General features: G+C 63.5%; 52 protein-coding genes and 3 pseudogenes (1 of these 55 only partly in view). 27 read left to right on the top strand and 28 right to left on the bottom strand.

Annotated features, from left to right (window positions below; genetic code table 11):
- The 3 genes from NKJ26_RS11030 to leuS form a co-directional block, all read right to left on the bottom strand.
- Positions 1-914, bottom strand: the start of a protein-coding gene (locus tag NKJ26_RS11030) for a DNA translocase FtsK (protein ID WP_352695368.1). It extends 1,588 nt beyond the left edge of the window; the window shows 914 of its 2,502 coding nt (coding positions 1-914); it begins with the start codon at positions 912-914; its stop codon lies beyond the left edge, outside the window.
- 275 nt (positions 915-1,189) lie between these two features.
- Positions 1,190-1,771: an LPS assembly lipoprotein LptE gene (locus NKJ26_RS11025; RefSeq protein WP_352695278.1), complete on the bottom strand. Its 582-nt coding sequence runs from the start codon at positions 1,769-1,771 to the stop codon at positions 1,190-1,192.
- A complete protein-coding gene (leuS, locus tag NKJ26_RS11020; RefSeq protein WP_352695277.1) occupies positions 1,758-4,382 on the bottom strand; it encodes a leucine--tRNA ligase in 2,625 nt (874 codons plus the stop codon). The genes NKJ26_RS11025 and leuS overlap by 14 nt, the downstream gene beginning before the upstream one ends.
- Positions 4,383-4,536: 154 nt before the next feature.
- On the opposite strand from leuS, the gene NKJ26_RS11015 reads away from it, so the two are divergent.
- The 3 genes from NKJ26_RS11015 (at position 4,537) to NKJ26_RS11005 (ending at position 6,725) form a co-directional block, all read left to right on the top strand.
- Complete coding sequence (locus NKJ26_RS11015; protein ID WP_352695276.1) at positions 4,537-5,199, top strand: YggS family pyridoxal phosphate-dependent enzyme; 663 nt, start codon at positions 4,537-4,539, stop codon at positions 5,197-5,199.
- Between the two features lie 100 nt (positions 5,200-5,299).
- Positions 5,300-5,557, top strand: coding sequence for a type II toxin-antitoxin system Phd/YefM family antitoxin (locus tag NKJ26_RS11010; protein WP_352695275.1), 258 nt, complete (start codon positions 5,300-5,302; stop codon positions 5,555-5,557).
- Between the two features lie 118 nt (positions 5,558-5,675).
- Positions 5,676-6,725, top strand: a complete 1,050-nt coding sequence (locus tag NKJ26_RS11005; RefSeq protein ID WP_352695274.1) for an aldo/keto reductase — start codon at positions 5,676-5,678, stop codon at positions 6,723-6,725.
- 51 nt (positions 6,726-6,776) lie between these two features.
- On the opposite strand, the gene NKJ26_RS11000 is transcribed toward NKJ26_RS11005, so the two are convergent.
- Positions 6,777-7,685 carry a LysR family transcriptional regulator gene (locus tag NKJ26_RS11000; protein WP_352695273.1) on the bottom strand — a complete coding sequence of 303 codons (909 nt, stop codon included), beginning with the start codon at positions 7,683-7,685 and terminating at the stop codon, positions 6,777-6,779.
- A gap of 120 nt (positions 7,686-7,805) precedes the next feature.
- Between NKJ26_RS11000 and NKJ26_RS10995 the strand changes: the two genes are divergently transcribed.
- Entirely contained in the window at positions 7,806-8,987 is a 1,182-nt protein-coding gene (locus NKJ26_RS10995) for an MFS transporter (protein ID WP_352695272.1), read from the top strand.
- Between the two features lie 56 nt (positions 8,988-9,043).
- On the top strand, positions 9,044-10,078 hold the full coding sequence (locus NKJ26_RS10990; protein WP_352695271.1) for an aldo/keto reductase: 1,035 nt from the start codon (positions 9,044-9,046) through the stop codon (positions 10,076-10,078).
- Positions 10,079-10,236: 158 nt separating this feature from the next.
- Here the strand turns inward: NKJ26_RS10990 and NKJ26_RS10985 are convergent, their stop codons facing one another.
- The gene (locus NKJ26_RS10985; protein ID WP_352606032.1) at positions 10,237-10,509 is read right to left on the bottom strand and encodes an usg protein; all 273 of its coding nucleotides are present in this window, start codon (positions 10,507-10,509) and stop codon (positions 10,237-10,239) included.
- A gap of 304 nt (positions 10,510-10,813) precedes the next feature.
- Here NKJ26_RS10985 and acs point away from each other — a divergent pair, with 304 nt between their 5' ends.
- Positions 10,814-12,769: an acetate--CoA ligase gene (acs, locus tag NKJ26_RS10980; RefSeq protein ID WP_352695270.1), complete on the top strand. Its 1,956-nt coding sequence runs from the start codon at positions 10,814-10,816 to the stop codon at positions 12,767-12,769.
- Positions 12,769-13,518 (top strand): MOSC domain-containing protein, encoded by a 750-nt coding sequence (locus tag NKJ26_RS10975; RefSeq protein ID WP_352695269.1) that lies wholly within the window; start codon positions 12,769-12,771, stop codon positions 13,516-13,518. The genes acs and NKJ26_RS10975 overlap by 1 nt, the downstream gene beginning before the upstream one ends.
- A gap of 63 nt (positions 13,519-13,581) precedes the next feature.
- Here NKJ26_RS10975 and NKJ26_RS10970 read toward each other — a convergent pair.
- The 3 genes and pseudogenes from NKJ26_RS10970 to NKJ26_RS10960 all read right to left on the bottom strand — a co-directional run.
- Positions 13,582-13,788 (bottom strand): annotated as a pseudogene (locus NKJ26_RS10970) (SAM-dependent methyltransferase); the annotation flags it as partial.
- A 397-nt stretch (positions 13,789-14,185) separates the two neighbouring features.
- Entirely contained in the window at positions 14,186-15,610 is a 1,425-nt protein-coding gene (locus tag NKJ26_RS10965; RefSeq protein ID WP_352695268.1) for a pilus assembly protein TadG-related protein, read from the bottom strand.
- Positions 15,611-15,947: 337 nt separating this feature from the next.
- Complete coding sequence (locus tag NKJ26_RS10960; RefSeq protein ID WP_352695267.1) at positions 15,948-16,817, bottom strand: transglutaminase-like domain-containing protein; 870 nt, start codon at positions 16,815-16,817, stop codon at positions 15,948-15,950.
- Positions 16,818-16,988: 171 nt separating this feature from the next.
- Between NKJ26_RS10960 and NKJ26_RS10955 the strand changes: the two genes are divergently transcribed.
- Positions 16,989-17,654 (top strand): HAD-IA family hydrolase, encoded by a 666-nt coding sequence (locus NKJ26_RS10955; RefSeq protein WP_352695266.1) that lies wholly within the window; start codon positions 16,989-16,991, stop codon positions 17,652-17,654.
- Positions 17,655-17,728: 74 nt separating this feature from the next.
- On the opposite strand, the gene NKJ26_RS10950 is transcribed toward NKJ26_RS10955, so the two are convergent.
- Positions 17,729-17,950, bottom strand: a complete 222-nt coding sequence (locus NKJ26_RS10950) for a DUF1674 domain-containing protein (RefSeq protein ID WP_027025533.1) — start codon at positions 17,948-17,950, stop codon at positions 17,729-17,731.
- A 105-nt stretch (positions 17,951-18,055) separates the two neighbouring features.
- On the opposite strand from NKJ26_RS10950, the gene htpX reads away from it, so the two are divergent.
- Complete coding sequence (gene htpX / locus NKJ26_RS10945; RefSeq protein WP_352606044.1) at positions 18,056-19,084, top strand: zinc metalloprotease HtpX; 1,029 nt, start codon at positions 18,056-18,058, stop codon at positions 19,082-19,084.
- Entirely contained in the window at positions 19,081-20,469 is a 1,389-nt protein-coding gene (locus NKJ26_RS10940) for an RsmB/NOP family class I SAM-dependent RNA methyltransferase (protein WP_352606046.1), read from the top strand. Before htpX ends, NKJ26_RS10940 begins: the two co-directional genes overlap by 4 nt.
- Here the strand turns inward: NKJ26_RS10940 and NKJ26_RS10935 are convergent.
- Positions 20,466-21,395, bottom strand: a complete 930-nt coding sequence (locus tag NKJ26_RS10935; RefSeq protein WP_352695265.1) for a phytanoyl-CoA dioxygenase family protein — start codon at positions 21,393-21,395, stop codon at positions 20,466-20,468. The genes NKJ26_RS10940 and NKJ26_RS10935 overlap by 4 nt on opposite strands.
- A gap of 96 nt (positions 21,396-21,491) precedes the next feature.
- Between NKJ26_RS10935 and NKJ26_RS10930 the strand changes: the two genes are divergently transcribed.
- Entirely contained in the window at positions 21,492-21,671 is a 180-nt protein-coding gene (locus tag NKJ26_RS10930) for a hypothetical protein (RefSeq protein WP_352695264.1), read from the top strand.
- A gap of 234 nt (positions 21,672-21,905) precedes the next feature.
- Positions 21,906-23,630, top strand: a complete 1,725-nt coding sequence (locus NKJ26_RS10925) for a heparinase II/III family protein (protein WP_352695263.1) — start codon at positions 21,906-21,908, stop codon at positions 23,628-23,630.
- A 27-nt stretch (positions 23,631-23,657) separates the two neighbouring features.
- On the opposite strand, the gene NKJ26_RS10920 is transcribed toward NKJ26_RS10925, so the two are convergent.
- Positions 23,658-23,966, bottom strand: a complete 309-nt coding sequence (locus NKJ26_RS10920; protein ID WP_352695262.1) for a putative quinol monooxygenase — start codon at positions 23,964-23,966, stop codon at positions 23,658-23,660.
- A 152-nt stretch (positions 23,967-24,118) separates the two neighbouring features.
- Between NKJ26_RS10920 and purH the strand changes: the two genes are divergently transcribed.
- Positions 24,119-25,735, top strand: coding sequence for a bifunctional phosphoribosylaminoimidazolecarboxamide formyltransferase/IMP cyclohydrolase (purH, locus tag NKJ26_RS10915; protein ID WP_352695261.1), 1,617 nt, complete (start codon positions 24,119-24,121; stop codon positions 25,733-25,735).
- Between the two features lie 236 nt (positions 25,736-25,971).
- Here the strand turns inward: purH and NKJ26_RS10910 are convergent, their stop codons facing one another.
- Together NKJ26_RS10910 and NKJ26_RS10905 are read right to left on the bottom strand one after the other, a co-directional pair.
- Complete coding sequence (locus tag NKJ26_RS10910) at positions 25,972-27,348, bottom strand: MFS transporter (protein ID WP_352695260.1); 1,377 nt, start codon at positions 27,346-27,348, stop codon at positions 25,972-25,974.
- 257 nt (positions 27,349-27,605) lie between these two features.
- A complete protein-coding gene (locus NKJ26_RS10905) occupies positions 27,606-32,489 on the bottom strand; it encodes an NAD-glutamate dehydrogenase (protein WP_352695259.1) in 4,884 nt (1,627 codons plus the stop codon).
- A 137-nt stretch (positions 32,490-32,626) separates the two neighbouring features.
- Between NKJ26_RS10905 and NKJ26_RS10900 the strand changes: the two genes are divergently transcribed.
- Positions 32,627-33,190 (top strand): peroxidase-related enzyme, encoded by a 564-nt coding sequence (locus NKJ26_RS10900; RefSeq protein ID WP_352695258.1) that lies wholly within the window; start codon positions 32,627-32,629, stop codon positions 33,188-33,190.
- Positions 33,191-33,325: 135 nt separating this feature from the next.
- Positions 33,326-33,649: a YciI family protein gene (locus NKJ26_RS10895; protein ID WP_352605860.1), complete on the top strand. Its 324-nt coding sequence runs from the start codon at positions 33,326-33,328 to the stop codon at positions 33,647-33,649.
- Between the two features lie 10 nt (positions 33,650-33,659).
- On the opposite strand, the pseudogene NKJ26_RS10890 reads toward NKJ26_RS10895, so the two are convergent.
- Positions 33,660-33,800: pseudogene (locus tag NKJ26_RS10890) on the bottom strand (LysE family translocator); the annotation flags it as partial.
- Here NKJ26_RS10890 and NKJ26_RS10885 point away from each other — a divergent pair.
- Positions 33,783-33,905: pseudogene (locus NKJ26_RS10885) on the top strand (peroxidase-related enzyme); the annotation flags it as partial. The pseudogenes NKJ26_RS10890 and NKJ26_RS10885 overlap by 18 nt on opposite strands.
- 6 nt (positions 33,906-33,911) lie before the next feature.
- Here NKJ26_RS10885 and NKJ26_RS10880 read toward each other — a convergent pair.
- The 3 genes from NKJ26_RS10880 to NKJ26_RS10870 form a co-directional block, all read right to left on the bottom strand.
- Positions 33,912-34,556, bottom strand: a complete 645-nt coding sequence (locus tag NKJ26_RS10880) for a HepT-like ribonuclease domain-containing protein (RefSeq protein ID WP_352605862.1) — start codon at positions 34,554-34,556, stop codon at positions 33,912-33,914.
- Positions 34,553-34,966 carry a RusA family crossover junction endodeoxyribonuclease gene (locus NKJ26_RS10875; protein ID WP_352695257.1) on the bottom strand — a complete coding sequence of 138 codons (414 nt, stop codon included), beginning with the start codon at positions 34,964-34,966 and terminating at the stop codon, positions 34,553-34,555. Before NKJ26_RS10875 ends, NKJ26_RS10880 begins: the two co-directional genes overlap by 4 nt.
- Before the next feature lie 88 nt (positions 34,967-35,054).
- Positions 35,055-35,666, bottom strand: coding sequence for a LysE family translocator (locus NKJ26_RS10870; protein ID WP_352695256.1), 612 nt, complete (start codon positions 35,664-35,666; stop codon positions 35,055-35,057).
- Positions 35,667-35,951: 285 nt separating this feature from the next.
- Here NKJ26_RS10870 and NKJ26_RS10865 point away from each other — a divergent pair, with 285 nt between their 5' ends.
- Together NKJ26_RS10865 and NKJ26_RS10860 are read left to right on the top strand one after the other, a co-directional pair.
- Complete coding sequence (locus NKJ26_RS10865; protein WP_352695255.1) at positions 35,952-36,524, top strand: hypothetical protein; 573 nt, start codon at positions 35,952-35,954, stop codon at positions 36,522-36,524.
- Between the two features lie 4 nt (positions 36,525-36,528).
- Complete coding sequence (locus NKJ26_RS10860) at positions 36,529-36,831, top strand: hypothetical protein (protein ID WP_352695254.1); 303 nt, start codon at positions 36,529-36,531, stop codon at positions 36,829-36,831.
- A gap of 224 nt (positions 36,832-37,055) precedes the next feature.
- Here NKJ26_RS10860 and typA read toward each other — a convergent pair whose 3' ends face one another.
- Complete coding sequence (gene typA, locus NKJ26_RS10855; RefSeq protein ID WP_027025549.1) at positions 37,056-38,885, bottom strand: translational GTPase TypA; 1,830 nt, start codon at positions 38,883-38,885, stop codon at positions 37,056-37,058.
- A 198-nt stretch (positions 38,886-39,083) separates the two neighbouring features.
- On the opposite strand from typA, the gene NKJ26_RS10850 reads away from it, so the two are divergent.
- On the top strand, positions 39,084-39,365 hold the full coding sequence (locus tag NKJ26_RS10850) for a hypothetical protein (protein WP_352605871.1): 282 nt from the start codon (positions 39,084-39,086) through the stop codon (positions 39,363-39,365).
- A 72-nt stretch (positions 39,366-39,437) separates the two neighbouring features.
- Here the strand turns inward: NKJ26_RS10850 and NKJ26_RS10845 are convergent, their stop codons facing one another.
- Both NKJ26_RS10845 and NKJ26_RS10840 read right to left on the bottom strand, forming a co-directional pair.
- Positions 39,438-41,012, bottom strand: coding sequence for an alkaline phosphatase D family protein (locus NKJ26_RS10845; protein WP_352695253.1), 1,575 nt, complete (start codon positions 41,010-41,012; stop codon positions 39,438-39,440).
- A 165-nt stretch (positions 41,013-41,177) separates the two neighbouring features.
- Complete coding sequence (locus NKJ26_RS10840) at positions 41,178-42,461, bottom strand: MFS transporter (protein WP_352695252.1); 1,284 nt, start codon at positions 42,459-42,461, stop codon at positions 41,178-41,180.
- A gap of 74 nt (positions 42,462-42,535) precedes the next feature.
- On the opposite strand from NKJ26_RS10840, the gene NKJ26_RS10835 reads away from it, so the two are divergent.
- Positions 42,536-43,153 carry a TetR/AcrR family transcriptional regulator gene (locus NKJ26_RS10835; protein WP_352605877.1) on the top strand — a complete coding sequence of 206 codons (618 nt, stop codon included), beginning with the start codon at positions 42,536-42,538 and terminating at the stop codon, positions 43,151-43,153.
- 43 nt (positions 43,154-43,196) lie between these two features.
- Positions 43,197-43,790 carry a hypothetical protein gene (locus NKJ26_RS10830; RefSeq protein ID WP_352605879.1) on the top strand — a complete coding sequence of 198 codons (594 nt, stop codon included), beginning with the start codon at positions 43,197-43,199 and terminating at the stop codon, positions 43,788-43,790.
- An 86-nt stretch (positions 43,791-43,876) separates the two neighbouring features.
- Here NKJ26_RS10830 and ppa read toward each other — a convergent pair whose 3' ends face one another.
- From ppa to NKJ26_RS10805, 5 genes are all read right to left on the bottom strand, one after another.
- Entirely contained in the window at positions 43,877-44,410 is a 534-nt protein-coding gene (ppa, locus tag NKJ26_RS10825) for an inorganic diphosphatase (protein WP_352605881.1), read from the bottom strand.
- Positions 44,411-44,520: 110 nt separating this feature from the next.
- On the bottom strand, positions 44,521-45,027 hold the full coding sequence (locus tag NKJ26_RS10820) for a GNAT family N-acetyltransferase (protein ID WP_352695251.1): 507 nt from the start codon (positions 45,025-45,027) through the stop codon (positions 44,521-44,523).
- Positions 45,028-45,163: 136 nt separating this feature from the next.
- Positions 45,164-45,802 (bottom strand): TPM domain-containing protein, encoded by a 639-nt coding sequence (locus tag NKJ26_RS10815; protein WP_352695250.1) that lies wholly within the window; start codon positions 45,800-45,802, stop codon positions 45,164-45,166.
- A gap of 8 nt (positions 45,803-45,810) precedes the next feature.
- Positions 45,811-46,635 carry a TPM domain-containing protein gene (locus NKJ26_RS10810; protein ID WP_352695249.1) on the bottom strand — a complete coding sequence of 275 codons (825 nt, stop codon included), beginning with the start codon at positions 46,633-46,635 and terminating at the stop codon, positions 45,811-45,813.
- Positions 46,636-46,843: 208 nt separating this feature from the next.
- Positions 46,844-47,482 carry a LemA family protein gene (locus NKJ26_RS10805; RefSeq protein WP_352695248.1) on the bottom strand — a complete coding sequence of 213 codons (639 nt, stop codon included), beginning with the start codon at positions 47,480-47,482 and terminating at the stop codon, positions 46,844-46,846.
- Between the two features lie 159 nt (positions 47,483-47,641).
- Here NKJ26_RS10805 and NKJ26_RS10800 point away from each other — a divergent pair, with 159 nt between their 5' ends.
- The 6 genes from NKJ26_RS10800 (at position 47,642) to NKJ26_RS10775 (ending at position 52,955) form a co-directional block, all read left to right on the top strand.
- Positions 47,642-47,905, top strand: coding sequence for a hypothetical protein (locus NKJ26_RS10800; RefSeq protein ID WP_352605891.1), 264 nt, complete (start codon positions 47,642-47,644; stop codon positions 47,903-47,905).
- A gap of 12 nt (positions 47,906-47,917) precedes the next feature.
- Entirely contained in the window at positions 47,918-48,802 is an 885-nt protein-coding gene (gene pdxY, locus NKJ26_RS10795) for a pyridoxal kinase PdxY (RefSeq protein WP_352695247.1), read from the top strand.
- Positions 48,799-49,590: a DUF429 domain-containing protein gene (locus NKJ26_RS10790; protein ID WP_352695246.1), complete on the top strand. Its 792-nt coding sequence runs from the start codon at positions 48,799-48,801 to the stop codon at positions 49,588-49,590. The genes pdxY and NKJ26_RS10790 overlap by 4 nt, the downstream gene beginning before the upstream one ends.
- A gap of 146 nt (positions 49,591-49,736) precedes the next feature.
- The gene (locus NKJ26_RS10785; protein ID WP_027025563.1) at positions 49,737-50,381 is read left to right on the top strand and encodes a carbonic anhydrase; all 645 of its coding nucleotides are present in this window, start codon (positions 49,737-49,739) and stop codon (positions 50,379-50,381) included.
- The gene (locus NKJ26_RS10780; RefSeq protein ID WP_352695245.1) at positions 50,378-50,812 is read left to right on the top strand and encodes a nuclear transport factor 2 family protein; all 435 of its coding nucleotides are present in this window, start codon (positions 50,378-50,380) and stop codon (positions 50,810-50,812) included. The genes NKJ26_RS10785 and NKJ26_RS10780 overlap by 4 nt, the downstream gene beginning before the upstream one ends.
- Before the next feature lie 88 nt (positions 50,813-50,900).
- Entirely contained in the window at positions 50,901-52,955 is a 2,055-nt protein-coding gene (locus NKJ26_RS10775; protein WP_352695244.1) for a M3 family metallopeptidase, read from the top strand.
- A gap of 167 nt (positions 52,956-53,122) precedes the next feature.
- Here the strand turns inward: NKJ26_RS10775 and NKJ26_RS10770 are convergent, their stop codons facing one another.
- The 3 genes from NKJ26_RS10770 to NKJ26_RS10760 form a co-directional block, all read right to left on the bottom strand.
- Entirely contained in the window at positions 53,123-54,598 is a 1,476-nt protein-coding gene (locus tag NKJ26_RS10770; protein WP_352695243.1) for a M81 family metallopeptidase, read from the bottom strand.
- Positions 54,599-54,709: 111 nt separating this feature from the next.
- On the bottom strand, positions 54,710-55,534 hold the full coding sequence (locus NKJ26_RS10765; protein WP_352695242.1) for a carbohydrate ABC transporter permease: 825 nt from the start codon (positions 55,532-55,534) through the stop codon (positions 54,710-54,712).
- The gene (locus NKJ26_RS10760; RefSeq protein WP_352695241.1) at positions 55,531-56,400 is read right to left on the bottom strand and encodes a carbohydrate ABC transporter permease; all 870 of its coding nucleotides are present in this window, start codon (positions 56,398-56,400) and stop codon (positions 55,531-55,533) included. The genes NKJ26_RS10765 and NKJ26_RS10760 overlap by 4 nt, the downstream gene beginning before the upstream one ends.
- Positions 56,401-56,616 lie beyond the last annotated feature (216 nt).

Below are 56,616 nucleotides of genomic sequence, written 5' to 3'. Positions count from 1 at the left end.
GATATCCGCGCGGCCGCGCCCGGGACGGTCTCCCGCGAGCCTTGCGCGACCGGGACAGGGACGCTTTCAGCCGGCTGGACCGCGGCTTCGTTCGAGTTGGCCGGACGGGGATCCGGCAGGGCGACCGAGGCTTGCAGGCCTGGCAGGCATTCGATGACACGGAACAACGAGGTGGGGTCCGCCGCGGGCGCATGACGGCTGTCGGCCCGCTCGGCGACGACCGGCCCGGCTGGGCGCGGAGCTGGTACAGACCGCGACACCGGCGGCGGACCTTCGATCATGTAGGGCGCCATGACCTCGAAAAATGCGTGATCCGACAGATAGGGCCAGCGCGCTTTTTCGCGACCTGTTGCCTTGACCGGCATCCCCGTTCCCTGGGCGGACACTGCTCGCGTGAATGCATGCGCGGATGTGGCTACCTCGGCCGGCGGAACAGCCGGCGCCTTTTGACCGGCACGCCCTGGCGCAACGGATGCCGCCGCCTGGGCCGATGGCGTTGCATGCATCGCGGCTCTGCTGCCGGCAGGCAGCCGGGCGGCCTCCGGACCGGAGTGCCGGCTCTTCGACGCCGATGATCTCGCCGCTGCTACTGGCTGTGCGATTGCTTGCTGCATTGAGGGCTCCAGCGGTTCGCTTTGCTCGACCGCAATCTGGTCGTGCTGCGGGCGAAGCGTCCTGGCCTCATAGTCCGGCGTGCGCGTGAACCGCACATTCGGCGCCAGAAAGAAATAATCCTGCCAGGCGGGGCTTTCATTGCCGCCGAGATCGACAAACGGCGCGGAATTGCCGGCTCTGGATACGCCCGGCTGCCTGCCATCCGCATTGTCGCTCATACCGTCGAAACGCCCTGCCGCGGGATCGTCGGGCGAAGCTGTCTTCAATGAATTGACCCGAGGAAAACGCCTGGATTCCATGCTCAAGACTCACTCTGAAACGTCTGTCGAGCAATAGGGAGCGAGTGGTTAACAGTTGCTTCCCGCCGGCTCCGCTGCAGCTATTGGAGCGTATATTTTGCGGCTATGTCGGCGATCGGTTCGAGTGGTCGATCCTCGTTCCACGATCATCCATTCATCCGGCTGGAATGGGTGGGCTGAAGGTCACGGCGTTGGCCGTCGCAAGGCGGTCGACGACCAAGATCTACATAAGGTGGGGAGGCATCAGGTAGCCGGCGCGTTTCGCCTGATACGCTCTAGCCCGCCGTCTTGCCGTGCCTGACCAGGTCCTGGGCGATGGATAGCTGCAGCGCCTCGGCCAATTCGCGCGCGGCACGATTCTCGGCATCGATCTGCGCCCGGTACGAGGCAAACTCCTGACGCGGCCTATCGAAGGACGAGGTGATCGAACGCTTGCCGACCGCGATGACGACGCCGGTCTTCGCATCGGTCAGCGTATAGCCGGCGGTCAGCGTCACCGAACCGGCGGTCGGCTCGTCCTGGTCGGTTCCGACCTGCACGAGCGCCGAGGATTCGACGGCTTCGGTCACGCCGAGACTGAGTGAGTAGGCGGGCGAGACCGGCTCGCCGGCGCCGCGTCCAAACCCGAAGATCAGGTTGTTGCGCACCTGTTGGGCGTAACGCGTGTTGACCGGCTTGACGGCGATCGATGCCAGTTCGGCATTGGCGCTGGTCGAGCCGGTCGACAGCGGCGCGTTGGAATAAAGCGGCCGCACCGTGCAGGCCGAGGCAAGCGTCAGCGAGCCGATAAGGCCGGCAAGCGCGATGCGGCGCAGCAAACGGCTGACGTCTGTCTTTTCCCGATCAGGCAACGACATTGACGATCCTCTGCGGCACGATGATCACCTTGCGCGGTGCCTTACCTTCGAGTGCTTTCTGCACGAAGTCGAGAGCCAATACCGCTTTTTCGACCGCACCTTGATCCGCGTCGCGGGCAATTGTCAAATCCCCGCGCTTCTTGCCGTTGACCTGGATCGGATAGGTGACGTCGTTGTCGACGACCAGCGCCGGATCGAACACCGGCCACGGCCGTTCGGCGACCAGATCGGTTCCGCCGAGCGCCTCCCAGCACTCCTCGGCGAGATGCGGCATGACCGGCGCGACCAGATGCACTAGGATCTCCACGGCCTCGCGGCAGGCGGCCTTCAGCGCCGAATCCGCCTTGTCTTCCGCCACCTCGTTGAGCGGCGCGGTCAGCGCATTGGCCAGTTCGTAGATGCGCGCGATGGCCCGGTTGAAGCCGAGCTTCTCGATATCCTCGCCGACCGCCTTCAGGATCTTGTGCGTCGCCTTGGAAACTGCTCCGGCCTCGCCGGCGCCAGCCGTGGCAGGCTTGACGCCCGCCAGCGTTTCGGCCGCGGTCGACACTAGGCGCCAGATGCGCTGCATGAAGCGGTGCGCGCCGGCGGCGCCATCGTCGGTCCACTCGACGTCGCGCTCGGGCGGCGAATCCGAAAGCATGAACCAGCGTGCCGTGTCGGCTCCGTAGCCATCTGTGATGTCTTCCGGGCTCACCGTGTTCTTCTTCGACTTCGACATCTTCTCGAGCGGGCCGATCGTCACGTCCTCGCCGGTGGCGATCTCGACGGCGCGGCGCTTGCCGTCGACATCCTCCAGCCGCACCTCGGACGGCGCCAGCCAGCGGCCATTCGATGCCGAGCCGACGCGGTAGGTTTCGTGCACCACCATGCCTTGCGTGAACAGGCCTTTGAACGGCTCGGCCAAGTCGACATGGCCGGTTTCGCGCATGGCGCGGGTGAAGAAGCGCGAATAGAGCAGATGCAGGATCGCGTGCTCGATGCCGCCAATATACTGGTCGACCGGCAGCCACTCGTTGGCCGCCTTGGGATCGGTCGGCTCATGCGCCCAGGGCGCGGTGAAGCGGGCGAAATACCAGGAGGAATCGACGAACGTGTCCATCGTGTCGGTTTCGCGGCGCGCGTCCCTGCCGCATTGCGGGCACGTCACATGCCGCCAGGTCGGATGCCGGTCGAGCGGATTGCCCGGCCGGTCGAAATCGACATCGTCGGGCAGCTTGACCGGCAGATCGGCCTTCGGCACCGGCACGACACCACAATCCTCGCAATGGATCATCGGGATCGGGCAGCCCCAGTAGCGCTGGCGCGAAATGCCCCAGTCGCGCAGGCGGAAGTTCACCTTGCGCTCGGCCATTGGCCGGTTGCCGATCGTCTTCTGCTCCAGGAGCTTCGCCACTTCGTCGAATGCCTCCGGCGGCTTCATGCCGTCGAGGAAGCGTGAATTGATCATCACGCCGTCGCCGTCATAGGCTTCTTCGGTGATCTGGAACGTCTTCGCGTCGGCGCCTTCCGGCATCACCACCGGGATCACCGGCAGGCCGTATTTGTTGGCGAAGTCGAGGTCGCGCTGGTCGCCCGACGGGCAGCCGAAGATAGCGCCGGTACCGTATTCCATCAGCACGAAATTGGCGACGTAGACCGGCAGCGTCCAGCTGTCGTCGAACGGATGAACGACGCGGATTCCGGTGTCGAAGCCTTTCTTCTCGGCTGTCTCCAGCGCCGCCGCCGAGGTGCCCATGTGCCGGACCTCCTCGATGAACTTGCCCAGCGCCGGATTGCTCTCGGCGGCTTTTCTGGCCAGCGGATGGTCGGCGGCGACAGCCATGAAAGAGGCGCCGAAGATGGTGTCGGGCCTTGTCGTGTAGACTTCCAGCTCATGTTCGTCCGCTATCGGCGCGGCCAGCGGCCAGCGGATCAGCAGGCCTTCCGAGCGGCCGATCCAGTTCTGCTGCATCAGCTTCACTTTTTCGGGCCATTCGTCGAGGCCTTCGAGCGAATCCAGCAAGTCCTGCGCAAAGTCGGTGATCTTGAAGAACCACTGCGTCAGCTCGCGTTGTTCGACCAGCGCGCCCGAGCGCCAGCCGCGCCCGTCGATGACCTGCTCGTTGGCGAGCACGGTCATGTCCTCCGGATCCCAGTTCACCTTGGAGGATTTGCGCGTCACCAGCCCCTTCTCGACGAAATCGAGGAACAGCATTTGCTGGCGGTGATAATAGTCGACGTCGCAGGTGGCGAATTCTCGCGCCCAGTCCAGCGACAGGCCCATGACCTTGAGTTGCTCGCGCATGGTGGCGATGTTCTGGTAGGTCCATTCCTTGGGATGGACCTTGTTCTGCATCGCCGCGTTCTCGGCCGGCATGCCGAAAGCGTCCCAGCCCATCGGATGCAGCACGTTGAAGCCCTTGGCCCGCTTGTAGCGTGCCACCACGTCGCCCATCGTGTAGTTGCGGGTGTGGCCGATATGGATGCGTCCCGACGGATAGGGGAACATCTCCAGCACGAAGTATTTCGGACGCGGATCGTCATTGTGCGCTTCGAACAGCTTCCTGGCGGCCCAGGCCTTCTGCCATTTGGGTTCTGACGCGCGCGGATTGTATCGTTCGGTTGCCATGGGACGTTTTTCACTTAAAAGCATGCGCGGACTGCTGGCGGCTGCTCGGCAATCCAGGGAATGTGGTCCGGGTGTTCACCATGGTTTGGCAAACCCGTCAACCATATGGGTATCGCGTCTGACAAAAACGCGGGTCAAACAGCAGGATTTAGACATGAGCGACACCGTTCAGCAGTTTTTCGCGGTGAAGGCGAAGATCGCCGCCGCCGAGCGCGAGGCTGGTCGCGAAGCCGGCGCGGTGACGCTGGTCGCGGTGTCGAAGACCTTTGATCCCGCCGACATCAGCCCGGTCATCGAGGCCGGCCAGCGCGTCTTCGGCGAAAACCGGGTGCAGGAGGCGCAAGGCAAGTGGCCGGCGCTAAAGGCGGTTTTTCCGGATGTCGAACTGCATCTGATCGGCCCGCTGCAATCGAACAAGGCGAAAGAGGCGGTGGCGCTATTCGACGTCATCGAAACGGTCGACCGCGAGAAGATCGCCGCCGAACTCGCCAAGGAGATCGCCAGGCAGGGCCGTGCGCCAAGACTCTACATCCAGGTCAACACCGGTTCCGAGCCGCAAAAGGCCGGCATCGAGCCGCGCGACGCCGTCGCCTTCGTCGCACGCTGCCGCGATGTCCATAGTCTTGCCATTGAAGGCCTGATGTGCATTCCGCCGGCCGACGAGAACCCCGGCCCGCATTTCGCCCTGCTGGAAAAATTGGCGCGGGAGGCCGGTGTCGCAAACCTATCGATGGGCATGTCCGGCGATTACGAGACGGCGATCGCCTTCGGCGCCACCAGCGTCCGGGTAGGCTCGGCTATTTTCGGCAGCCGGTAAAAACCATCTGCTCTGCGGTGGCCCTGTCGTCCGTGACTTTTCAGGCTATCATGCACAGACGGATCGAGCACATCTTGCGCGTTAGCGAGGAGTAACCTTCTTGAACTGGCATCTGCGGGACGCAAGAAACAATCTCTCGAAGCTGGTACGACAGTCGCGCGAAAAAGGGCCGCAAACTATTACCGTGCGAGGGAAGCCATCTGCCGTAGTGTTAGCAGTCGAGGACTACGAACGGCTGATTGGCGCAAAGCCATCCCTTGCGGAATATCTTCTCTCCGGCCCCGAGTGGGACGACGAATTTGTCGAGGAGGTCAGTCGCCGCCCGAACACAATGATCCGAGCGGTCCATCTCCGATAAGTTTCGGCACCAGCGGCAAGAATGATCCAGTTCGACCGGTCCATTGCGCCAATGGTTGAAACGAAACGTGCCGTTCCTATTTGTTTTGTGCCATCACAAACTCTCTGGAGCTTCCATCATGCGTTACAACCAGCTTGGAAATACGGGGATGTTCGTCTCCGAACTCTGCCTCGGCACCATGACTTTCGGCGCCGCTGGGCAGAATGCCCAATGGGGCCTGATTGCCAGTCTCGACCAGAAGGGCGTCAACGAGATCGTTGCCCGCTCCATTGCCGCGGGCGTCAATTTCTTCGACACCGCCGATGTGTATTCCTTCGGCGCCTCCGAGAAGCTGCTCGGACAGTCGATCAAGGACCTCGGCATCAATCGGCAGGACGTGATCGTCGCCACCAAGGTCTACGGCGCCATGGGCGAAGGCCCGAACCAGCGCGGCTCCTCGCGCGGTCACATCATGGACTCGGTCGATGCCAGCCTCGAACGGCTGCAGCTCGACCACATCGACCTCTATCAACTGCACGGCACCGACACGGTGACGCCTATCGACGAAACCTTGCGGGCGCTGGACGATCTGGTTGCCAGCGGCAAAGTCCGCTACGTCGGCGTTTCCAATTGGGCGGCCTGGCGCATCGCCAAGGCGCTCGGCATCGCCGACCGCAAGGGTTTTGCCCGCTTCGAGACCGTCCAGTCCTATTATTCGATCGCCGGACGCGATCTCGAACGCGAGATCGTGCCGCTCATCAACGAGGAGAAGCTTGGGCTGATGGTATGGTCGCCGATGGCCGGCGGCCTGCTCTCCGGCAAATACGGCCCCGGCGCGCCCGGCAATGGCGAGGGTCGCCGCGCGTCCTTCAACTTTCCGCCGGTCAACGAGGACCGGGCCTGGGCAGCGGTCGCCGTCATGCGCGAGATCGCTGGAAAGCACGGTGTGAGCGTCGCCACGGTGGCGCTCGGCTATATCCTGGCCAAGCCCTTTGTGATGAGCGTCATTATCGGCGCCAGCCGCATGGACCAGCTCGAGCAGAACCTGGCCGCAACGCAGTTGAAGCTCGACACCGGCGATCTCGCCCGCCTCGACGAGGTCAGCGCCTTGCCGGCCGAATATCCCGGCTGGATGCTGGAGCGTCAAGCCGCTGGCCGGCGCCCGGCGCCGTTCACCCCGAAGGCATAACGCTCGGCCCAAGACGAATATCCCGGGAGCCGGCCGGCTCCCGGGAACCTGTCAGGTCAGCCGGACGCTTTCCCCGAGGAAATCGAGGAAGACCCGTACCCGCGCCGGCAGATGTCGGCCCTGGCCGACATAGACGGCGTGGCTTGCCTCCTCGTCGCCCGGATTAAACGCCTCCAGCAGCGGCACCAACCGGCCTGCGGCGATATCGGCCGCCACATGCCAGCGTGCCAGCCTGGAGATGCCCGCCCCGGCCAGCGTCATCAGCCGCATCGCCTCGCCGTCGCTGACCAGCGTGTTGCCCGTGATCGGGATCATGATGGTGTTTCCGGCCGCGTCGAGGAACGGCCAGCCGTCGACATGCCTGACGAAACCGAAGCCCATGCGATTGTGCCTGTCGAGATCGGCCGGCGTCAGCGGCAAGCCGTGCGCCTCGATATAAGAGGGCGCGGCAACCACCACCACCGGGCTTTGCCCGAGCTTTCGTGCCACCAGCCGTGATTCGCCGAGCGGCCCGGCACGGATGGCGACGTCGGCGCGTTCCGCCATCAGGTCGATGACGCTGTCGCTCAGCACCAGATCGACCGAAATCTCGGGATAGCGATCGAGGAATTGCGGCAGAAGCGGAACCAGCCGGTGCACTCCGAAGGGAACGTAGGTGTTGACGCGCAGCCGTCCGCGCGGTGCCGCGCCCGCAGCCGCCTCGCGCTCGGCCGCCGCGATGTCGGCCAGGATGCGCAGCCCGCTATCGTAGAACGCGGTTCCCTCGGGCGTCAGTTGCAGCTTGCGCGTCGAGCGGCTGACCAGCCGCGCGCCAAGCCGCATCTCCAGCCGCGCGATCAGCTTGCTGACCGCGGACGGCGTCATGCGCAGTTCCCGCGCCGCTGCCGAAAAGCTGCCCGTCTCGACGACGCGCACGAACACTTCGATCTCGCCGGAGCGATTGATATCGGGCCTAGCCATTTGTGAATCTATTTCACAGAAAATTTGCCCAGCGCAAGTCTGGTTCACAGCGCATGGCGACACGATCTTCCCGGTCGGGGCGCGGGACGGCGCCTCTTCGCCGTCGAAGTGGAAATCGCCATGCCTCTTGCTCTTTATGCCCTCGCCGCTGGTGCCTTCGGCATCGGTGTCACCGAATTCGTCATCATGGGTTTGCTGCTCGACGTCAGCAAGGATCTCGGCGTCTCGATCTCGGCCGCCGGCCAGCTCATTTCCGGCTACGCGCTGGGCGTCGTCATCGGCGCGCCGCTGCTCACCATCGCCACCGGCAATTGGCCACGCAAGACCGTGCTTCTGGCGCTGATGGCGATATTCACGCTCGGCAACCTCGCCTGCGCGCTGGCGCCCGGCTATTGGACGCTGATGGGCGCCCGCATCGTCACCGCCTTTGCCCACGGCACCTTCTTCGGCGTCGGCTCTGTAGTCGCCACCGGGCTGGTCGCGCCCAACAAGAAGGGCTCGGCGATCGCGCTGATGTTCACCGGCCTGACCATCGCCAACATCCTGGGCGTGCCCTTCGGCACCTGGCTCGGCCAGGCCTTCGGCTGGCGCGCGACCTTCTGGGCGGTAACCCTGGTTGGCCTGGCCGCCTTCGCCGTCATCTTGGCTCTGGTGCCACGCAGTGAGGCGGCGCCCGAAAAGAGCGACCTGCGCGCCGATCTCGCCGTGCTGCGCCGCACGCCGGTCCTGCTCGGCCTCGCAACCACCGTGCTCGGCTATGCCGGCGTCTTCGCCGTCTTCACCTACATCGCCCCGTTGCTGACCGAGATCAGCGGCTTCCAGGAGGCGGCCGTGTCGCCGATCCTGCTCGTCTTCGGCGGCGGTCTCATCGCCGGCAATCTCGCCGGCGGCAAGGTCGCCGATCGCTGGCAGGTGCCGGCCGTGCTGGGCAGTCTCGTCGTGCTGGCCCTGGTGCTGGCCACCATGAGCTTCGCCATCCACAGCCAGGTAATGGCCGTCATCTATGTCGGCCTGCTCGGTGCCGCCGCCTTCGCCACCGTGGCCCCATTGCAGATGTGGGTGCTGGAAAAGGCGCAAGGTGCCGGCCAGAGCCTCGCCTCGTCCTTCAACATCGCCGCCTTCAATCTCGGCAACGCCGCCGGCGCCTGGCTCGGCGGCGCGGTCATCACCCATGGTCTCGGCCTCGGTTCGCTCACCTGGGTCGCCGCCTTGCTGCCGGTCGCGGCGCTCGGCGTGGCGGGACTGGCGCTGCGTCTCGATCGCACCCCGGCGCTCGATACGCCTGCCTCCGTTCGATCGTGAGGATGGCCGGCAGCCAGATCAATTCGACCTCTTTCCAAATCATCAGGAGTGAAAAAATGGACTCTCGACGTCTCGGCTCATCGGGCCTGAAAGTGCCCGCACTTTCATTCGGCGCAGGAACCTTCGGCGGCTCCGGCCCGCTGTTCGGCGCCTGGGGCAATAGCGACGCCAGGGAAGCGCGGCGGCTCATCGACATCTGCCTCGAAGCCGGCGTCAATCTGTTCGACACCGCCGACGTCTATTCGAACGGCGCCTCGGAACAAGTGCTTGGTGAGGCCATCAAGGGCCGGCGCGATGCCGTGCTGATCTCGACCAAGATCGCGCTGCCGACGGGCGATGGGCCAGCCGATTACGGCTCCTCGCGTTCGCGGCTGATCAGATCGGTCGAAGAAGCGCTGAAGCGTCTCGGCACCGACTACATCGACCTGTTGCAGTTGCACGCCTTCGATGCCGGCACGCCGATCGAGGAAGTCCTGTCGACGCTGGACGAACTCGTGCGCGCCGGCAAGCTGCGCTATGTCGGCGTCTCCAATTTCTCCGGCTGGCAAGTGATGAAGTCGCTTGGGCTGGCCGACAGGCACGGCTATCCGCGCTATGTCGCACATCAGGTCTACTATTCGCTGGTCGGCCGCGACTACGAGTGGGAGCTGATGCCGCTCGGCCTCGACCAGGGGGTCGGCGCGCTGGTGTGGAGTCCGCTCGGCTGGGGCCGCCTGACCGGCAAGATCCGCCGCGGACAGCCCCTGCCGGAAAAGAGCCGGCTGCACGACACCGCGAGTTTCGGCCCGCCGGTCGCGGACGAGCATCTCTACAGGGTCGTGGACGCGCTCGACGCGGTGGCCGAGGAAACCGGCAAGACGGTGCCGCAGATCGCCATCAATTGGCTGCTGCAGCGCCCGACCGTTTCCTCCGTCATCATCGGCGCCCGCAACGAGGAACAATTGCGCCAGAACCTCGGCGCCGTCGGCTGGAATTTAACGCCGGAGCAGATGAGAAAGCTCGATGCGGCAAGCGAGGTCACCGCGCCCTACCCGTATTTTCCTTATCGCCGCCAGGAAGGCTTTGCCCGGCTCAACCCGCCGGCGGTGTGAACCCGTCGCGGTCGTTCATTTTGGGATAGGGCAGCCGGAACCCCAACTTCGTCATCCACGGGCGGAGCAGCCGCGAAGCGGCGTCGCGAAGACCCGTGGATGACGAAGTCATTGATGTTTCCGCCAATCGCCAGGGTCAAAACTTCTGCGCCAAGAAACTAATGCAGCACGAACTCGCCATCCACCTTGCGCCATTCGTTCGGCGCGATCAGCTTCTGGTGGGTGTAGCTGACCGAATGCAGCGGCCCGTCCAGCTTGGCCTTCCAGAACTCGATGAATTTGATCAGCACCGGAAACTGCGGCGCCAGATCGTAGTCCTGCCAGATGAAGCTCTGCAAGAGATGCGGATGGTCCGGGAAGTGATAAAGAATCTTGGCCGTGGTCAGGCCATAGCCCCTGAGCATCAGGTCCATTTCGGAATGATCGCGCATGCCGGTCCCCAAATTGATTCTCCTTTCCTCCCGACACCGGATTGTGCGTGCCGTTGTTTAACTGTCTATTGATTTTTTCTTGATCGAGAAGGGGTTTTCCGCGCGAAAACATGTAGTTAGCAGCGGCATCGGCTGAGTGCTGACAGCCCGGGCAAAGCCGCCTGCGGCATCCCGCCGCGCGAATCCAACGTCTAATGTTGCCGTCACCGCGGAACTGGTAATAATGCCGCGGAATTCGCGGCCGCGTCGCCGTGATCCCGCTGGCATTTCAAGTCGGCGTTTGGTTTGGGAGGAAAGTCAGGAAATGTCCGAGGTTCATGTCCACCGCGTTCAGCCGGCGTGGAAAAAAGACGCGCTGATCGATAACGACACTTACCTGAAATGGTATGCCGACAGCGTCAAGAACCCGGACAAGTTCTGGGGCAAGCACGGCAAGCGGATCGACTGGTTCAAGCCCTTCGGCAAGGTCAAGAACACCTCCTTCGACGGCAAGGTCTCGATCAAATGGTTCGAGGACGGGCAGACCAACGTTTCCTACAACTGCATCGACCGCCACCTCAAGAAACGCGGCAACCAGACCGCCATCATCTGGGAAGGCGACAACCCCTACGACGACAGGAAGATCACCTACAACGAGCTCTACGCGCATGTCTGCCGCTTCGCCAATGTGCTGAAGAAGCATGGCGTCAAGAAGGGCGACCGCGTCACGATCTACATGCCGATGATCCCGGAAGCCGCGTATGCGATGCTCGCCTGCACGCGTATCGGCGCCATCCATTCGGTGGTCTTTGGCGGCTTCTCGCCCGATGCGCTCGCAGGGCGTATCGACGACTGCAAGTCCACCATGGTCATAACCACCGATGAGGGCCTGCGTGGCGGCAAGACGATTCCCCTGAAAGAGAACACCGACAAGGCGGTCGAGATCGCCGGCAAGGCCGGCACAAAGGTCGACAAGGTGGTGGTCGTGCGCCGCACCGGCGGCAAGGTCGGTTGGGTACCGGGCCGCGACGTCTGGTACCACGACGAAGCCGCGACGGTGAAAGCCGAATGCAAGCCCGAGAAGATGAAGGCGGAAGATCCGCTGTTCATCCTCTACACGTCTGGCTCGACCGGCAAGCCGAAAGGCGTGCTGCACACCACTGCCGGCTATCTCGTCTATGTCTCGATGACGCATCAATACGTCTTCGACTACCATGACGGCGATATCTACTGGTGCACCGCCGATGTCGGCTGGGTCACCGGCCACAGCTACATCGTCTATGGGCCGCTGGCCAACGGCGCCACCACGCTGATGTTCGAAGGCGTACCGAACTACCCGTCGCAGTCTCGTTTCTGGGAGGTCATCGACAAGCACAAGGTCAACATCTTTTACACCGCGCCGACCGCTCTGCGCGCGCTGATGGGCGCCGGCGACGACCCGGTGAAGAAGACCTCGCGCAAATCGCTGCGTGTGCTCGGCTCGGTCGGCGAGCCTATCAATCCGGAAGCCTGGGAGTGGTATTTCAACGTCGTCGGCAACGGCAAGGTGCCAATCGTCGACACCTGGTGGCAGACCGAGACCGGCGGCATCCTGATCACGCCGCTGCCCGGCGCCACCGACCTCAAGGCAGGCTCGGCGACAAGGCCTTTCTTCGGCATCAAGCCGCAGCTGGTCGACGGCGAGGGCAAGGTGCTGGAAGGCGCCGCCGACGGCAACCTCTGCATCGCCGATTCCTGGCCTGGCCAGATGCGCACCGTCTATGGCGACCACGATCGCTTCGTGCAGACCTATTTTTCCACCTACAAGGGCAAGTATTTCACCGGCGATGGCTGCCGCCGCGACGCCGACGGCTACTACTGGATCACCGGCCGCGTCGACGACGTCATCAACGTCTCCGGTCACCGCATGGGCACGGCCGAAGTGGAATCGGCGCTCGTCAGCCACGACAAGGTTTCGGAAGCCGCCGTGGTCGGCTATCCCCATGACATCAAGGGCCAGGGCATCTACAGCTACGTTACCCTGATGAAAGGCGTCGAGCCGACCGAGGATTTGCGCAAGGACCTCATCGCGCACGTCCGCAAGGAGATTGGCGCCATCGCATCGCCCGACAAGATCCAGTTCGCGCCCGGCCTGCCCAAGACGCGCTCGGGCAAGATCATGCGCCGCATCCTGCGCAAGATCGCCGAGGACGACTTTGCCGCCTTGGGCGACACCTCGACGCTCGCCGACCCGGCCGTCGTCGACGACCTGGTCGCCAACCGGCAGAACAAGAAGGGCTGATGCGGGACGAGGCTTTGCTGGGCACTGTCGGCGAGCTCTGGCGCTATCCGGCAAGTTCCCTTGCCGGCGAGCGGCTGGATGCGATCTCGGTCGGGCTCGAAAGCGTCGACGGGGACCGCATGTTCGGCCTCGTCGATGCCGCCGACAATGAGATCGCACGGCCCGACCGCGATGCGAAATGGCACAAGGTGCCGTTGATCCGCACCCGGCTGACGGGCGGCGGCGAGCTGGAGGTCGCCGTGCCCGGCGGCGACTGGCTGGCCGCACCCGGCGCCGAAAGCGACTCCGCTATTTCGGCCTATCTCGGCTTCGAAGCGTCGATCCGGCCGTTTCGCCGGGAAAACGCTCCTCCCGGCTATTCCGGTCCGCTGACGGCGGAACGCTATCGCAAGGCCCCGGTCCACCTTGTGACCACGGCCTCGCTGGCGCGCCTGAAGGCGCTGCATCCCGAAGGCATCGTGGATCCGCGCCGCTTCCGTCCCAACATCGTCGTCGACATGAAGCCGGTCGAAGGCTCGTTTCCGGAAACCGAATGGATCGGCCGCAAGCTTGCGGTTGGCGATCTCTTGCTCACCATCTCGGAGCCGTGCCGCCGCTGCGGCTTCACCATCATCGCCCAGGACGGCTTCGACCACGACCCGGCGATCCTGCGCAATCTGGTTCGCCACAACGCGCACAATCTCGGCGTCTATTGCACCGTCGACCAGCCGGCCAGCGTCAAGGTCGGTGACGCGATGCGTTTCCGGTAATCACCGATAAAGGTCGGCCCGCGTCGGCGGCAGCCCGCTCGGCCCCCGCGCGCGCTTGGTGGCGACGGTCTTGGAGATCCACATCTCGATCAGCGTCGAGAAAGAGGGCCGGCGCACCATCTGCCAGACGATATCCTGGTCGTTGATGACAAGCACGGGACCGCTGGCCGGACCGATCCGTTCGCCGGTCCACAGCCTGACCGCGAAACCCGGCTTCAGCGTTTCGACAACCGTTCGCACGATCCGGGCGGCCTTGTCGGCTGCTTCCATGCCACTTCTCCCGGAACGATGGCGCGACCCCGGCAAGAGTTTGCCCGTCAGATCAGTCAATAGCAACCTGCCGCGGCGCGGAAGCTCGCTCGGTCGGCTATTTCGAACCTGGCACCTTGTCTTTTGCTGCAATGCACCCCATCATTGGTGTGTGTTCAACAAATCGAAAGGAGGTGATCCGATGTCGAGTGATTTCGTTTTCCAGAACGTGGCCTCAGCGGATTGCACTTTCGGGAAGCAGTCTTCCCGTTAAGGCGCGAGATGCGCGGCTGGTGACCTCATGGGTCGCCGCCACAGGCCGCGCCACGGACGGAAACACGGAAGGCCGCCGGCTTCGAGAGAAGCGGCGGCCTTTTCCTTTGGCCAGCTCCACCAGGCCCATCTGGTGCTCAGAATTTCATTTGGCGACGGTCAGTCGCTCGATGTTCTCCACGATGGCTTTGAAAGCGTCCTCCAATTCTGGACCCGTCGCGGCCTCATAATAGTGTCTCAGCGAGGACGTGTCCGCAGTGGAGCAGTCCTTGAGAACACTCTTTGCCTGATCCCTCTCGGTCGCCGTCATGGACGGATCGTCCAGGTCGAAGCCGATCGTGAAAATCTCGATGCCGTCGCGCTTCATGTTATCGCAAATGCCTTCGGCATTGCCTCGCGACATCTGGCCGGCATTCTGCGATCTTGGGGCACCGCGCCCGCCCGCGAAGGCGGTGTTGAACTGGCCGTCCGTCATCAGGATGGCGACCTTCCCGACTTTCTTGACGTCGAAATTGGCAGGCCCGGCGCCCAGCCTGGCATCGACGATGGCGGAGCGCCAGGAAGGGGAGAGCATGTAATAGCCCCATTGCACTGCGATGCCACCGGCAGTCACGCCACCCGCCCGGAAATCGGCAATCGTGTCGAGCAGTTTCTGCTTGTCCGCCGTCAACGGAATCAGTTCCGGCCTCGGGCAGCTGTCCATGTGATCGTCGCGATTTACCCTGGCCAAATAGGTTTTGCCTTGCTTGTTCAGGCGCGGCTCGGTCGGTGCGGCGGACGAATAATCGGCATAGCCGTCCTTGTCCTTGCGCTCGGTGGCACATTTGTCGGGAGCCGTCGGACCTGACGACACCAGGACCGGCGTGTTCTCCACCGGCGGCGGCACGTCCGAGCCGCCCGCTTGCTCGACGAAAACGCTATCCGACAGGCCGCCGGTATTCACCGCTTCGGCATAAGGAACAATGGCCACGCGCACGCGCGGCTTTTTTGGATCGATGTTGTTGTCCAGAAGATCCTCGACAGCGCTCGAAGCGGCGTTGCGCAGGTCGCCGATCTTGTCCGTCTTGGCCCGCCAGTTGGCGGCCATCGACCCCGTCACATCGAGCATCATCGCCACTTCGATGGTTTTGTCGGAATAGAGCGCCGTCGTCGAGGCAGTGACGCGTTTGGTATCGCCGGTGCCAAAAATCGGGAAGAACAAGGCGACATCGACATGGGCGTCGGCCTGCACCGTATTGGCGGTCCTGTCGACGATCAGCCTGTCCAGCACGATCTGGTCGGTTTGCAGAATGCCTGCCGTGCTGTTGGCGTCGAGAAAGGTCTGCACCGACTTGTTGGCGTCGGCTTCCTTGATGACGCCGGTCGTCAGGTCGCGTGCCGTCGACGTCACCGCGGCGTCGACCACGCCTTGCAGGCTCGATCTGGCATTGTAGAGCTGCGAGATATTGACCGAGAAGCCGGCGACCAGCGCCAAGACCGAGGCAGCAAAGCCGAACAGGACCGCGAAATTTCCACCGCTATGTCTGGCGAATCCGCCGACCAAGTGAACAAGACCCCCGTAATTCCGCATCCTGCAACCTCCGCATGCCTCGGCCTCGTCGCCGCGCGGACAGGCCAATGCAGGATTCCGGCCGGATGCGGTCGCCAGGCGCCGGAACGCGCCCAGACGCCATCAACCGTTTGTTTTTGTTTGCCTTCGCCCTTTGCGAAGGTGAACGATTGGTAAACAGGAAAACACGGATGCAGGCGCGTTTACGAGCCGCTTGCCATGCTCAAGACCCTGTGGTCGCGGAGTGCTCGGCGGCGTCCCGCTGCGGCACAGTGCGTCTGTGCCGAAGCGGACCAACTGTCCCAAAGGTGCAGGACCAGAATGGTGCGCGAACAACAGAGGTGTAATGAGGTTCAGGTCAGGTCAGCATCTGCGCGCTGATCGTCCGATCGATGGCGTGATGGGGCGGTTTGAACAGATTGCTCTCCTGTTCGTAGGTCCACACCTTGAACCGGCTCAGCCGATGCGCGCCGAAACTATGGAGCAGCGGCACGTCGATGGCGTCGCGGCCGCGCGCGATGACGACGCGGCCGATCCTTGGCATGTTGTGGCGTGGATCGAACGTGTACCATCTGTCCTCGAGGAACACCTCCAACCAGGCCGAGAAATCCATCGGCGCCGGATCGACCGGCACGCCGATGTCGCCGAGATAGCCGTTCACATAGCGCGCCGGAATGTTCATGCAGCGGCAGAGCGTGATCGCCAGATGCGCGAAGTCGCGGCAGACCCCGACCCGTTCCTCGTGCGCCTGCGCCGCCGTGCGGGTCGAACGCGCATAGCCGTAGCCGAAGGACAGCCGGCTGTGCACATAGTCGACGATCGCCTGCACCCGCGCCCAGCCTGGCGGGAGATGGCCGAAAAGCTGCCAGGCAAGATTGCTCAGATGATCGGTCTCGCAATAGCGGCTGCCCAGGAGATAGCCGAGCACCTCGTCCGGCAATTCCGCCACCGGCACTTCCCTGGCCAGCGTGTTGACCTCATCGGGCTGGCCGCTGTCCTCGACCACTGCGTCGTACAGGATGCGAAAGCCGCCGGCAGGTGCGGTGAAACGGCGGCAGGCATTGCCATGCGGATCGCGGTAGAGCCTGGTCGGCACCGCAGGCGATGTCAGCACGCGCGTCTGTCGCTTGATGTCGGCCTGCCTGTCGCTGTGGATCTCGAGCAGCGAAATCACCGGCGTTGCCTGGACACATTCGATGGCGATTTCATAGCCGAGCCGTATCAGCATCGCGAGCCCCCCTCGATCATCATGGAAAAGCAAACATGACCGAAACGCCGGAAGGAGGACGCGGTTCCCTGGACCTTCCGAAAAGGCGGCGGCGCGCCTTCCCATGCCCGCGGCTTGACGCTACGGTCGGCCCTTCCCTCGACATCACGCCCCCCGGATCCAAGGAAAATCATGTACGCAGGCAGAAAATTCGCCGCCTTCCTCTTCGACATGGACGGCACGCTCATCAATTCCATCGCCTCGGCTGAACGGGTTTGGAGCGACTGGGCGCGCCGCCAGGGCCTCGACGTCGCGGCCTTCCTGCCGACGATCCATGGCGTGCGGGCGATCGAGACGATCACCGGCCTGGCACTTCCGGGCGTCGATCCGGCGCATGAGGCCGATCTGCTGCTGAAGGCCGAGGCCGCAGACCTGGATGGCATCGTTCAGATCGCCAGCGCCGCGGCGTTTCTCAATGCGCTCCCGCCGGAGCGCTGGGCGATCGTAACCTCGGCGCCACGCGAACTGGCGCTGTTGCGCATGAGGGCCGCCGGCATTCCGGTCCCCGCCGTGCTCGTGGCGGCGGAAGATGTTTCCCGCGGCAAGCCGGCGCCCGATTGCTTTCGGCTAGGCGCAGAACGGCTCGGCTTCGATGCACGCGATTGCCTGGTGTTCGAGGATGCTCCGGCCGGCATAGCGGCGGCCGAGGCGGCGGGCGCCGCGGTCATGGTGATCAACGCCACGCACCAGCATCCAATGGCGACGCAGCATGCGGCGATCGCAGGTTACGACACGATAGGCATCACCGTCGACGAGCATGGCTGGATCGCACTCGAGCCGCAACTCAGCGCCGCCTGAAGATGTAGTGCAACGCCCTCTCAAGCTGTGCTGCTATTCAGGTCAGGCCGGCCTCACCTGAATAGCAGCATACCTTAGAAATCGCTGGTCAGGCCCTTGACCTCCCAGTCGCCATAGCGACCGGGCTCCTTGCCGCCACGGCCGCCGATTTCCCGGGGCAGCGAGGCTTCCTTCCGGCGATACTCCTGTCGGCGGGCCTCGGCTTCCGCCAGCGCGCGGCGGGCGGCGGGCGACAGCGCCTTTGGCGGCACCTCGTCATTCCTGTCGGGAGGCATTTTACTGGTTTCGTCGTTCATGCGATATTTCCGGCGGATTGAAACAGCAACAGGCGTTTCCCATCATATAGCGATGAGCCTACGACGATCGACCCCCTTTCGCCACGACCTGGACAGGCGCAGACGATGAACACAATTCGCACCGCCATGCTTCTTGCCGCGATGACGGCGCTGTTCATGGGCGTGGGCTTTCTGATCGGCGGATCGGGCGGCATGATGATCGCCCTGCTGATTGCCGCCGGCACCAATCTGTTCAGCTACTGGAATGCCGACAAGATGGTGCTGTCGATGAACCATGCCGTCGAGGTCGACGAAAGGAACGCGCCCGAATATTACGGCATCGTGCAGGCGCTGGCCAAGCAGGCGGGCCTGCCGATGCCGAAGACCTATCTGATCGACAACCCGCAGCCGAACGCCTTCGCCACCGGCCGCAACCCGCAGAACGCGGCGGTCGCCGCTTCCACCGGCCTGTTGCAGCGGCTGACCCATGAAGAGGTCGCGGCTGTCATGGCGCATGAGCTCGCCCATGTCCAACACCGCGATACGCTGACCATGACCATCGTGGCGACCTTTGCCGGCGCCATCTCGATGCTTGGCAATTTCGCTTTCTTCCTCGGCGGCAATCGCGACAACAACCCGTTCGGCTTTGTCGGCGTTCTGGCGGCGATGATCGTGGCGCCCTTTGCGGCGATGATCGTGCAGATGGCGGTCAGCCGCACCCGCGAATACGAGGCCGACCGGCGCGGCGCCGAAATCTGTGGACACCCGCTCTGGCTGGCATCCGCGCTTGACAAGATCGCCCGCGGCGCCGAACGCATTCCCAACCCCGATGCCGAACGCAATCCGGCAATGGCGCATCTCTTCATCATCAATCCTCTTTCCGGCGAGCGCATGGACAGTCTGTTCTCCACCCACCCGAGCACCGACAACCGCATCGCCGCCCTGCAGGCGATGGCGCGGCAGGCGGGAGGCGGCGACATAGCGGCCGCGCCGCGTCAGGCCCCCACGCAACAGGCCCCTACACAACAGGACGGACAGCGGCCATCCGGCCCGTGGGGCCCGGTCGCACAGCCCGAGCCGCCGGCGGAACCGGCCAAGCCGAAATCCAACCCGTGGGGTCGCAACCCGACCGGACCCAAGGGCCGGTGGTCGTGAGCGTGGCGGGCAGAGGAACTCGACGCACGGTTTCAGGCGATCAGGAACACGATACCGGCGGCGAATTCGTTGCCGGCCTTGCCGCCCGCAAGGCGGCGGCGCGCTTGCTAGCCGCCGTCATCGACGCCAGGACGCCGCTCGACGGCCTGACCGATCACGAGAACGGCCATCCGCAATACAAAGCGCTCGACCTGCGCGATCGCGGCCTGGTGCGCGCCATTCTGGTCACCGCGTTGCGCTATCGCATGACCGTCACCGGGCTATTGGCGCGTCGTCTTGAAAAGCCGCTGCCGCCCAACGCCACGGCGCTGTCGCACATCTTGCATGTGGCGGCGGCACAGATCCTCTTCCTAGACATTCCCGACAGCGCCGCCGTCGACCTTGCGGTGACCCACGCCAAGTCGGATCCGCGCACGCAGCGTTTTTCCGGTCTGGTCAACGGCGTGCTGCGCACGCTGGCGCGGGCCAAGGAAACGGAACTGCCCGCCGCCCTTGCCGCGACCGACGAAGCGCCAAAATGGTTTTCCGACCGGCTGAAGGCGGCCTATGGCGCGGACAAGACCAGGCAGATTCTTGCCGCGCATCGGCACGAGGCGCCGGTCGACTTCTCGGTCAAGGCCGATCCTGAGCTCTGGGCCGAAAGGCTGGGCGGCATCGTCTTGCCGACCGGCACGGTGCGGGTGGAGAAGCTTGCCAGCGCCGTCACCGAATTGCCCGGCTTCGCCGAGGGCGCCTGGTGGGTCCAGGACGCCGCCGCCAGCTTTCCCGCACGGCTCTTCGGCGATATCGCAGGGCTTCGCGTCGCGGACCTCTGTGCGGCACCCGGCGGCAAGACCGCACAGCTCATTCTCGCCGGCGCCAACGTCACCGCCATCGACACGTCGAAGAACCGGCTGGCCAGGCTGGAGCAGAATCTCGGTCGCCTCGGTCTGTCGGCCGAAATCGTCCAGGCCGATCTGCTCAAATACGAGCCAGGCGAACTGTTCGACGCCGTGCTCCTCGACGCGCCCTGCTCGTCGACCGGGACAGTGCGCCGGCATCCCGACGTGCCCTGGACGAAGACCATGGCCGATGTCGAAAAGCTCGCCGATCTGCAAGCAAGGCTGCTCGCCCGCGCCGTCACCCTGGTCAAGCCCGGCGGACGGATCGTCTTTTCCAACTGTTCGCTCGACCCGATCGAGGGCGAGGATCTCCATCGCGCCTTCCTCGCCGGCAATTTGCATGTGACCGCCGATCCGATCCGGCTTGGCGAATTTTCTGAGCTCGACCCGTTCATCACAGCTGACGGTACGCTGCGCACAACGCCCGCCGACCTGGCGCTGGGCGCACCCGGAATTTCCGGCCTGGACGGCTTCTTTGCAGCTCGCATGCGACGCGCTGACTAAAGCATATCGTCAAGGCTCCAGTGATTCCCCCAGCGTGCATCGATTTCGTCGTCGACGTTCTGGTAGCGGATATCAGTCGACAGCCGGATCAGCCCGTCCAGGCTTTGGTTGGTCGTGGAGGCATGGATCATGTAGGGAGAGTGAAGGACGACGTCACCCGCCTCGAAATTCGCCATCAGCCAGCGCGTGTCGAACCGTTCCGCCATTTGAGGCAAGTCCTTCGACACCCAGCCACCCTCACTCATATTGCGGTTATAGGCGCTGATGCGCTCCTCGTCCGTGAAACCGGCATTGTCCTTGCTGAACTGTGTTTCCAGGGCGGCGCCGATAGCGTGCGATCCCTCCAGGTAAATGAGACCGCCCATGTCGGTGGACGTGTCGCCGATCGGTATCCAGGCCGTCACCACGCGGCTGGTGCCTCCGCGCAAATAGACGAGGTCGTAATGCGCGGGCGTCGCGGTGGCCGTGCCAGGCAAGGTGAAGCGCATGATCTTTCGCTTGTGCAGATAGGATAGGCCGCCCACGAAAGCGTCCATAAGGCGGGACAGCCGCGGCTGGGCGCAAAAGCCTTCATAAGCGGTTGAGCGGACCACGGACATCAAGCGACGATCGGCGAGCTGGCGATCGAAGGCACTGGAGGCGATGCCGAGGGAGGGGTCCGTCGCTGGCTTCAAAAGTCCGCTCTCGGCAAGATGGGAAAGCACCCAGCCGCGAAAGTCGATCACCTCGCCGCGTGGCAAAAGCCCTTTCAGCCAGACATAGCCTTGCGCCCCATAGAGGTGGCGAATGGCCTCGACGCCGACGGACGGGTCGGTCGGGGAAAGATATCCCAGCCTGTCCGGCATCGTCGACAGCGCCTTGCCGTTGGCTGTCAAGGCAACGGGCGGGACATCCAGCAATGCCTGTCCATCGACTGATATCGGCATTTCAATCACCTGGATTGTTTCGGTTTTGACAGGATATACCTTATCGTTCGGGCTCTTCCCATCGACGGAAACCCGACCTGGATTTTTCGCTCGTGCGTGATCGATATCATGCCTTTCACCGATCTCCGCCGGCTGCCAACGTTGCGGCGCTGGTTCGCGCTGCAGACCGGGCTGTCCCGAAGGCAGCTGCGCATTGGGTTCGATCTCGCCAAGCAATTGACGACGGCCACCGATTCGCCCTGTCGAGACGGCGACTTCGACCATCGGCATCGGTGATGCATTCTACTTTCCCGGCAACCGCGAAAATCGCTCGCCCAGAGAGTTTCGCCGCCGCCACAAGAGGACATAAGTCGCAAGACAAGCAGGGGTATGGCCCGGAAAGACGTGACTTTTCTAGGACAACCCGGCCACGACCACGTGACGTGGCTCACCTACGCGAAATCCGCCTTCGCATAAGCTCTTGAACCATATAAGCTTGTGCTTGGGGTAAGAGGACGACCTGGAGGGCTTTTGGCACTTGCTGCCGGCAACACGACGCGTCTGTGGACGCTGGTCGCGAAGGAATTCTGGCGCAAGACGCGCCGGCGCCTGCGCGCCGGGCCGGTCTATCGCTGGCGCTATTACGGCCGCACGCCCGAACGCGTCCTGATCGCGCCGCCGGACCTGCGCCTTGCCGATCCGCAGATCGCACTCGAGATCTATTACGGCCGCTATCCCTTGTCCGGACACCTGGTCGAGACCGGCGGCAAGTCACCGTTCCAGATCAATGTGCCCAACCACGGCTGGCAGAAGACGCTGCATGGCTTTCGCTGGCTGCGCCACATGCGTGCCGCCGGCACCGAACTCGCCGCCGCCAATGCCCGCGCGCTGGTTTCCGACTGGATCGTCATGCATGGCAGCAATATTTCCGGCATCGGCTGGGAGCCAGGGACGACCGCCAAGCGCATCATCGCCTGGCTGCAGCATTCTTCCATCGTGCTGCAAGGCGCCGAGTTCCCGTTCTACCGCGCCTTCCTCAAATCTTTAGCGGTCCAGATCCGCTACCTCAGGTCGATGGCGCGCGAGATGCCCGATGGCAAGGACAGGCTGCGTGCTCGCATCGCGCTTGCTTTCGCGGCACTTTCACTGCCCGCGCCGGCGTCGGCGTTGCGCGGCGCCACCCGCCACCTTGCCGAGGAACTTAACCGCCAGATCCTTGCCGATGGCGGCCATATCTCACGCAACCCGATGGTGGTGCTGGAAATCCTTGCCGACCTGTTGCCGCTGCGCCAAACCTACGCCAACCAGGCGGAAACCCCGCCGCAGGCGCTGATCGGCGCCATAGACCGCATGCTGCCGGCGCTGCGCTTCTTCCGCCACCAGGACGGCAGCCTTGCCCGCTTCAACGGCATGGGCGCCACGATCCACGACCGCATCGCCACCATCCTGCGCCATGACGACACCGCCGGCTCGCCGCTGCTGCATGCACCGCACTCAGGCTATGAGCGCCTGTCGATGGGCGGGGTCACCGTCATTGCCGATACGGGCCTGCCGCCGCCGGTCGACGTGTCCAACGCCGCGCATGCCGGCTGCCTCGCCTTCGAACTGTCGTCGGGCCGCCAGCACTACATCGTCAATGCCGGCATCGACACCTATGGCGCCGCCGAATTCCGACCGCTGGCCCGTGCCACCGCCGCGCATTCGACCGCCACCATCAACGACACCTCGTCGGCGCGCTTCAGCCATTCGCTACGCGTCAACGACCTGCTGGGTTCGCCATTGATCGGCGGCCCCCAGCAGGTGCAGTGCAAGCGCACCGACCAGAAGGGGGTGCAAGGTTTCATCGCCCGCCACGATGGCTACCTCCAGCGCTTCGGCTTCCTGCACGAACGCGAGCTGAAGCTGTCGTCGAACGGCAATGTGCTGGCCGGCCGGGACCGGTTCCAGCGGCCCGGCAATGCCGCTATCCTTAACAATGGCCGCGATTTCGTCACCATCCGCTTCCACGTCCATCCCGACATCAGCCTTTTGCAGGACGAACATGATCGTCTGGTCCTGGCCGGCGATCAGGCCGACACCTGGGTGTTCACGTCGGGCGAGGTAGTGCCGGAGGTCGAGGAATCGATCTACTTCGCCGGCCTTGGCGGCCCGCGCCGCAGCCGCCAGATCGTGCTTGCATTCAAAGCGTCGAACGTCGCCGAAGTCCATTGGCAACTGACGCGCACCAGCATCGCCGGTTACCCGGAAAATAACTGATCTGCCGCGCGAAAGAAGTCGGCTCGCTCAAGCTTGTTGCGGGACACCGAAGGCGTCATAGGTGCTGAGCGATGGCGGGCCGGCGAAGGCGAAGCGGATCTTGTCGACCATCGCCGCCGCTTGGCCGCTTCGGTCATAGCGTTCGGCGTCCTCGGCAGTGTTCCACACGGTGATCGCCATGAATGTGTCGCTCGCCCCATGCTGCTGCAGCAGCACGGCGCTGATGTTGCCGTTTGCGGCGCGGATGGCCGGGATCGCCTCGGTTTCGTAGATCGCCCGCAATGGCTCGGTCATGTCCGACAACGCCTTGAATTGACCAATACGCACAAATGCCATCGGTTTTTCTCCTCCGCCCGAAAGCCAAGCCTATATCCGAGACCGGCAGATTGCATATGAAAACATCGATTGACGCGCGGCGCTTGATTTCCTGATGTCATGTGCTACGGCCCCCTGACGCTCCAAATCAAGTCGTGAAAGGCCGCCCGCCCATGGCCGTCGCCGCCAAGAACATCCCCGCTCCCAACCTCGTTCCCGTGCGTCGCGCGCTGCTCTCCGTCTTCGACAAGACCGGCCTTCTCGATTTCGCCAGGGCGCTGGCTGCCGCCGGCGTCGAGCTGGTCTCGACCGGCGGCACGGCAAAGGCGATCGCCGAGGCGGGTCTCGCCGTCCGCGACGTTTCCGAACTCACTGGTTTTCCAGAGATCATGGATGGTCGCGTCAAGACGCTGCACCCGTCGGTGCACGGTGCGTTGCTTGGCGTGCGCGACGATCCCGAACACGCGAAGGCAATGCGCAAATACGGCATCGAGCCGATCGACCTCGTCGTCTCCAACCTCTATCCGTTCGAGGAAGTCCGTCGTTCCGGCGCCGACTACGCGGCGATCGTCGAGAACATCGACATTGGCGGCCCGGCGATGATCCGCGCCTCGGCGAAGAATCACGCCTATGTCGCCATCGTTACCGATCCTGGCGACTACGCCTCGGTGCTGAACGCGCTGGAGATGAATATTGGTTCGCTATCGCTGGATTTCCGAAAAAAGCTGGCGGCCAAGGCCTTTGCCCGCACCGCGACCTATGACGCGGCGATCTCCGGCTGGTTCGCCGAGGCGCTCGAGATCGAGCATCCGACCTGGCGCGCCTTCGGCGGCAGGCTGGCCGAGGTGATGCGTTACGGCGAAAACCCGCACCAGAGCGCCGGCTTCTACCTCAACGGCGACAAGCGCCCGGGCGTCGCCACCGCGCGGCAGCTCCAGGGCAAGCAACTGTCCTACAACAACATCAACGACACCGACGCCGCCTTCGAGCTGGCCGGCGAGTTCGATCCGGCGCGCTCTGCCGCCGTGGCAATCATCAAGCATGCCAACCCGTGCGGGGTCGCCGAGGGTGCGTCGCTGAAGGCCGCCTATGTCAAGGCGCTCGCTTGCGATCCGGTCTCGGCCTTCGGTGGCATCGTCGCTATGAATCGCACGCTCGATGCCGAGGCGGCCGAGGAGATCGTGAAGACCTTCACCGAGGTGATCATCGCACCGGATGCGACCGACGAGGCGGCGGCAATCGTCGCGGCCAAGAGGAACCTGCGCCTGCTGGTCACCGGCGGCCTGCCGGACCCGCGCACATCGGGCACCACGGTCAAATCCGTCGCCGGCGGCCTGCTCGTCCAGTCGCGCGACAATGCCGTGGTCACCGATTTCGAGCTGAAGGTGGTGACGAAGCGCGCGCCGACCCCGGCCGAGATGGTTGATCTCCAATTCGCCTTCCGCGTCGCCAAGCACGTCAAGTCCAACGCCATCGTCTATGCCAGGGACGGCGCCACCGTCGGCATTGGCGCCGGCCAGATGAGCCGGGTCGATTCCTCGCGCATCGCCGCCCGCAAGGCGCTCGACGCGGCCGAGGCGGCGGGCGAGGCGGAGCCGCTGACCAAAGGTTCGGTCGTCGCCTCCGACGCCTTCTTCCCCTTCGCCGACGGCTTGCTGTCGGCGATCGAAGCCGGCGCAACCGCGGTGATCCAGCCCGGCGGCTCGATGCGCGACGACGACGTCATCGCCGCCGCCGACGAGCACGGCATCGCCATGGTGTTTACCGGCGTGAGACATTTCCGGCATTAGAGCGGTTTATCGTTTCACGGAAACACCGAACCGCTCTATCTCTTTGTTTTTACGCAATTCCGGACGGAAAACCGCTTCACACTTTTCAATTGCTCCAGCGCCTTACCCTCCCCCTTGTGGGCGGGTCCCCGAACGATCTTTGCGAAGCAAAGTTCGTGAGACGGGGTGGGGGCAGCGCCGTCCCCCACCCCGCTCCGCTTCGCGGATCGACCCTCCCCACAAGGGGGAGGGTAAAGTCATTCCGCAGCCCGGTCCGCCGGATAGGGCGTCCTGGCCAGGATCGCCATGCCGATGCCGAGGAACAGGATGATCACCGCCATGCCGAGCCGCGCCGAACCGCTGAGCGCGGTGATGGTCGCCACCAGGAACGGCGCCAGGAAACTGGTCGCCCGCCCGGCCAGCGCATAGATCCCGAAGTAGCGGCCGGATTCCGCCGCGGTGACGCTGCGCGCCATGTAGGAGCGCGATGATGCCTGCACCGGCCCGAACGCCAGGCCGATCAAAAGGCCGTAAAGGATGTAGGCCTTCTCGGCCGCCGTGCCGAACAGGCCGCCTGAATCGGTGGTCGAAAACTGTATGAGGCCGAGCAGCGTGAAGCCCGGACCGGTCGAGACGACACCGAGGGTGGCGACCGACAGCATGACCAGCGCAATCATCACCACCGCCTTGGAGCCGAGCCCAGTATCCAGTCGGGCCGCGATCCAGCAGCCGAAAATGGCGACGACATTGAGGATGATGCCGAACATGCCGATCTCGGTGATCGACCAGTGGAACATCGCCGCCGCGAACGTGCCGCCCAGCGCCAGCAAGGCATTGACGCCGTCCTGGTAGATCATGCGGGCGACGAGGAAGCGGAAAATGCCGCCGCGCTGGCGCACTTCCGCCAGTGTCGATTTCAGTTCCCACAGGCCTTCGCGCACCGCCGGTCCGATCGGGATGCCCTTGATGGCATCCGGGGTGAAGAAGAACATCGGCAGGATGAACAGGAAATACCAGCCAGCCGACAGCGGCCCGGTGGCGCGCGCATCCTCGCCGAGCTTCGGGTCGAGCCCGAACAGCGGGTCGATGCCGATGATCGTCTTGCCGGTCTCCGGCGAGCCGGCGAGGCAAGCGACGACGAAGATCAGCGCGATCATGCCACCGAGATAGCCGAGGCCCCAGGCGACGTTGGAAATGCGGCCGATCTCGCTCTTCGGCACCAGCCGCGGCATCATGGAATCGTTGAACACGGTCGAGAATTCAGCCGCCACCGAGGCCAGCGAAAACAGCGCCACGATCAGGAACAGGTTGGAACCGGGCGCTGCGAACCAGAGCAGGACGAGGCTGGTGATCTTGATCGCGGCGAAGAAAGCGATCCACGGCTTGCGCGGCCCGGTCTGGTCGGCGATCGAGCCGAGGATCGGCGACAATACGGCAATGACCAGCCCGGCGGCGGCAATGCCGTAGCCCCAGGCGGCCTGGCCGGTGGTCGGATCGCTCGCCATGCGCGAAACGAAATACGGACCGAAGATGAAGGTGGTGACGACCGTGAAGAACGGCTGCGCCGCCCAGTCGAACAACATCCACCCCCAGATGCCGCGCCCTGACGCCCGCTGCACTGCTACCTCGCCCATATCCCCTCCACTTGCCTTTTTGGCGGTTTACGCCATGTCTGCATGTTTTCCGATGGTCATGCAAACGAACACGCGTAGCGCCGCTGTTCATTGATTTGCCTGCCCACATTTCCGAGTGGACGGGAGCAAGGGCGCCTATCCCACCTCCCCCTCGTGCGGAGGTCGGACCGAAGGTCCGGGTAGGGGGCCGGCGCCGCCCCCACCCCGCTGCTTCGCAGCGACCCTCCCCACAAGGGGGAGGGTGAGGCCACGACGGCTCACATTCCCGTCAAGTCGCTCATCAGGCCGGACGCGACCGACAGCCGCGAGACGGTGATGTCGCCGCCTTCCGTCAGCGCCTGCAGCCGCTCGCGGATACGCGCCACGCGCTCGCCGCCGGCTTCCAGCCAGGCCGCCACCGGATCCGCCGCCATGACATGGCCGGTGAGTGCGGCCACCGCGATGCCGCGCCGGGCCGCGCCGATCATGTCGGTGGCGCGTGACAGCGCCAGTTGATCGTAATAATCCGGCGGTGTGATCGAGCGCGCCGCTTCCTCGACGCGCGGGATGCGGAACGCGTCGCTGACGGCGAAGAACGCCTTGGCCGCGGCGACGATATCGGCGCCGGCCGTGCGCGCCGTCAGCGCGATGTCGGGGATGAGTTCCGCCACCTCGGCAAGCGCCAATTGCCCGGCCAAGCCTTCCGGCGCGCCGCCCTTGACCAGCCCATGCCGCTTTTCCTCGATTCGGTCGCGCGAGAACGCCGGCAGCAGCGAAATCAGCTTGGGCTCCAGCGCCTTGCGCGCGTCCTGCAACTCGGCGATGCGCTGGCCGAGCGGTGCCGTGCCGGCATCGTTCTTCAGATACCAGCCGCTGGTGATGTAGATCAGCCGGCTGACCGCCTGATAGAGATCGAGCTGGATCTGGCCGTCGATCTGGTTGTCGAGCGCGTCGATCTCGCGATAGAGCGCCGGCAGCGCAAAACCGTCGCGCACCACCGCGAAGGTGCGCACCACGTCGGCGACGGAGCGACCCGTGGCTTCCTGCAACCGGTTGACGAAGGACGGACCGCCGCGATTGACGAGATCGTTGGCGACGACACGGGCGATGATCTCGCGACGCAGCCGGTGGCCGTGGATCTCGGCGGCGTATTTCCTGGCCATCCGGTCCGGGAAATAGCCCATCAGGTCACGGTCGAAATGCGCCTCGTCCGGCACGTCGCTGGCGACGATGTCGGAAAACAGCACGATCTTGGCGTAGGCGAGCAGCACGCCGAGCTCGGCCCGGGTCAGCGGCTCGCCGCGCGCCTCGCGCTCGGCCAGCGCTGCCGGCGACGGCAGCGTCTCGACGGCGCGGTCGAGCAGGCCGCGCGCCTCCAGCGCCGTCATGAACCGGGCCTGATGCGCGATGTCGGCGAGACCGCGCTTGCGGGCGATCGAAAGCGCCAGTGTCTGCTGATAGTTGTTGGAAAGGACAAGCGAGCCGACCTCGTCGGTCATCTCGGCCAGCAGCTTGTTGCGCGCCGGGCGCGTCAACGATCCCTTGCGCATGGCCGACGCCAGCGCGATCTTGATGTTGACCTCGACGTCGGAGCAGTTGACGCCGCCCGAATTGTCGATGGCGTCGGAATTGCAGCGGCCGCCATTCATGCCGAACTCGATGCGCGCCCGCTGCGTCACGCCGAGATTGGCGCCCTCGCCGATCACCTTGGCGCGCACTTCGAGCGCGGTGATGCGGATGGCATCGTTGGCGCGGTCGCCGGCATCGGCATTGGTCTCGGTCGATGCCCTGAGGTAAGTGCCGATGCCGCCGAACCACAGCAGGTCGACCGGCGCCTTGAGAATGGCGCTCATGATCTCGACCGGCGTGGCGGTCGTCTTGCCGAGGCCGATCGCCGCCGCCGCAGCCGCCGGCAAGGTGATCGACTTCTGGTTGCGCGAAACGATCACGCCACCTTCCGACAGCTTGGTTTTGTCGTAGTCCTGCCAGCTCGAACGCGCGAGAGCGAACATGCGCTGGCGTTCGGCCATCGACGCCGCCATATCCGGATCGGGATCGATGAAAATGTCTCGATGGTCGAAAGCGGCGATCAGTCGCGTCTGCGGCGACAAAAGCATGCCATTGCCGAACACGTCGCCCGACATGTCGCCGACGCCAACGACCGAGAAGGGCGAGGTCTGGATATCGCGGTTCATCTCGCGGAAATGCCGCTTGACCGCTTCCCAGGCGCCCTTGGCGGTGATGCCCATCTTCTTGTGGTCATAGCCGGCCGAGCCGCCGCTGGCAAAGGCGTCGTCGAGCCAGAAGCCATGCTTCTCGCTGATGGCGTTGGCGGTGTCGGAAAAGGTCGCCGTACCCTTGTCGGCGGCAACGACGAAATAGGGATCATCCTGGTCGCGGCGTACGACGCCGGCCGGCGGGATGACACCGTCGAGGCCGATATTGTCGGTGATCGACAGCAGGCTGGACACGAAGTTCTTGTAGGCCGAGGTGCCGGCCTCGAAGATGGCGTCGCGGCCTGCGCTCATCGGCAGCTTCTTCGGATAGAAGCCGCCCTTGGCGCCGACCGGCACGATGACTGCATTCTTGACCTGCTGCGCCTTGACGAGACCCAGCACCTCGGTGCGGTAGTCCTGGGCGCGGTCCGACCAGCGCAAGCCGCCGCGCGCAACCGGCCCGAAGCGCAGATGCAGGCCCTCGACCTCGGAACCATAGACGAAGATCTCCCGCCATGGCCGCGGCGCCGGCAATCCCTCGACCGCATGCGAATCGAGCTTGATGGCGAGCGACTGGCCCTTCGCTTTCGTATCGGCAACGAAATGATTGGTGCGCAGCGAGGCCTCGATCAAATTGAGGTAGCGACGGATGATGGTGTCGTCGTCGATGTTCGGCACCTCATCCAATGCATCCCTGATCTTGGCCTTAAGGTGCTTTGCCGCCACCACGCCTTCAGTCTCCGCAGTCGGGCCAAGCCGGGCGATGAACAGCGCATGCAGGCCCCGCGCGATGTCGGGATAGCGGTTGAGTGCCGCGGCGATGAAATCCTGGCTCTGCGGAATGCCGACCTGCTGCAGGTAGCGGCCATAGGCACGCAGGATGGTGATCTCGCCCGACCACAATCCGGCGGTCTGGGCAAGGCCGTTATAGCCGTCATTGTCGACGTCGCCGCGCCAGACGGACAGGAACGCGTCCTCGAACAGCGCCCCGCCATCGGTAAGGTCGATCGGCTTGCCGTAGCTGTTCTCCAGCTCCATGTCGTGGATGAAGACCCTGCCAAGCTGATCACTATTGATGCCGGGCTGATCACTCCTGATCGTGCCGGGCTGATCTTTGTTGATCATGCCTGGCTGATCATTCTTGATCATGCCGGGCTGGTCGTCGCCGACCTCGAAAGTGCGCTCGCTGATGACGCGGAAACCGATGTTTTCCAGCACTGGCACGCGCCGCGACAGCGCCACCGGGCTGCCGTGGTGATAGATCTTCAGCGACGCCTGGTGCGGCTTCTGCTCGGCATGACGATAGTAATCGATGGCGATCGGATTGTTGGCACTGATCCTGGCGATGCGCCTGGCGTCGGCCAGCGCGACCGCAGCGCTGAACGAATCGCGATAGCTTTGCGGCAGCCGCGCGGCGATCGCCTTCAACGCCTGGTCGCCGCCACTGGCGTCCGCCGCATCGGAAAGCGCGTCCTCCCAGGTCCGCACGATGTCGCGGATCGCCGCCTCGATCGTCGCTTGCTCGACCTTTGGCGTCTTGCCACCGGAGCGGCCGATGATGAAATGCACGCGCGCCAGCCCGCCTTCCGGGAAGGCCGGATAATAAGCAGACAGCCGGCCCTCGAACACGGTTTTCAGATAGTTGCCGATCTTCTCGCGCACGACGCTGTCGTAACGGTCGCGCGGCACGAAGGCGAGGATCGAGACGAAGCGGTCGAACTGGTCGGCGCGCACCAGTGCCCGCACGCGCGGCCGCTCGACCAGTCCGAGAATGGCGGCGGCGTGCTTGCGCAGGATCGGCACCGGCACCTGGAACAGTTCGTCGCGCGGGTAGCTTTCCAGCACGTTGATCAGCGCCTTGCCGGAGTGGTCGTGGCGGTCGAAGCCGGATTTGGCGATGATGGTTTCGGCTTTCGACCTGAGATACGGGATCTTCATCACCGAGCGCGTGTAGGCGGTCGAGGTGAACAGGCCGACGATGCGCAGTTCGCCCGACAGCGCGCCTTTGGCGGTGTAGGTCTTGACGCCGACGTAATCGAGATAGATGCGGCGGTGCACGGAAGACTTGGCGTTGGCCTTGGTGACGATCAGCGGCTCCGGCCCATGCAGGAAGGCGCGGATTTCCGGCGTTGTCGTCACCGCCTCTGTGCCGCGCCGCAGCACCAGCACGTCGGGATCGGCCAGGATGCCGAGGCCGGGCTTCTCGGCCCGCTCCAGCGTGCCGCTCTCCTCGCCGCCGGTGTATTTGAATTCGCGCATGCCGAGGAAGGTGAAATTGTCGTCGCGCAGCCACTCGAGGAAGGCGATCGCTTCGGCCACGCTCTTCTTCTCGAGCGGCACCGCAGAATAGCGGAACTCCGAGATCGCCTGATCGAGGCGGGCGAGCATCGGCCTCCAGTCGTTGACGGCGGCGCGAACCTGGCCGAGCAGCTTGCGCAGCCGCCCGGTCAATGCGTCCGCCTGCTCGCTGGTCAGCCTGGGGATATGGACATGGATGACGCTCAGCCGGTCGTGGCTGCCGTCGTCCCTGGCGAAACTGCCGTCGCCGAGGATTTCCTCGACGCCGGCCTTGCCGTGGCGCACGGTGATGACCGGGTGCGTGACCAGGCTCGGCTCGCCAGCGCTCTCGGTGACCTCGCCGAGAATGGAATCGAACAGGAACGGCATGTTGTCGTTGACCACGGTGATGGTCGTCACCGGACGGCCCTGGCGCACGACGCCTGGATCGGCCTCGACGGCGACGATGCACTCGCCCTTCTTGTGCCTTGCGACCGCACGGCCGGCGTAATCGGCGGCGCGCTCGAGGTCGGCCACTTCATAGGCCGCGATGTCTTCCGCCGGCGCGCGGGCGAGCAGATAATCGGCAAGCCTGGCTGGCCTTTCCTCCGCCTTGGCCGCCGCTATGGATTTTTTCTTCGGCTTGCTTGCGGATTTCACGCTGGCCATGACGCTTCTTCCCTCCCGTCGAATGCTTTTATGACTATGCTAGCAGATGACCGCTGTTTAGCGACAAAGGTTTGACGGCTTGCCAAGAATTATCGGAATTCGGCGACAAGGCGCCGCCCTACGAGGAGAATGGCCCCATGACCGGCAAAATCACCGCGCTTGAACTCACAGCCGTGGAACTGAGCGAACCGACAAAGGCCTATTTCGCCAAATGCGAGGAGAAGCTCGGCCTCGTCCCCAACGTGCTCAGGGCCTATGCCTTCGACGACAAGAAGCTGCGCGCCTTCACCGACATGTACAACGACCTGATGCTGGGTGATTCCGGCCTGTCGAAGCTGGAGCGCGAGATGATCGCGGTCGCCGTCTCCTCGATCAACCACTGCTACTACTGCCTGACCGCGCATGGCGCGGCCGTGCGCCAGTTGTCCGGCGATCCGGCGCTCGGCGAGATGATGGTGATGAATTTCCGTGCCGCCGACCTTTCGCCCAGACAGACCGCGATGCTGGAATTCGCCGTCAAGCTGACCGAGGAACCGGCCAAGATCGTCGAGGCGGACCGGGCCGCGCTGCGCCAGGCCGGCTTCACCGATCGCGACATCTGGGACATCGCTTCGACCGCTGCCTTCTTCAACATGTCGAACCGGGTGGCGGCCGCGGTCGACATGCGGCCGAACGACGAATACCACGCCATGGCCCGGTGAGCCCGGCGCCTGGAACCCAACCGCGCCTTATATTAGCCGTTTCGCATTCTCGTTGCTTGTTTGCCGGTTTGGGCCGATGATCGCATTGCGGCATGACCGCATGCCGGTTCGATGCCGCTCACCAGGGAGGAGAACATGGCGAAATTTCTCTACGTTTATCACGGCTCGGGCAAGATGCCGACCGAGGAGGCCGAACGCAAGGCGGCAATGGACGCCTGGACCGGCTGGTACGACAAGCTCGGCGCGGCCGTGGTCGATGGCGGCAATCCGGTCGGCATGTCCAAGACGGTGTTGCCTGGCGGCACGATCGAGAACAATGGCGGCAGCAATCCGACGGCCGGCTACACGATCGTCGAAGCCAGGGATATCGACGATGCCGTCGCCAAGGCCAGGGATTGCCCGATCCTGACGGATCCAGCCTTCAGCGTCGAAGTTGCGCCGATCATCGAGATGATGTGACGGCAGCCGCTCAGGATCGCGCCGCGATAGCCGCCGCAGCACCGGCCATCGTCGTCGCGCTGATGCGGTTGGCGATCCTCATGGCGCGCTTGCTCTTCAGGAGCTTGCGCGCCTGCGAGGCGGCGAGCACCCAGGCGAGATCGATGGCGACATCTGGGACATCGCCTCGACCACGGCCTTCTTCAACATGTCGAACCGGGTGGCGACCGCAGTCGACATGCGGCCGAATGACGAATATCACGCCATGGCCCGATAGCGATCATCAGAATGGATGACTGGCTATTGTCATCAAATTTTGAAGAATCTTCAGAAATTCGTCCGCCTCCTGGGATGTAACCCCAACATCGAGCTCGCCATGAATGAATCGATTACGAAAACTCGCTAACGACCGCAGGCGCTGCGCCTCGCTGTGTGTGAGAATTCCTTGATTGGCCATAATTTCGATAAGACGTCCAGGAGTTTGCGGCCGGCCAAATCGATCTGCGAGAATTCTACGAGCGATTGCTTCAAAGATTGCCCACGACAATAGAAAGCCTGCAGAGATGTGATTTTCGGCGACAAGGGTCTGCGCCTGAGCTAGAGCATCTTCGATGTCATTGATTGATTGTGCCCGAAGTGGCTCCTCAATGTCCGACTTGGAAGCCCAATAGATCCGAAACTTCCAGCCTTTTTGACCATCAAACAGCCTAGCGATATCGTCCAGCTTTCGACTTTCTGGGGCAGCCTTCGATACGACTTCTATGGCTAAGTTACCGTCCTCCCTCAACGCGATTAGATCGGGGAGATATGAGCCGAGAAAGGGAGGGACTACCGGACGCCGGGGTTCTCTGATGACCTGATAGCCATCGGCTTCCAACTCGGGTAGCAAACTCTCCAAAACGGTCTGCTCAAGAATGTCCGGCTTCATTGTAGCTCCTCATGCGGATCATTCGAAATGCGAACATACAGGGCGGGTTTGGCACCTTCAAAGGCATGCACGAATGTAGCAGAAGGGCTGCCAAAACTGAACAGGTGGTCCGGTTCAAACTTCTGAACTACGACGCGCTCAACCTGTGAATCGTCGAGGTAGATGTGAGGGCAGCACGCGTCGAGAACAAGCTTAACAATGTTGTCTATATCGCCCTGCATGGGCTCCGGCGGAAAATAAAACAGTGTCACAGCGATCCGATCGACACTAGCAAAATGCGTATCTGGAAGCGCTGAGTGGCTCGAATTGCGGACCTCGTCTTTCCACTGCTCCCGGGATTCAGGGCGTTTTGCTTGGTGAGATACAGGCGTTCCATAAACAACGAATTCGACCGGAAACACGATCTCCATCTTCTGCCCTAATATTTCCTACCTCTAAAGTGAATTACCACATGTAGAGCAAGGGGAATACAGTTGACTTCTAAGTCACTTCTCGGCGTTACCGCGCCGCGATTGCCGCCGCAGCGCCGGCCATCGTCGTCGCGCTGATGCGGTTGGCGATCCTCATGGCGCGCTTGCTCTTCAGGAGCTTGCGCGCCTGCGAGGCGGCGAGCACCCAGGCGAGATCGATGGCGACCAGCACCACGGCCATGGTCGCGGTCAGCTCGAGCCAGCCGACAATGCTGACCGAAGCGAGATCGACGATGGTCGGCAGCAGCGCCAGATAGAACATCATGATCTTGGGGTTGCCGAGCGTCACCGCCATGCCGGCGAAGAACAGTCTGACGGCCGAATCCTCACGCGGCATCTCGCCCTCTTTCGCGTCGACCGGCGCCGTCCACATTTTCCAGGCAAGCCAGGCGAGGTAAGCGACGCCGGCCCACTTCACCACGACAAAGGCAAAGTGAAAGGTCTGCGCCACGACCGCCAGCCCGAACACCGCCAACGACAGCCAGATGCCCTCGCCGATCCACATGGCGAGGAGGAACGGGAACACGTCGCGAAAGCCTTTCGCGATGACGCGGGCGACGAGTGCCGCAATCGACGGGCCGGGCGAGCCGGCGGCGACGAACAAGGCGGCGGCGAAGATCAGCAGCGAGGTCAGGTGCATGGTGAGTATCTCGGTTGAGACGTCGATAGGCTTACACTAGCCGACAGCTACAGCGCCGGCAAAGGCAGGACAATCGCCCGCGTTGGCGCTCAGGCAACGAATCCCGGGTTAACGGGCTCCTCCGGAGCATTCGCCCAGCGTTGGTTGAGAAGCATCAACGAAAAACCCGCCTGTGCGGCGGGTCATTGGCGCAAATCTGCACCATGAGTAAATATCTACCATAGCTGCACTCACCTGTCAAGAAAAAATTCCCAATATTGTACTTCGCGTACCCAAGGTGCTACGATGCCTGACGCATTGATGCATCCAAACGCGATTGGTGTTCTGCGTTATGTCAGCGGACTGCCAACTGGGCGGCGCGAGCGGAGAAGGTTTTTGGCGCTCCAGGTCGGCATGGACGACAGCCGCTCGGATGGGCGAGTGCTAATTCTATCTGGTTTCGTGGCAGAAGCCGTCGACTGGGCGCAGTTTTCAAACAAGTGGCAAGAACGTCTAGACACCATTGGGTGGCCCCGCTTCAAGATGTCAGAAGTCAATCGACGGTTTAACGAGCCGGAAGCTTTCCGACATGCCGAAGCATTCTACAGAATCCTGGAGCCGTTCCCGAAAGCGTTCTTCTCTATTGGAATTGACGAAAAACTGATGGAAGAGGCTTTCGAAAGCTGTCGATTGCCAAAGGCATATAGTAATCCTTATTTTCTTGCCTATTGGTTATTCTTAGACTACTTCGGTCAAAGTATTCATGTCACCAGGGTCAGCGAACCGGTTGAAGTTATCTTCGACAAACAGAACGCTTTGGAAAGCTTGCCGCAGAACCATTGGGAAGAGTATGTCGCCTCTGTTGGTGAGGACATTTAGTATCTTGAATAAAAGACCGCGCTTTGAGAAAGATGAAGATTTTCTCCCTCTTCAGGCAGCCGATCTAGCGAGTTGGTTTGTAAGGAAATACTGGCATGAAAAAGGGAACCTTCGACATCCAATGAGCAACCCATTTCCTTGGAAATTAAAAGGAACGTTTTATGGGCTGACGGCCACACCAGACAAAAGTGAGATTTCTCGAAAACTTCAAAAAATCAGAGAACAATTTATCGAGAGATATGGAATATCGGAAGATGATGCCGAAGGCTACGACTTCAGTCATCTTTCGACAAAATTGTTGAGATAGCCTTCTCAAACTGCTTTCCACTTTCGTCTGCAGAAGCGGCTGCTGGTCGTCGACCGGACGCGGCGAAGGCCTTGCGCAAGCCGGCCCGGGATGGAGCGACGATCCGCATCGATCTGGCCGGCGAACCGGATCGGCGGGCCATCATCTCGGCTGCCGGCGGATGAATGAGAAAGGGGCGGAGCACTGGTGTACTCCGCCCCTCCTGACCGTTGGAAATCGAAAGATTACGCCGCGCCGACGACCTTGGACGATTTCTCGAAGCGCTTGCGCTCGTTGGGGTCCAGATAAAGCTTGCGCAGGCGGATCGTCTTCGGCGTCACTTCGACCAGTTCGTCGTCCTGGATCCAGGCCAGCGCGCGTTCCAGTGTCATGCGGATCGGCGGGGTGAGCTTGACCGCCTCGTCCTTGCCCGCGGCGCGGATGTTGGTCAGCTTCTTGCCTTTCAGCACGTTCACTTCGAGGTCGTTGTCTCTGCTGTGGATGCCGATGATCATGCCCTGATAGACCTTGACGCCGGGGTCGATGACCATCGGGCCGCGGTCTTCCAGGTTCCACATGGCATAGGCCACCGACTCGCCCTGCTCGTTCGAGATCAGGACGCCATTGGTGCGGCCGGGCAATTCGCCCTTGTAGGGCTCATAGGCGTGGAACAGCCGGTTCATCACGGCGGTGCCGCGCGTGTCGGTCAACAGTTCCGACTGGTAGCCGATCAGGCCGCGCGTCGGCGCGTGGAAGACGATGCGCTGGCGGTTGCCGCCGGACGGGCGCAGCTCGACCATCTCGGCCTTGCGCTCGGACATCTTCTGCACGACGACGCCGGCATGCTCCTCGTCGACGTCGATGACGACTTCCTCGACGGGCTCCAAAAGTTCGCCGTTTTCGCCCTTCTGCATGACGACGCGCGGACGCGACACGGCAATTTCGAAGCCTTCGCGGCGCATCGTCTCGATCAGCACGGCCAGCTGCAATTCACCGCGGCCGGAGACGAAGAACGAGTCCTTGTCGGGCGATTCCTCGATCTTCAGCGCGACATTGCCTTCGGCCTCGCGCAGCAGTCGGTCGCGGATGACGCGGCTGGTCACCTTGTCGCCTTCGGTACCGGCGAGCGGGCTGTCGTTGACGAGGAACGACATGGTCACGGTCGGCGGATCGATCGGCTGCGCATGCAGCGCCTCGGTCACCGCCAGGTCGCAGAACGTGTCGGCGACGGTGCCCTTCGACAGGCCGGCGATGGCGACGATGTCGCCCGCCTGCGCTTCTTCGATCGGCTGGCGCTCAAGGCCGCGGAAGGCGAGGATCTTGGAGATGCGGCCGGTTTCGATCTGCGTGCCGTCATTGTGCAGCACCTTGACCGCCTGGTTCGACTTCAGCGTACCGCTCTCGATACGGCCGGTTATGATGCGACCGAGGAACGGGTTGGCTTCCAGGATGGTGCCGATCATGCGGAACGGGCCGGGATGCACGGTCGGCGCCGGCACATGCTTGATGACGAGATCGAACAGCGGTGCCAGCTGCTGGTCCTTCGGACCTTCGGGATTTTCGGAAACCCAGCCATCGCGGCCCGAACCGTAGAGGATCGGAAAATCGAGCTGTTCGTCGGTGGCGTCGAGCGCCGCGAAGAGGTCGAACACCTCGTTGACCACCTCGACATGGCGAGCGTCCGGCCGGTCGATCTTGTTGATGACGACGATCGGCTTGAGGCCGACCTTGAGTGCCTTGCCGACGACGAACTTGGTCTGCGGCATCGGCCCTTCGGCGGCGTCGACCAGCACGATGGCCGAATCCACCATCGACAGGATGCGTTCGACTTCGCCGCCGAAATCGGCGTGGCCGGGCGTGTCGACGATGTTGATGCGGGTGTCCTTCCAGTCGACCGAGGTCGCCTTGGCCAGGATGGTGATGCCGCGTTCCTTTTCGAGGTCGTTGGAATCCATGGCGCGCTCGGCGACGCGCTGGTTGTCGCGGAAGGAGCCGGACTGCTTCAAAAGCTGATCGACCAGGGTGGTCTTTCCATGGTCGACGTGCGCGATGATCGCGATATTACGGAGTTTCATGTTCTGGTCTCGGGAGCGTTGCAGGCAGCAAGCCAAATGGCGCCGCCTCTTTCGGTTGCGCGGCTCATACAGGGTTTTTCGCAATTGCGAAAGGGGAAGCGGAATACCAAATACTCATCAAATCTTAAGCATCCTCGTGCGAGATGATTTTGTTAACCAAGGTGGGAACCTTTTTTGGCCCCGGGCAGTTCGAACGTCATGACCGATCCAGTCACCAGATTGCAGCATATTCTCGCATGGGCCGCGCTTGCAGTGCTGCTTGCCGCCGGTGCGGCGCAATCGGCTGCGGCCCTGAAGGAAGCAAACCCGGCCTTGCCGCCGGAACCGCGGACGGCACAGCAGATGTTCGCCGACGCGCCCGACGGCGTCGATCCCATCGTTACCGGCCCCGTCAGCGCCGCCTTCAAGCAGCGGCAGAGGGACGCCGGCTGCGACAGCGCGGTGTGGCCGAAGATCCCGGCCGCCTGCTATCCGGACTGACTGCCGCCGGCGGGCGGTGATCGCCGTTCCGCCGTGATCCTTCGCCGCAGCGTTTCGACCGAAGCCAAATTCTTACGCCGAGCGCACAGGATCCAGCGTCACCTTGTAGAGCTCGTTGTCGTCGCGATCCATCAGCCGCACGGTCAGTTGCTCGCTGGCGCCGCTAATATCGACCAGACCGAAGAATTGCAGCCCGGCCGATGGCGGCAGGTTCTGTCCCTGCTCGGCGGTCGGCGCCTTGATGAATTTCAGCTCCGGACCAAACGTCATGTCGAAATCGTTCGGACCGAACGTGCCGGCATGGATCGGGCCCGAGACGAATTCCCAGAACGGATTGAAATCCTGGAACCGCGCCTTGTCGGGATTGTAGTAATGCGCGGCGGTGTAATGCACGTCGGCCGTCAGCCAGACGGTGTTGGCGATGCCAGCGTTCTTGATGTAGCGAAGCAGGTCGGCGATTTCAAGCTCGCGGCCCTTTGGCAGGCCGTTGTCGCCATTGCTGACGGCTTCCGCGCCTGACTTCTTGGCGGCGTCGTCCCAGACGACGAGGCCCAGCGGCATGTCGGCGGCGATGATCTTCCAGGTCGCCTTGGAATTCGCCAGCTCGCGCTTCAGCCACTTCGTCTGCTGCTCGCCAAGCATGCGCGATTGCGGCGTCATCTCGTCCTGCATGTCGGGGCCGTTGGGGCCACGATAGGAACGCATGTCGAGGAAGAACACATCGAGCAGCGGTCCGTAGGCAATTTTGCGATAGACCCGGCCCGGCTCCGACGGCTCGTAGCGGATCGTCGTCATCTCATGGAAGGCGCGCGCCGCACGCGCCGCCAGCACATGGATGGATTTCTCCGTATAGCGGTTGTCGGCGCTCAGGTCCTTCGAATCCGACCAGTTGTTCAGCACCTCGTGGTCGTCCCACTGGTAGAAGGTCGGGCAGATGGCGCTGAGCCCCAGCACGTGCCTGTCCATCATGTTGTATTTCCACTGGTCCCGATATTCGTCCAGCGTCTCGGCGACCTTGCGCTTGCCGTCGATCAGCACGACATTTTTCCACTTGCCGCCGCCGGCCAGGTCGACCTCCTCCTTCATGGCGCCGTCGGCATAGATGGTGTCGCCCGAATGCAGGAAGAAATCGGGCGTGTGCTTGCCGATCGTGGCGTAGGTTTTCATGCCGGTCTCGTCGATGCCCCAGCCCTGACCCGCGGTATCGCCCGACCAGGCGAATCTGATGTCGCGCTTGGAAGCAGGCGCGGTGCGGAAACGGCCGACGATCGGCTCCGAGACGACGTTGATGTCGGCGAGGTCGGCCGCTGTCATTCGATAAAAAATGTCCTGATCGGAGGCGAGATCGGTGAGCAGCCGCTTCACCGTGTGGTCGCTGGCCGGCGACGTGTCGAGCGGCGCGAGCCTGGTGGCGTCGGTGAAATTTTCCGTCGACGACACTTCGTACATGACGCGCGACGGGCGATCCGTGCGCGTCCACACCATGCCGCTGGTGGCATCGACATCGCCGGACTGGACGCCATAGGTGAAAGCCGGGCGCTGGTTGGCGCGCGAATAATAGGGCAGCGCCAGGCTCGAAACGCCGACCAGGCCAGCGGCGCTGGCGGAAGTGACGAAAGCGCGGCGGGTCATCGAGAGCTTGTTCATGGCTGTCTCCTGGATGGCGTTGAACGTTGCCATCAAGGTCCAGCGTCAATGTTTCAGGCGCATCTCGAAATCGTGAAGGTTTGATAACAGTGAACAGGCAAGCCGCCGGTCTCCCCCAGAGGGCAGAGATCGGCAGCATTGCCTACGGCGCCGCAATAACGGCGATTACGCCGCCTGCGGCTCCGGATCAAAGGCTGGCCGGCTGGTGTTGATCAGCAGCGAAATACACGCCGCGGCAATCGCCGTCATGCCGGCGATGAGGAAGGCCAGCTCGTAATTGCCTTGCAGTTCGCGCATGGTGCCGCCGAAAGCAGCAGCGGTCGCAGCACCGACCTGGTGGCCGGCAACGATCCAGCCGAACACGATCGGGCCGCTGCGGTCGCCGAAGGCTTCGTTGGCGAGCCTGAGCGTCGGCGGCACGGTGGCGATCCAGTCGAGGCCGTAGAGCACGGCAAAGATGATCAGGCTGGTCGCCGAGAAGCCGGAATAAGGAAGATAGATCAGCGACAGACCACGGATGCCGTAGTAGACGCCGAGCAGCTTGCGCGGATCGAAGCGATCGGTGAGCCAGCCCGACAGCGTCGTGCCGATCAGGTCGAAGATGCCCATCATCGACAGCAGGCCGGCGGCCTGCACCTCGCCAATGCCCATGTCGCCGCAGAAGGCGATCAGATGTGTGCCGACAAGCCCGTTGGTGGTGAAGCCGCAGACGAAGAAGGTGGCGAACAGGTACCAGAACACCCGCGTGCCGGCGGCGCGGCGCAGCGTCGAGAGCGTATGGGCGAGGAAATTGCCTTGCGATGCCGGCGAGGTCGGCGGCACGTCATCCGCCTCGGCGCCATAACGCACCATGCCGATCGACGCCGGCCGCTCCGGCACCAGCAGCCAGACCAGCGGCAGAAGGCAGGCGGTGGCAATGGAAATGGCTATGGCGACCGGCTTCCAGCCGCCCGACTGGGCGAGCGCGGCAAGCAGCGGCAGAAACACCAGCAGGCCGGTGGCGCTGGAGGCCGACATCAAGCCCATCACCAGGCCGCGATTGGTCTTGAACCAGCGATTGACGATGGTGGCGCCGAGCACCGTGGCGACCGCGCCTGAACCGATGCCGGAAAACACGCCCCAGGTGATCAGCAGATGCCACGGCTTGGTCATCAACAGGCTGAGCGCCGTCGAGCCCGACATCACCACCAGCGAGGCAAGCAGCGTGCGGCGCAGCCCGATCCGCTCCATCAACGCCGCCGCGAACGGCCCGGTCAGACCGTAGAGGAAGATGCCGACGGCGGCAGCCAGGGAAACGACGTCGCGCCGCCAGCCGAAGCTGTTTTCCAGCGGCAACATCATGACGGAGGGCGCGGAACGCATCCCGGCCGCGATCAGCAGGCAGAGGAAGATGACGCCAACCACGACGAAAGCGTAGCGCTGGCCAAATGGACGGGATTGAGTTATCATGTTACTGACCGGTACGTTGCAAGATGGGAGCATGTATACGTACCGATCGGTAACATTGTCAATCGAGACTCGCCATGCGAACGGACAAAAATATTGAACTGACCATCAGCGACGGACATGCACCGGCTCCTCCGAAGGCTGCCAAGAAGATCCTCGATGTGGCATACGACCTGTTCTACCGGCGAGGCATCAGGGCGATCGGCGTCGACGAGATCGTCAAGCGCGCCGGCGTCACCAAGCCGAGCCTCTACCGCAGCTTTCCTTCCAAGGACGAACTGGCCGCTTCCTACCTCAGGCAATACGATCTCGAGTTCTGGGAGCGCTTCGACGAGGCGGTGAACGCCCATCCCGGCGATCCGCGCGCGCAGATCCGCGCCTTCCTGACGCGGGTCGGCAAGCGCACGCAGCGCCCGGATTACCGCGGCTGCGGCATGACCAACGCGGCGGTGGAGTACCCCGAGCGCGGTCATCCGGCGCGCCTCGTCAGCGAGGCCAACAAGCAGGAACTGCGCCGCCGGCTGCGCGCCATGGCAGCGGCGATGGGCGCGCAAGACGCCGACACGCTGGGCGATGGGCTGCTGCTCCTGATCGAGGGTGCCTATATCAGCGGCCAGTTGTTCGGCCTCGGCGGCCCGGCGCATACGGTTGCCCGCAACGCCGACCTGCTGATCGAAGCGAGCTTGAAGAAATAGCGACAGGCGCTACGCTGGGTCCCCTGCAACGGAGACGTCCGCGATGCGCAGCCTGCTGATCCCGCTCATCCTCGCCGGCGCCTGCCAGGCGGCACATGCCGGCGACATATCGAGCGCCTACACCGAGCTCGACTGGAAGAAGGACTGCGTGACCTACGCTCAGGCGGAACAGGGCGACGGCGATTGGTCCGATCTCGCCTGTTCGGGCTATCGTGGCTATCCCGTGCTGGTCGCCTATGACGACGCCCGCGAATCGCTATTCTACGGTTTTCCGCCCGGCGGCGACATGGTGTCGGTCTGGGAGAGCTTTTCCGGCTTCAATTCGTCAGGTGCCAAGATCGAATGGCGCATCGAGACCAATGGCGACAAGGCCGTACCTTTTGCCGCCATCCATCGCCGCACGGTCAGCAATCCCGAGGATGAGAAAAAGCCGACCGAGGTGCTGCTCGTCGCCAAGGTCGGCCAGATGGATACGCGCGACGGCTGCACCGTCGGCCTTGTCCTGGCCACCGGCAACCCCGCCGCCAACGACCAGGCGCGCAAACTCGCCGATGACAAGGCCCGAACCTTCGCCTGCGGCAAGGACAGGCACACCGTCATCGGCAATGTGCCGGCTTTCGGCCGGGTGGATAATTAGGCACATCGGGGATTAGCCGCCGCGCCAGCAACTTCGTCATCCTTGGGCGGAGCGAGGTTCGTAGTCTGCGGAGCGCAAGCAGTCGGTTATTTGCTCGCCTTCGCCCGCTCGATCGCGTCGACGATCATCTTCTTGGCGTATTTGGAATCGTGCCAGCCTTCGATCTTGACCCATTTGCCGGGTTCGAGGTCCTTGTAGTGCTCGAAGAAGTGCTGCACCTGCTGGCGCGTGATGTCGGGCAGATGGGTGTATTCGGTGACGTTCTCGTAGCGCAGCGTCAATTTGGGCGACGGGACCGCGATGACCTTCTCGTCCTGGCCGGCATTGTCTTCCATGATCAGCACGCCGATCGGCCTGACATTGATGACGCAGCCCGGCACCAGCGCGCGCGTGTTGCAGATCAACACGTCGATCGGATCGCCGTCGCCCGACAGCGTGTGCGGCACGAAGCCGTAATTGCCGGGGTAGCGCATCGAGGTGTGCAGGAACCGGTCGACGAACAGCGTGCCGGCCTCCTTGTCCATCTCGTACTTGATCGGCTCGCCGCCGATCGGCACCTCGATGATGACGTTGATGTCCTCAGGCGGATTCTTTCCGATGGCTATGGCTTCAATGCGCATGGCTTGTCCCTCTCTCGATTTCCCAGATCGATACCGGGGGACGCGTCATGGTGCAATGCGGCGAATGGTGCTGAGGACGATCGGAAGGCATCGACGGAAAGGCCGGAACGTCACTGCCAGACGAAAGCGACTTTCTTCAGCGCTTTCTGCTCGAATATTTCCACGCCTTCGGCGACGTCGCGGCCACCGGCGCCAGCATAGAAGGCGATCGCGTTCTGGTTGTCCTCCAGCGCCCACACCACCATGCCCTTCAGCCCATGATCAGCCAGGCGCGCCCTGGCCGCCTTGAACAGGCGGCTGCCGAGCCCGATGCCCTGATATTCCGGGCGCAGGTACAATTCGTAGATTTCGCCCTGCTGCTTGAGTTCCCGGGCGCGATTCTTGCCGATCGTCGCATAACCGGCGATCGTGCCGCCGATCTCGACGACCAGAACGGTCGCGGCACGGCGGATCGCATTGGCCCACCAGTCGGCGCCGCGGCGGTTGATCATCGACGTCAGGGTGCGGTGCGGAATGATGCCCGAATAAGCGCCGCGCCAAGCCTGCAGGTGCACCTCGGCGATGGCGCCAGCGTCGCGCGGCTCGGCTTTTCGGATATCGATCGTCAGCGTATTCATGATTTGTTAACCATAAACCCGCATCGGCCGATTGCAAGAGTCGGCGCGGCCCGCCGCCAGCTTTCTCACACGATCATGACACCGGTGCCAGGCCGGCTGAATGCTACAGGGCCGGCTGAATGCTACAGGACGGCTCTCAGATCTCCACCAGATGATCGTCCAGCTCGTTGAAGTCGCCCGGCGTGACCGGGAAATGCTCCGCCAGCACGGCCCCCACCGTCTCGATCGCCTTGATGAAGCCTTCGGCAAGCCGGTCGTCGCCGGCATGCGCGGTCAGGTCACGCACCACTTCGTCCCAGACATGCTGGCCAACTTTGGCGTCGATACCCGAATCGGCGACCACCTCGGCGTAGCGTTCGGCGATCGAGACGAAGACCAGCACGCCGGTGCGCGCCGTGGTGCGATGGACGTTGCGGGCAAGGAACTGTTTCAGGGCGTTGTCATGCGCGGCCTGATAGCGCAGCCGCCTCGGCACCATATGGATGCGCAGCGCGGGAAAGGCCCATAACAGCAACAGCACGCAGGCCAGCGCCAGAAGTTGGGCGAGGACGAAGTGCGGCAGGCGGATAGTAAGCCACCATGCTTCGAGACCGTAGGCGACGGCGAGGCTGACGAAAAGCGTGCCAAGCGCCGCCACGAGGGCGGCCGGCAAGAAGTAGCTCCCGCTTGCATGGGCCACGACGCAATAGATTTCTCCGTCCGTCCATGCCTCGGCGGCGCGAATGGCGTCGGCGACGCGCTCATGGTCCTGGGGGGTGATCGGTCGTGTTGCCATGGTTGCCCTCACCAGCTTCCCGACGAGCCGCCGCCGCCGGAAGAACCACCGCCGCCGGAAAAGCCGCCGCCGCTCCCCGACGACCAACCACCGCCGCCCGACGACCAACCGCCGCCACCGGAGGACCAGCCGCCCCTTGACGATCGCCGGCTAGGCTCGAAGGTCATGCCGAGCCAGCGGTAGCGGCCGGGCCCGAGCTTCTGGCCGAAGATCGGCGGCAAGACCGAGACCGCGATGGCACCGAAGAAAATGATCGCCCAGATACTGATGAAGACGGCGGCGAACAGGTCGTCGGAATTGAACGGCGCCTGCTGGTTGCGCGCGCCGCGCGCTTCCAACTCCTCCGGATTGCCTTCCAGCACCATGATCATGTCGTCGACGGCCTTGCTTATGCCGCCGGAGAAATCGCCGGCGCGGAAGGCCGGCACCATGTCGTTCTCGATGATCAGCTTGGTATGCAGGTCGGTCAGCGTGCCTTCCAGCCCATAGCCGACCTCGATGCGCATCTTGCGGTCGTTCGGCGCAACCAGCAGCAGCGCACCGTTGTTCTCCTTTGCCTGGCCAAGCTTCCAGAAGCGATACAACCGGTTGGCGTAGGGCTCGATCTCCTCGCCACCGAGGCTTGGGACGGTCGCGACGACAATCTGGTCGGAGCCTTTCGCTTCGAAATCGGCCAGCTTCTGCGTCAGCGCCGCCCTGGTCGCCGCATCGATGATGCCGGCATTGTCGACGACACGGCCGGTGAGCGCGGGCAGATCCGCGGCGAAGGCGGTGAAAGGAAGAAAGAGGCAGAAAAGCAGGACAAGAAAGTTAATCTTGGCGTTTCTTCGCACCCCCCTCTGTCCTGCCGGACATCTCCCCCGCAAAGGGGCAGATTGGCAGCTCCCGCGTTGGCTCGCGCTTTTGAACGCTGGTGATTGGCGAAAGCGCAAATGAGGGCCGATCTCCCCCTTTGCGGGGGAGATGTCCGGCAGGACAGAGGGGGGTGTTTGCACGCCAGCGGTCCGTCTTTTTACGGGATTATTCCAATCCAGGCGCCGTTCACCCGCCCTGCTTCGTCCCGAAATTGACCTTCGGCACCTGCAGCTTGTCCTCGTCGACGGTGAAATTGGCGAACGGCTGGTTGCCGCGGAACCACAGGCTCGCCCAGATCACCGACGGGAAGGTCCTCAGCGTCAGATTATAGTCCCTCACTGCCTGGATGTAGTCGCGCCGGGCAACCGCGATGCGGTTCTCGGTGCCTTCGAGCTGCGCCTGCAGCGCCAGGAAGTTCTGGTTGGCCTTGAGGTCGGGATAGTTCTCGACCACCGCCAGCAGCCGCGACAGAGCGCTGGTCAGCCCCGCCTGGCTGTCCTGGAACTTCTTGAACGCCTCGGGATCATTCAGCGTTTCGGGCGTCACCGTGACCTGCGTCGCCTTGGCACGCGCCTCGACCACCGCGTCGAGCGTGTCCTTTTCATGCGAGGCATAGCCCTTGACCGTTTCGACAAGGTTGGGGATCAGGTCGGCGCGGCGCTGATACTGGTTCAGCACCTCGCTCCAAGCCGCCTTCGCGTTTTCCTCCGCCGTCGGGATGGTATTGTAGCCGCAACCGGCCAGCACTGGCAGCACGATCGCCATAATCAGGAAGGCGGGCAGCGTACGGAACGGTGACGGTGCGGCAAAGCGCTGGGCAAGCATGACGGATCCCTCAATAGAAGTTGCAAGCGAAGCATTACCACAATCGGCGCGCAAGAAAACGACCTCGAGGGGAACGGCCATTGACCCGTTTCGATCGGTTTAGGGAGCTGTAATTGATGGGGCGAACACGATAAGATCGGCATGAAACCGGACATGATCATGGCGGAGCCCAAGGACAGCGATAAAGATAACGACAAGGAATCGCGCCGCATCCTCGAGCGCATCGCGCGCGAGACCGATCCGGCCGATAGTTCGTTCGTGACGCGGACTGCCAAAGGCATGCGCGATCACGTCGCCGCGGCCGATGCCGACCGATCGGACCCGATCGAGGTCTGGGGCACGCGTCTTGGCAGGATACTCGGCTTGCTTCTGGCGCTGGGCCTGATGGTGTGGCTCGTGCTTTTCCTCACCCGGGGCAGCTAGGAATCAACAGCAATGACCGCCGAAAAACTCGACGCGCCGCAGGCGGTCATCGTCATTTCCAGTCATGTCGCACGCGGCTCGGTTGGCAACCGCGCCGCTGTCTTTGCATTGGAAACGCTGGGCTTTCCGGTCTGGGCGGTGCCGACCGTCATCCTGCCCTGGCACCCCGGCCACGGACGGGCGACACGGATTGTGCCGCCGCTCGATCAATTCAAGGCACTGATGGCCGACCTTGAGCGCGCGCCATGGCTGGGTGAAGTCGGCGCCGTGCTGTCCGGCTATCTCGGCGAGGCCGGTCAAGCCGATGCAGTCGCTTCGCTGGTCGCCGCGGTCAAGGCCAAGAACGCCGACGCCGTCTATATCTGCGATCCGGTGATGGGTGATTCGGGTGGCCTCTATGTGCCCGAGCCCACTGCTGCCGCCATGCGCGACCGGCTGATGCCGATCGCCGACATTGCCACCCCCAATCGCTACGAACTGGAATGGATGGCCGGCACGCCGCTGCCCGACCTCAAATCGGTCATCGCGGCAGCACTCCATGCCGGACCCTCGACGATGCTGGTCACCTCGGCGCCGTCGATGATTTCAGGCGGCACCGGCAATCTGCTGCTCGACGCCAACCAGGCGCTGCTTGCCGAGCACCGCTTGATCGACAAGCCGCCGAACGGCCTGGGTGACCTGACGGCCGCCGTTTATCTGGCGCGCATTCTCTCCGGCCAACCGGCGATCAAGGCGCTGCAGTCGACCACGGCTGCGGTCTACGAGATCCTGGCGCGCACCGCCAAGCGCGGCGGCGACGAATTGCAGCTCGAAACCGATGCGCAGAGCCTGTCGCACCCGATGGCGATGGTGCAGATGCGCCACCTCACGCATCCCGGGCGGGACCGCCGGGCGTGACACCGGCCGAGACCGCGCTTGTCGGCGTCGACGGCTGCAAGGCCGGCTGGATCGCTGTCCGGCGCACGCCCGGTTCGACACCCCGTAACCCCGGCATGGCACCGTCCGCGGATGTCTTCGCCAGCTTTTCCGCACTGCTTGCGGCAATTCCCGATGATGCGATTGTCGCTGTCGACATGCCGATCGGCTTGCCCGAGTTCTCGCAAAAGGGCGGACGCGGGCCGGAAGCGTTGGTGCGGCCGCTGCTTGGGACACGCCAGTCCAGCGTCTTCTCGATACCGTCCCGCGCCGCCCTGTACGCGGACATCGCCGACTTCACCACGGTGGACGCCTGGTACGCCGCGCATCGCCGGGCAAGCGACATCGCCAGGACCACGTCCGACCCGCCGCGCGGTGTCTCGATCCAGGCGTTTGGCATCTTTTCCAAGATCCGCGAACTCGATGCGCTGCTCATTGCGCGGCCCGACTTGCGCAGCCGCATCTTCGAATCGCATCCGGAGGTTGCTTTCTGTCGGCTGAACGGCGGTCAGGCCATGCAGCTGCCGAAAAAAGTCAAGGGCAGCGTCAATCCGGCCGGCATGGCGGAACGCAAGGCGCTGCTCTGCCGCCACGGCTATGAGACAGGGTTTCTCGACCAGGCGCCGCCACGCGGCGCCGCAGCGGACGATTTCCTCGACGCCGCCGCCATGATGCTGATCGCCGGCCGCATCGCCCATGGCGAGGCAAGGCCGTATCCCGACCCGCCGCTCACCGATGGCTTTGGCATACCGGTCGCTATCTGGGCCTGACGGTGCCGGCCGGAGCTGCCCCTGACGCATGGCAATTCCGGTGAGCCCCTGCAATTCCGCATTGCTCGCGACGGGCTTTTGCCGCTAGAGCCTTTTCTCGACCGCAACGAGCTGCCGCCTCCAACCCGGAAAGGCCTTAGCCGCACATGCCTCATCTCCCCGACCATCTCCTCGCTGGCTATCGCAATTTCATGAGCGGCCGCTATCTCACCGAGAGCGGGCGCTATCGCGAGCTCGCCCGCGAAGGCCAGGCACCGGAAACGATGATCGTTGCCTGTTGCGACTCCCGCGCTGCCCCCGAAGCGATCTTCGACGCCGGGCCGGGCGAACTCTTCGTTCTGCGCAATGTCGGCAATCTGGTGCCGCCCTATGCACCCGACGGCGAGTTCCACTCGACCTCGGCGGCACTGGAATTCGCCGTGCAGAGCCTAAAGGTCAAGAACATCGTCGTCATGGGCCACGGCCGTTGCGGCGGCATCCGCGCCGCGCTCGACCCCAATTCCGCGCCGCTTTCGCCCGGCGACTTCATCGGCAAATGGATGAGCCTGATCGCGCCGGCCGCCGAGACCGTCTCATCCAGCACCTTCATGACGGCGACCGAGCGCCAGACCGCGCTGGAGCGCATCTCGGTCCGCTACTCCATCGCCAATCTCAGGACCTTTCCTTGCGTCTCGATCCTCGAGGGCAAGGGTAGGCTGTCATTGCACGGCGCCTGGTTCGACATCTCGACCGGCGAACTCTGGGTGATGAACAAGGAGACCGGCGATTTCGAACGGCCGGAACTGGGATGACCGCGACGGCACGCCGGGCGAGGGATTTCCGGCCGATCGTTTTCACGGCTGCCGCGCTGCTGATGGCGGTCCCTGCCGCCCGCGCCGACGATGGGGCCATCATCGGCCGCTGGTATTCGGCGCTGCTGGTCGCCGATCGCACAGAATTGTCCGACCTGCTTGCCGACGATGTCCGCATCAAGCTCGATGACCTCGGCATCGTTCAGGGCAAGCAGGAATTCATCGCCTCGATCGACGAATGGCGAGACGCGGTTGCCGGCGCGGAGATCCGGCACCGGATCGAGAAAAGCGAAGGCGGCGTCACCACGGTGATCGCCTGCTACGACTTCCCCAATAACGACATGCTGATGCAAGAGACCTTTGCTGTGACCGGCGACCGCATCACAGCCAGTTCGCAAGCGGCAATCGCTGAAAACTGCGACAGCTACTGAGCCGGCCAGATCCTGTATTGCGAGCTTGCGGGCCGAACCCTACATCGGGAACAACTCACCCATCCTCGCCATCATCGAAAGACCGTCCATGCCCTCCACGAAAGCCGTCGACCTCGCCGCCCATCCCTTGACCACGTGGCGGGGGCCGCTCGGCCTGCCTGACTTTGACCACATCGGCGACCATGATTTCTCCCCGGTCTTCGATGCCGCACTGAAGGCGCACGAGGCCGAGATCGAGGCGATCGCCGGCAACAAGGACGTGCCAACGATCGAGAACACGCTTCAGGCCCTGGAACTCGGCGGCGAAGCGCTCGACCATGTTTCGTCGATTTTCTGGTGCCGGGCCGGCGCCCACACCAACGAGACGATCCAGGCATTGGAGCGCGACATCTCGCCGAAGATGTCCAGGCATTTCTCGGCGATCTCGATGAACGAGAGACTGTTTGCCCGCATCGACGATCTCTACCAGCGCCGCGAGGGCCTGAACCTCGACGCGGAGACGCTGCGGGTGCTGGAGAAAACCTGGAAAGGCTTCGTCCGTTCCGGCGCGAAGCTCGACGCCGACGGCAAGAAACGGCTGGCAAGGATCAATGAGGACCTGTCTTCGCTCGGCACCACTTTCGGCCAGAATGTGCTGGCCGACGAGCGAGACTGGGCGCTGTTCCTCGATGAGCCCGATCTTGCCGGCTTGCCTGAGTTCCTGAAGAGCTCGATGGCCGAAGCCGCCGAGATGCGTGGCCAGAAGGGCCGCTACGCCGTGACGCTTTCGCGCTCGATCTACGAGCCGTTTTCGACGTTTTCCGAACGTCGAGACCTGCGTGAGATAGCCTTCCGCGCCTTCACCATGCGCGGCCAGAATGGCGGCGTCACCGACAACACCGATGTTGTCCGCGATATGCTGAAGCTGCGGGCCGAAAAGGCAAAGTTGCTCGGCTACGGCTCGTTCGCGGCGCTGAAGCTGGACGACACCATGGCCAAGACGCCGAAGGCGGTGCATGAGCTGCTCGATCCGGTCTGGCAGAAGGCGCTGGAAAAGGCGGCCGCCGACCAGGGCGAATTGCAGCGGCTGGCGACGCAAGCCGGCAGCAACGAAAAATTCGCCGCCTGGGATTGGCGTTTCTACCAGGAGAAGCTGCGGGCGGAAAAGTTCGCCTTCGACGAGGCGGAGCTGAAGCCCTATCTGCAGCTCGACCGGGTCATCGACGCCTGCTTCGACGTGGCGACAAGACTGTTCGGCATCACCTTTGCGGAGAAGAAGGGCATTACCGCCTGGCACCCGGACGCGCGCGTGTTCGTGGTGAAGAATGCCGACGGCAGCGAGCGCGGCCTGTTCCTCGCCGATTATTTCGCGCGGCCGTCCAAACGCTCGGGCGCCTGGATGAGCGCGCTCAAGTCCGGGTACAAGCTTGGCCATGGCTCGAAGCCGGTGATCTACAACATCATGAACTTCGCCAAGCCGCCGGCTGGCGAGGCCGCGCTGCTGTCGGTCGACGAGGCGAAGACGCTGTTCCACGAATTCGGCCATGCGCTGCACGGCATGCTGACCGATGTCACCTGGCCGTCGATTTCCGGCACCTCGGTCAGCCGCGATTTCGTCGAACTGCCCTCGCAGCTCTACGAGCACTGGCTGACCGTGCCGGCGGTGCTGGAAAAGCACGCGCTGCATGTCAAGACCGGCGAGCCGATGCCCAAGGCGCTGCTCGACAAGATGCTGGTCGCGCGTACTTTCGGCGCCGGCTTCGCCACAGTGGAATTCACCGCCTCTGCCTTGATGGACATGGCCTATCACGCCCGGCCCGATGCACCTGAAGCGCCGCTTCGTTTCGAAGCCGAAACGCTTGCTGCGCTTGATATGCTGGATACCATCGCCATGCGCCACCGCACACCGCATTTCGGCCATGTCTTTGCCGGCGACGGCTATTCGGCCGGCTACTATTCCTACATGTGGTCGGAAGTGCTGGACGCCGACGCCTTCGCCGCCTTCGAGGAGACCGGCGATCCGTTCAACCCGGAGCTCGCCGAGCGGCTGCGCAAGAACATCTACGCCGCCGGCGGCTCGAAGGATCCGGAAGAGCTCTACACGGCGTTTCGCGGCAAGATGCCGTCGCCGGAAGCGATGATGGTCAAGCGCGGGCTGGTGTGATTGGCCGATCTCCCCCCTCGAGGGGGAGATGGCCGCAAAGCGGCCAGAGGGGGTCGGTCCGACCGGGCTCGACCTCCTGCGACAGAGCAAGGTTAGCGCTCCACGCGCAACGACCCCCTCTGTCGCCTTCGGCGACATCTCCCCCTCGAGGGGGGAGATTCCCGGCGTCACGCCTTCCAAGGATCCGCCACCCGTGGCCACACCGGCCGTGTCAGCTTGGTGTAATTCGTCACCGCCGGATTGCTGGGATACGAGCTCGGTGCCGAGACATAGATGATTTCCGCGGCGATCGGCTCGAAACCGGCATAGAAATGGTTGGTCGACTTGATCAGCAATACATCCTTGCTCAGCGGATCGACGCCGATATTGGAAAAGATATCCGGCTCGAAAGTCTGCGTGCGATTGGTGTTGAGGATGATGTCGACCTCGATGCCCTCGATGCGGACCAGCGCCGTTGGCCCTAACGTCACCCGGCTCGGTCCGAAACTCTGCCAGCCCTCCGCAACCGCCTTCAGCACCTTGACGCGGGCGTCGATCGGCTCGCCGGCCTGGGGGCCCGCCTTGCCGCCGAAGCGCAGGTCGATGACCGCGCCCTCGCCCGCCGCCAGGCAGAAGGTGACGGCGATCGGGTCCCAGATCGTCGCCACGCCGACATTGTCGAGGCCGCGCGCCAGCATCTGGCGCAGCACGATTGTGCCGTCACCTGGCACGCCGCCGCCGGGATTGTCCCATATGTCGGCGACCACCACGGGCTTGCCGGGATTTTCGGTGCGTACGACAAGCGCCCGATCGATGCCGTCGGCGGTATCAAGCATCGTCATCGCCGTCTTTTCGCGCATGGCGTAGAGCTCGCGCCCCAGCCGCTCCGCCAGCACGTCGCCCCTGGCTTTGTCGTCGTCGGTGACGACGAGGATGCGCGTGCCCATTTCGGGCACATCCGCCGCCATGAAGCCATGGATGACCGAGACCGACAGCACGCCATCCTTGCCGTGCAACGCCTTGATGCGGTCGACGAAGGAACGCATCGGCTCGCGGCTGGTCGGCAGCACCTGGATCATGCGGCAGTCGAAGGTCGAGATGACGGGCTTGATCTCGCCGCGCGCCGCGGCAAGGCCAAGCTCGACGACGTGTTCGCCACGCTCGTAGAAATCCGTATGCGGGAATTCGAGGAAGTAGGCCATGATATCGCACGCCGCCACGCGTTTCGGCGTCAGATGGCTGTGCGGATCGAATTCGCAGGCGATTACCACATCAGGTCCGACCAGCGCTCGAACGCGCTCGAGCACATCGCCCTCGCAATCGTCATAGCCTTGCGCCACCATGGCTCCGTGCAGGCCGAGAATGACGGCGTCGACGGGCAGCGCCGCCTTGAGCTGGCCGAGGATCTCGTCGCGCAGCGCCTCATAGGTCTGCCGCTGCACGAGACCGCCCGGCTCCGCCCAGGTGGCGGTGCCTTCGATGACCGTCAGGCCTTCGCTGGCCGCGCGCCGGCGCAGGGCGACCATCGGCGAGGAGCACAGCGTCGGCGTTTCCGGATGCCTGCCGGGACCGGCATAGAACGCCATCTCGAATGAGGCCCGGTCGGTCGGCACCGGCGAGAAGGTGTTGGTTTCCGTCGCCAGCGAGGCGGTGAAGATGCGCATGAAAGCTCCGTGGGTAGAGCAATTCCAGGAAAAGTGTGAAACGGTTTTCCGTCCGGAATTGCGTCAAAACAAAGAGATAGAACGGCTTCGAACGCCGAACCGTTCTATCGGCTATTTGACGGCCCCGAGCGCCAGTCCCCTGACGAGGTAGCGCTGCAGCCAGATGAACAGGATCGCCACCGGCAAGGTCGCCAGCAGCGTCGCGGCCATGACGTGGTGCCATTCGATCGTGTAGCGGCCGGCGACCAGCGAAAACACCTGGATCGGCAGCGTGTAGCTTTCCTGGCTGCGCAGCATGGTGAGCGCCACGACGAATTCGTTCCAGGCGTTGATGAAGGTGAAGATCGCGGTCACCGCGATCGCCGGCAGGCAGAGCGGCAGGAACACCTTGCGCAAGGTTAGCCAGCGGCCGGCGCCTTCCATCCAGGCCGCCTCCTCGAGATCGTGCGGGATGGTGTCGAAATAGCTCTGCAGCATCCATACGGTGAAGGCGACGTTGAAGGCCATGTAGATGAAGCCGAGCGCCGTGGTGCTCTCGACCAGGCCCCAGGCCGCCATCAGCCGGAACAGGCCGAGCACCAGCACGATCGGCGAGATCATCTGCGAAATCAGCAGGAATTGGCGAAACGCTCCGTAGCCGCCAAAGCGAAAGCGCGACATGGCGTAGGCCGCCGGGACGGAAATCAGGACGGCGCCAACGGTGGCGATCACCGAGACATAGAGCGAGTTGGCGAGCGCCTGGCCGAAACCGGTCGCCACCCACATGTCGGCGAAGTTGGCCCAGCGGAATTCGCTCGGCCACCATGTCGGCGACAGCACCTCCTGCCTTGGCTTGACCGCTGTCAGCAACATCACCGCGAAGGGGAAGATCGTCACCGCGATCAAGGGCGCCAGCAGCAGCCAGGCGATGATGGTGCGCATCAGCTTGCTTCTCATGCGCGTTGCTCCCGCATGGCCAGCCGCACATAGATCATGGTGAAGACGAGCAAAATGGCGAACATCACCAGCGACACGGCTGAGGCCTCACCGAGTTTGCCGATGCGGAAGGCCAGCTTGTAGAGATGGGTGACCAGTATGTCGGTCGAGTTGGCCGGCCCGCCCTGCGTCATCACCCAGATGATCGGGAAGGAGTTGAAGACGTAGATCGTGTTGAGCACGATGGCGATGTTGATGAACGGTTTCAGCAGCGGAAAGGTTATCTCGCGGAACTGCTGCAGCGCCGTCGCCCCTTCAAGCGCGGCCGCCTCGTAGAGATCGTCGGGGATCGACGACAGGCCGCCGAGGAAGATCGTGGTCGTGAACGGCACCGTCACCAGAATGCCGATCAGCACCTGCATGGGAAAGGCGGTCTCGGCGCTCGCCAGCCACTGGATGTTGTGGTCGATCAGGCCAAGCCCGATCAGGGCCGAGTTCAGCATGCCGCTTTCGCCGTTGAGCGCCCAGCGCCAGACCACCGCCGTCATGGTCAGCGATACCGCCCAGGGCAGCATGATGACGACGCGGGCGATGCCCCGGCCATAGAAATCGGTGTTGAGGATCACCGCCACCGGAACCGACAGCAGCATCGCGCCGCCGACCACCAGAACGGTCCACAGCCCCGTGCGCCACAGGGCAGCGACAAAGTCGGGATCGGCGGCAAGGGCGGCGAAATTGGCAAGGCCGCTGAACTCGCGCAACTGGCCGAAACGGTTGACGTCATGGGTCGAGATCTGGATCAGGTCCCATACCGGCCAGAAGATGACGACAGCCGCCAGGAACAGGCTGGGCAAGGTCAGGAGATAGGGCAAGAGACGATTTTGCATCGGCTGGCTGTACCGTTTTGCGTGGGCATCCGTGGCGCTGGCTTGCCAGCTTGGCTAATCCTGACCTGTTCTTCGCTTCGAACTCTTTCGCGGGACTTCCTCTCCCCCGTCGATCGGGGGAGAGGTGTCGAGCGCATAAAGAAGGCGTGGGGGGGGGCCCATTTCGGCAGGCGAGGGGCTACATGAGGCTGGTGGGCGTGCGAAGTACGGTGGAGG

It is taken from the genome of Mesorhizobium sp. M0152 (assembly GCF_040322415.1).
Lineage (GTDB): Bacteria > Pseudomonadota > Alphaproteobacteria > Rhizobiales > Rhizobiaceae > Mesorhizobium.
This window is presented reverse-complemented; position numbering and strand designations above follow the sequence as displayed.

Coding starts and splice junctions, on each gene's coding strand:
- NKJ26_RS11015 (WP_352695276.1), top strand. CDS start 4,537: ATGAGCGACACCGTTCAGCAGTTTTTCGCGGTGAAGGCGAAGATCGCC.
- NKJ26_RS10840 (WP_352695252.1), bottom strand. CDS start 42,461: ATGATAACTCAATCCCGTCCATTTGGCCAGCGCTACGCTTTCGTCGTG.
- NKJ26_RS10985 (WP_352606032.1), bottom strand. CDS start 10,509: ATGCGCGATCATTCCGAAATGGACCTGATGCTCAGGGGCTATGGCCTG.
- htpX (WP_352606044.1), top strand. CDS start 18,056: ATGAACACAATTCGCACCGCCATGCTTCTTGCCGCGATGACGGCGCTG.
- NKJ26_RS10770 (WP_352695243.1), bottom strand. CDS start 54,598: ATGCGCATCTTCACCGCCTCGCTGGCGACGGAAACCAACACCTTCTCG.
- NKJ26_RS10780 (WP_352695245.1), top strand. CDS start 50,378: ATGACCGCGACGGCACGCCGGGCGAGGGATTTCCGGCCGATCGTTTTC.
- NKJ26_RS10830 (WP_352605879.1), top strand. CDS start 43,197: ATGCGCAGCCTGCTGATCCCGCTCATCCTCGCCGGCGCCTGCCAGGCG.
- NKJ26_RS10835 (WP_352605877.1), top strand. CDS start 42,536: ATGCGAACGGACAAAAATATTGAACTGACCATCAGCGACGGACATGCA.
- NKJ26_RS10960 (WP_352695267.1), bottom strand. CDS start 16,817: ATGCTGATACGGCTCGGCTATGAAATCGCCATCGAATGTGTCCAGGCA.
- NKJ26_RS10950 (WP_027025533.1), bottom strand. CDS start 17,950: ATGAACGACGAAACCAGTAAAATGCCTCCCGACAGGAATGACGAGGTG.
- NKJ26_RS10760 (WP_352695241.1), bottom strand. CDS start 56,400: ATGCAAAATCGTCTCTTGCCCTATCTCCTGACCTTGCCCAGCCTGTTC.
- ppa (WP_352605881.1), bottom strand. CDS start 44,410: ATGCGCATTGAAGCCATAGCCATCGGAAAGAATCCGCCTGAGGACATC.
- NKJ26_RS10875 (WP_352695257.1), bottom strand. CDS start 34,966: ATGGAGATCGTGTTTCCGGTCGAATTCGTTGTTTATGGAACGCCTGTA.
- NKJ26_RS10895 (WP_352605860.1), top strand. CDS start 33,326: ATGGCGAAATTTCTCTACGTTTATCACGGCTCGGGCAAGATGCCGACC.
- NKJ26_RS11005 (WP_352695274.1), top strand. CDS start 5,676: ATGCGTTACAACCAGCTTGGAAATACGGGGATGTTCGTCTCCGAACTC.
- NKJ26_RS10865 (WP_352695255.1), top strand. CDS start 35,952: ATGCCTGACGCATTGATGCATCCAAACGCGATTGGTGTTCTGCGTTAT.
- NKJ26_RS10905 (WP_352695259.1), bottom strand. CDS start 32,489: ATGGCCAGCGTGAAATCCGCAAGCAAGCCGAAGAAAAAATCCATAGCG.
- NKJ26_RS10935 (WP_352695265.1), bottom strand. CDS start 21,395: ATGCCGATATCAGTCGATGGACAGGCATTGCTGGATGTCCCGCCCGTT.
- NKJ26_RS11000 (WP_352695273.1), bottom strand. CDS start 7,685: ATGGCTAGGCCCGATATCAATCGCTCCGGCGAGATCGAAGTGTTCGTG.
- NKJ26_RS10965 (WP_352695268.1), bottom strand. CDS start 15,610: ATGCGGAATTACGGGGGTCTTGTTCACTTGGTCGGCGGATTCGCCAGA.
- acs (WP_352695270.1), top strand. CDS start 10,814: ATGTCCGAGGTTCATGTCCACCGCGTTCAGCCGGCGTGGAAAAAAGAC.
- NKJ26_RS10785 (WP_027025563.1), top strand. CDS start 49,737: ATGCCTCATCTCCCCGACCATCTCCTCGCTGGCTATCGCAATTTCATG.
- NKJ26_RS10900 (WP_352695258.1), top strand. CDS start 32,627: ATGACCGGCAAAATCACCGCGCTTGAACTCACAGCCGTGGAACTGAGC.
- NKJ26_RS10805 (WP_352695248.1), bottom strand. CDS start 47,482: ATGCTTGCCCAGCGCTTTGCCGCACCGTCACCGTTCCGTACGCTGCCC.
- NKJ26_RS11025 (WP_352695278.1), bottom strand. CDS start 1,771: ATGTCGTTGCCTGATCGGGAAAAGACAGACGTCAGCCGTTTGCTGCGC.
- NKJ26_RS10820 (WP_352695251.1), bottom strand. CDS start 45,027: ATGAATACGCTGACGATCGATATCCGAAAAGCCGAGCCGCGCGACGCT.
- NKJ26_RS10775 (WP_352695244.1), top strand. CDS start 50,901: ATGCCCTCCACGAAAGCCGTCGACCTCGCCGCCCATCCCTTGACCACG.
- NKJ26_RS10845 (WP_352695253.1), bottom strand. CDS start 41,012: ATGAACAAGCTCTCGATGACCCGCCGCGCTTTCGTCACTTCCGCCAGC.
- NKJ26_RS10955 (WP_352695266.1), top strand. CDS start 16,989: ATGTACGCAGGCAGAAAATTCGCCGCCTTCCTCTTCGACATGGACGGC.
- NKJ26_RS10815 (WP_352695250.1), bottom strand. CDS start 45,802: ATGGCAACACGACCGATCACCCCCCAGGACCATGAGCGCGTCGCCGAC.
- purH (WP_352695261.1), top strand. CDS start 24,119: ATGGCCGTCGCCGCCAAGAACATCCCCGCTCCCAACCTCGTTCCCGTG.
- NKJ26_RS10850 (WP_352605871.1), top strand. CDS start 39,084: ATGACCGATCCAGTCACCAGATTGCAGCATATTCTCGCATGGGCCGCG.
- NKJ26_RS10920 (WP_352695262.1), bottom strand. CDS start 23,966: ATGGCATTTGTGCGTATTGGTCAATTCAAGGCGTTGTCGGACATGACC.
- typA (WP_027025549.1), bottom strand. CDS start 38,885: ATGAAACTCCGTAATATCGCGATCATCGCGCACGTCGACCATGGAAAG.
- NKJ26_RS10880 (WP_352605862.1), bottom strand. CDS start 34,556: ATGAAGCCGGACATTCTTGAGCAGACCGTTTTGGAGAGTTTGCTACCC.
- leuS (WP_352695277.1), bottom strand. CDS start 4,382: ATGGCAACCGAACGATACAATCCGCGCGCGTCAGAACCCAAATGGCAG.
- NKJ26_RS10765 (WP_352695242.1), bottom strand. CDS start 55,534: ATGAGAAGCAAGCTGATGCGCACCATCATCGCCTGGCTGCTGCTGGCG.
- NKJ26_RS10870 (WP_352695256.1), bottom strand. CDS start 35,666: ATGCACCTGACCTCGCTGCTGATCTTCGCCGCCGCCTTGTTCGTCGCC.
- NKJ26_RS10910 (WP_352695260.1), bottom strand. CDS start 27,348: ATGGGCGAGGTAGCAGTGCAGCGGGCGTCAGGGCGCGGCATCTGGGGG.
- NKJ26_RS10975 (WP_352695269.1), top strand. CDS start 12,769: ATGCGGGACGAGGCTTTGCTGGGCACTGTCGGCGAGCTCTGGCGCTAT.
- NKJ26_RS10990 (WP_352695271.1), top strand. CDS start 9,044: ATGGACTCTCGACGTCTCGGCTCATCGGGCCTGAAAGTGCCCGCACTT.
- NKJ26_RS10800 (WP_352605891.1), top strand. CDS start 47,642: ATGGCGGAGCCCAAGGACAGCGATAAAGATAACGACAAGGAATCGCGC.
- pdxY (WP_352695247.1), top strand. CDS start 47,918: ATGACCGCCGAAAAACTCGACGCGCCGCAGGCGGTCATCGTCATTTCC.
- NKJ26_RS10995 (WP_352695272.1), top strand. CDS start 7,806: ATGCCTCTTGCTCTTTATGCCCTCGCCGCTGGTGCCTTCGGCATCGGT.